This is a genomic window from Streptomyces sp. CY-1 (assembly GCF_047218265.1).
Taxonomy (GTDB): domain Bacteria; phylum Actinomycetota; class Actinomycetes; order Streptomycetales; family Streptomycetaceae; genus Streptomyces; species Streptomyces niphimycinicus.
In genome coordinates this window covers 6,736,749-6,794,419 of record NZ_CP178393.1, presented here as the reverse complement: position 1 = coordinate 6,794,419, position 57,671 = coordinate 6,736,749, and the positions used below count along the sequence as shown (strand labels likewise).

At 71.6% G+C, this 57,671-nt stretch carries 45 protein-coding genes, 1 pseudogene and 2 riboswitches (1 of these 48 only partly in view); of the genes and pseudogenes, 11 read left to right on the top strand and 35 right to left on the bottom strand.

The features are described from left to right. Positions 1–983, bottom strand: partial view of a YihY/virulence factor BrkB family protein gene (locus tag ACK1X7_RS29210; protein ID WP_385141932.1) — the 5' portion only. Its footprint begins 76 nt before the window's first position; only the first 983 of its 1,059 coding nucleotides appear in the window; it begins with the start codon at positions 981–983; its stop codon lies off the left edge, out of view. A gap of 169 nt (positions 984–1,152) precedes the next feature. On the opposite strand from ACK1X7_RS29210, the gene ACK1X7_RS29205 reads away from it, so the two are divergent. Beyond that, on the top strand, positions 1,153–1,893 hold the full coding sequence (locus tag ACK1X7_RS29205) for an SDR family NAD(P)-dependent oxidoreductase (protein WP_390793061.1): 741 nt from the start codon (positions 1,153–1,155) through the stop codon (positions 1,891–1,893). Positions 1,894–2,199: 306 nt separating this feature from the next. On the opposite strand, the gene ACK1X7_RS29200 is transcribed toward ACK1X7_RS29205, so the two are convergent. Together ACK1X7_RS29200 and trpS are read right to left on the bottom strand one after the other, a co-directional pair. After that, positions 2,200–2,796, bottom strand: coding sequence for a 2'-5' RNA ligase family protein (locus ACK1X7_RS29200; RefSeq protein WP_385141926.1), 597 nt, complete (start codon positions 2,794–2,796; stop codon positions 2,200–2,202). 236 nt (positions 2,797–3,032) lie between these two features. Continuing rightward, complete coding sequence (trpS, locus tag ACK1X7_RS29195) at positions 3,033–4,046, bottom strand: tryptophan--tRNA ligase (protein ID WP_216344209.1); 1,014 nt, start codon at positions 4,044–4,046, stop codon at positions 3,033–3,035. A 46-nt stretch (positions 4,047–4,092) separates the two neighbouring features. Between trpS and ACK1X7_RS29190 the strand changes: the two are divergent. Further along, positions 4,093–4,644: pseudogene (locus tag ACK1X7_RS29190) on the top strand (RNA polymerase sigma factor); the annotation flags it as partial. A gap of 383 nt (positions 4,645–5,027) precedes the next feature. Here the strand turns inward: ACK1X7_RS29190 and glyA are convergent. Further along, complete coding sequence (glyA, locus tag ACK1X7_RS29185; RefSeq protein WP_390793062.1) at positions 5,028–6,299, bottom strand: serine hydroxymethyltransferase; 1,272 nt, start codon at positions 6,297–6,299, stop codon at positions 5,028–5,030. Positions 6,300–6,338: 39 nt separating this feature from the next. Beyond that, positions 6,339–6,436, bottom strand: a riboswitch (ZMP/ZTP riboswitch). Positions 6,437–6,468: 32 nt separating this feature from the next. Here glyA and rocD point away from each other — a divergent pair. Continuing rightward, positions 6,469–7,689, top strand: coding sequence for an ornithine--oxo-acid transaminase (gene rocD, locus ACK1X7_RS29180; RefSeq protein ID WP_413115839.1), 1,221 nt, complete (start codon positions 6,469–6,471; stop codon positions 7,687–7,689). A gap of 68 nt (positions 7,690–7,757) precedes the next feature. On the opposite strand, the gene ACK1X7_RS29175 is transcribed toward rocD, so the two are convergent. The 3 genes from ACK1X7_RS29175 to ACK1X7_RS29165 form a co-directional block, all read right to left on the bottom strand. After that, entirely contained in the window at positions 7,758–8,945 is a 1,188-nt protein-coding gene (locus ACK1X7_RS29175; RefSeq protein WP_390793063.1) for a glutathionylspermidine synthase family protein, read from the bottom strand. A 15-nt stretch (positions 8,946–8,960) separates the two neighbouring features. Continuing rightward, positions 8,961–9,311, bottom strand: coding sequence for a hypothetical protein (locus ACK1X7_RS29170; protein WP_361510033.1), 351 nt, complete (start codon positions 9,309–9,311; stop codon positions 8,961–8,963). Positions 9,312–9,450: 139 nt separating this feature from the next. Further along, a complete protein-coding gene (locus ACK1X7_RS29165) occupies positions 9,451–10,971 on the bottom strand; it encodes a PLP-dependent aminotransferase family protein (RefSeq protein ID WP_413115838.1) in 1,521 nt (506 codons plus the stop codon). 46 nt (positions 10,972–11,017) lie between these two features. Between ACK1X7_RS29165 and ACK1X7_RS29160 the strand changes: the two genes are divergently transcribed. Both ACK1X7_RS29160 and ACK1X7_RS29155 read left to right on the top strand, forming a co-directional pair. Next, complete coding sequence (locus ACK1X7_RS29160; RefSeq protein WP_413115837.1) at positions 11,018–11,497, top strand: carboxymuconolactone decarboxylase family protein; 480 nt, start codon at positions 11,018–11,020, stop codon at positions 11,495–11,497. 151 nt (positions 11,498–11,648) lie between these two features. Further along, positions 11,649–12,221 carry a Uma2 family endonuclease gene (locus ACK1X7_RS29155; protein WP_385141913.1) on the top strand — a complete coding sequence of 191 codons (573 nt, stop codon included), beginning with the start codon at positions 11,649–11,651 and terminating at the stop codon, positions 12,219–12,221. Between the two features lie 36 nt (positions 12,222–12,257). On the opposite strand, the gene ACK1X7_RS29150 is transcribed toward ACK1X7_RS29155, so the two are convergent. The 16 genes from ACK1X7_RS29150 to purN form a co-directional block, all read right to left on the bottom strand. Further along, a complete protein-coding gene (locus ACK1X7_RS29150) occupies positions 12,258–13,235 on the bottom strand; it encodes an ABC transporter substrate-binding protein (RefSeq protein ID WP_390793066.1) in 978 nt (325 codons plus the stop codon). A 1-nt stretch (position 13,236) separates the two neighbouring features. Beyond that, positions 13,237–15,258: an ABC transporter permease gene (locus ACK1X7_RS29145; protein WP_413115836.1), complete on the bottom strand. Its 2,022-nt coding sequence runs from the start codon at positions 15,256–15,258 to the stop codon at positions 13,237–13,239. A gap of 46 nt (positions 15,259–15,304) precedes the next feature. After that, the gene (locus ACK1X7_RS29140) at positions 15,305–16,405 is read right to left on the bottom strand and encodes a quaternary amine ABC transporter ATP-binding protein (RefSeq protein WP_385141904.1); all 1,101 of its coding nucleotides are present in this window, start codon (positions 16,403–16,405) and stop codon (positions 15,305–15,307) included. Further along, the gene (locus ACK1X7_RS29135; protein WP_385141901.1) at positions 16,405–17,991 is read right to left on the bottom strand and encodes a GMC family oxidoreductase; all 1,587 of its coding nucleotides are present in this window, start codon (positions 17,989–17,991) and stop codon (positions 16,405–16,407) included. Before ACK1X7_RS29135 ends, ACK1X7_RS29140 begins: the two co-directional genes overlap by 1 nt. 205 nt (positions 17,992–18,196) lie before the next feature. After that, positions 18,197–19,699, bottom strand: a complete 1,503-nt coding sequence (locus ACK1X7_RS29130) for an aldehyde dehydrogenase family protein (protein ID WP_385141898.1) — start codon at positions 19,697–19,699, stop codon at positions 18,197–18,199. Positions 19,700–19,901: 202 nt separating this feature from the next. Further along, positions 19,902–20,660, bottom strand: a complete 759-nt coding sequence (locus ACK1X7_RS29125) for a serine/arginine repetitive matrix protein 2 (RefSeq protein ID WP_413115835.1) — start codon at positions 20,658–20,660, stop codon at positions 19,902–19,904. Then, complete coding sequence (locus tag ACK1X7_RS29120) at positions 20,657–20,785, bottom strand: hypothetical protein (RefSeq protein ID WP_413115834.1); 129 nt, start codon at positions 20,783–20,785, stop codon at positions 20,657–20,659. The genes ACK1X7_RS29125 and ACK1X7_RS29120 overlap by 4 nt, the downstream gene beginning before the upstream one ends. Positions 20,786–20,999: 214 nt before the next feature. Beyond that, on the bottom strand, positions 21,000–21,794 hold the full coding sequence (locus ACK1X7_RS29115; RefSeq protein WP_413115833.1) for a hypothetical protein: 795 nt from the start codon (positions 21,792–21,794) through the stop codon (positions 21,000–21,002). Between the two features lies 1 nt (position 21,795). Next, the gene (locus ACK1X7_RS29110) at positions 21,796–22,305 is read right to left on the bottom strand and encodes a hypothetical protein (protein ID WP_413115832.1); all 510 of its coding nucleotides are present in this window, start codon (positions 22,303–22,305) and stop codon (positions 21,796–21,798) included. Then, positions 22,292–24,103, bottom strand: coding sequence for a hypothetical protein (locus ACK1X7_RS29105; protein ID WP_413115831.1), 1,812 nt, complete (start codon positions 24,101–24,103; stop codon positions 22,292–22,294). The genes ACK1X7_RS29110 and ACK1X7_RS29105 overlap by 14 nt, the downstream gene beginning before the upstream one ends. 135 nt (positions 24,104–24,238) lie before the next feature. Then, positions 24,239–25,228 (bottom strand): malate dehydrogenase, encoded by a 990-nt coding sequence (locus ACK1X7_RS29100; protein WP_385141883.1) that lies wholly within the window; start codon positions 25,226–25,228, stop codon positions 24,239–24,241. 281 nt (positions 25,229–25,509) lie between these two features. Continuing rightward, positions 25,510–26,598, bottom strand: a complete 1,089-nt coding sequence (locus tag ACK1X7_RS29095) for a helix-turn-helix domain-containing protein (protein ID WP_385141880.1) — start codon at positions 26,596–26,598, stop codon at positions 25,510–25,512. A gap of 401 nt (positions 26,599–26,999) precedes the next feature. Beyond that, positions 27,000–27,470: a DUF3017 domain-containing protein gene (locus ACK1X7_RS29090; protein WP_246585974.1), complete on the bottom strand. Its 471-nt coding sequence runs from the start codon at positions 27,468–27,470 to the stop codon at positions 27,000–27,002. Further along, entirely contained in the window at positions 27,460–28,347 is an 888-nt protein-coding gene (locus ACK1X7_RS29085) for a bifunctional methylenetetrahydrofolate dehydrogenase/methenyltetrahydrofolate cyclohydrolase (protein WP_385141877.1), read from the bottom strand. Before ACK1X7_RS29085 ends, ACK1X7_RS29090 begins: the two co-directional genes overlap by 11 nt. 123 nt (positions 28,348–28,470) lie before the next feature. After that, positions 28,471–30,036, bottom strand: coding sequence for a bifunctional phosphoribosylaminoimidazolecarboxamide formyltransferase/IMP cyclohydrolase (purH, locus tag ACK1X7_RS29080; RefSeq protein ID WP_385141874.1), 1,566 nt, complete (start codon positions 30,034–30,036; stop codon positions 28,471–28,473). Further along, entirely contained in the window at positions 30,033–30,689 is a 657-nt protein-coding gene (purN, locus tag ACK1X7_RS29075) for a phosphoribosylglycinamide formyltransferase (RefSeq protein ID WP_385141871.1), read from the bottom strand. Before purN ends, purH begins: the two co-directional genes overlap by 4 nt. A gap of 342 nt (positions 30,690–31,031) precedes the next feature. On the opposite strand from purN, the gene ACK1X7_RS29070 reads away from it, so the two are divergent. Then, positions 31,032–31,769 (top strand): hypothetical protein, encoded by a 738-nt coding sequence (locus tag ACK1X7_RS29070; RefSeq protein WP_398159426.1) that lies wholly within the window; start codon positions 31,032–31,034, stop codon positions 31,767–31,769. 564 nt (positions 31,770–32,333) lie between these two features. On the opposite strand, the gene ACK1X7_RS29065 is transcribed toward ACK1X7_RS29070, so the two are convergent. The 8 genes from ACK1X7_RS29065 to ACK1X7_RS29030 form a co-directional block, all read right to left on the bottom strand. After that, on the bottom strand, positions 32,334–34,352 hold the full coding sequence (locus ACK1X7_RS29065) for a DUF6350 family protein (RefSeq protein ID WP_413115830.1): 2,019 nt from the start codon (positions 34,350–34,352) through the stop codon (positions 32,334–32,336). 209 nt (positions 34,353–34,561) lie between these two features. Continuing rightward, a complete protein-coding gene (sucD, locus tag ACK1X7_RS29060) occupies positions 34,562–35,446 on the bottom strand; it encodes a succinate--CoA ligase subunit alpha (protein WP_216345997.1) in 885 nt (294 codons plus the stop codon). A gap of 21 nt (positions 35,447–35,467) precedes the next feature. Next, positions 35,468–36,640 (bottom strand): ADP-forming succinate--CoA ligase subunit beta, encoded by a 1,173-nt coding sequence (gene sucC / locus ACK1X7_RS29055; RefSeq protein ID WP_385154369.1) that lies wholly within the window; start codon positions 36,638–36,640, stop codon positions 35,468–35,470. 338 nt (positions 36,641–36,978) lie between these two features. Beyond that, positions 36,979–38,439: a hypothetical protein gene (locus tag ACK1X7_RS29050; protein ID WP_413115829.1), complete on the bottom strand. Its 1,461-nt coding sequence runs from the start codon at positions 38,437–38,439 to the stop codon at positions 36,979–36,981. A gap of 97 nt (positions 38,440–38,536) precedes the next feature. Next, positions 38,537–39,412, bottom strand: coding sequence for a hypothetical protein (locus tag ACK1X7_RS29045; protein ID WP_390793076.1), 876 nt, complete (start codon positions 39,410–39,412; stop codon positions 38,537–38,539). Between the two features lie 182 nt (positions 39,413–39,594). After that, positions 39,595–40,887 (bottom strand): VWA domain-containing protein, encoded by a 1,293-nt coding sequence (locus ACK1X7_RS29040; RefSeq protein ID WP_385154360.1) that lies wholly within the window; start codon positions 40,885–40,887, stop codon positions 39,595–39,597. Next, on the bottom strand, positions 40,884–43,472 hold the full coding sequence (locus ACK1X7_RS29035) for a DUF5682 family protein (RefSeq protein ID WP_413115828.1): 2,589 nt from the start codon (positions 43,470–43,472) through the stop codon (positions 40,884–40,886). Before ACK1X7_RS29035 ends, ACK1X7_RS29040 begins: the two co-directional genes overlap by 4 nt. Then, entirely contained in the window at positions 43,469–44,623 is a 1,155-nt protein-coding gene (locus ACK1X7_RS29030; protein ID WP_364001355.1) for an ATP-binding protein, read from the bottom strand. The genes ACK1X7_RS29035 and ACK1X7_RS29030 overlap by 4 nt, the downstream gene beginning before the upstream one ends. A gap of 137 nt (positions 44,624–44,760) precedes the next feature. Between ACK1X7_RS29030 and ACK1X7_RS29025 the strand changes: the two genes are divergently transcribed. Both ACK1X7_RS29025 and ACK1X7_RS29020 read left to right on the top strand, forming a co-directional pair. Next, entirely contained in the window at positions 44,761–46,209 is a 1,449-nt protein-coding gene (locus ACK1X7_RS29025; RefSeq protein WP_413115827.1) for an SWIM zinc finger family protein, read from the top strand. Beyond that, positions 46,206–47,882, top strand: a complete 1,677-nt coding sequence (locus ACK1X7_RS29020) for a DUF5691 domain-containing protein (protein ID WP_390793080.1) — start codon at positions 46,206–46,208, stop codon at positions 47,880–47,882. Before ACK1X7_RS29025 ends, ACK1X7_RS29020 begins: the two co-directional genes overlap by 4 nt. 445 nt (positions 47,883–48,327) lie before the next feature. On the opposite strand, the gene ACK1X7_RS29015 is transcribed toward ACK1X7_RS29020, so the two are convergent. Beyond that, the gene (locus ACK1X7_RS29015) at positions 48,328–48,738 is read right to left on the bottom strand and encodes a cobalamin B12-binding domain-containing protein (RefSeq protein WP_014061419.1); all 411 of its coding nucleotides are present in this window, start codon (positions 48,736–48,738) and stop codon (positions 48,328–48,330) included. A 530-nt stretch (positions 48,739–49,268) separates the two neighbouring features. Here ACK1X7_RS29015 and ACK1X7_RS29010 point away from each other — a divergent pair. Beyond that, on the top strand, positions 49,269–50,063 hold the full coding sequence (locus ACK1X7_RS29010) for a lipase family alpha/beta hydrolase (RefSeq protein ID WP_385146135.1): 795 nt from the start codon (positions 49,269–49,271) through the stop codon (positions 50,061–50,063). Positions 50,064–50,292: 229 nt separating this feature from the next. Then, complete coding sequence (locus tag ACK1X7_RS29005) at positions 50,293–51,987, top strand: M23 family metallopeptidase (protein WP_413115826.1); 1,695 nt, start codon at positions 50,293–50,295, stop codon at positions 51,985–51,987. Between the two features lie 76 nt (positions 51,988–52,063). Here ACK1X7_RS29005 and pcrA read toward each other — a convergent pair whose 3' ends face one another. Beyond that, entirely contained in the window at positions 52,064–54,538 is a 2,475-nt protein-coding gene (gene pcrA, locus ACK1X7_RS29000; RefSeq protein ID WP_413115825.1) for a DNA helicase PcrA, read from the bottom strand. Between the two features lie 173 nt (positions 54,539–54,711). Beyond that, positions 54,712–54,882: riboswitch (cyclic di-AMP (ydaO/yuaA leader) on the top strand. Between the two features lie 7 nt (positions 54,883–54,889). Between pcrA and ACK1X7_RS28995 the strand changes: the two genes are divergently transcribed. Beyond that, positions 54,890–56,059 (top strand): C40 family peptidase, encoded by a 1,170-nt coding sequence (locus ACK1X7_RS28995; protein ID WP_361495314.1) that lies wholly within the window; start codon positions 54,890–54,892, stop codon positions 56,057–56,059. 124 nt (positions 56,060–56,183) lie between these two features. Here ACK1X7_RS28995 and ACK1X7_RS28990 read toward each other — a convergent pair whose 3' ends face one another. Beyond that, on the bottom strand, positions 56,184–56,978 hold the full coding sequence (locus tag ACK1X7_RS28990) for a L,D-transpeptidase (RefSeq protein ID WP_385146143.1): 795 nt from the start codon (positions 56,976–56,978) through the stop codon (positions 56,184–56,186). A 122-nt stretch (positions 56,979–57,100) separates the two neighbouring features. Beyond that, entirely contained in the window at positions 57,101–57,454 is a 354-nt protein-coding gene (locus ACK1X7_RS28985; RefSeq protein WP_078642019.1) for a hypothetical protein, read from the bottom strand. Between the last annotated feature and the right edge of the window lie 217 nt (positions 57,455–57,671).

Sequence of the window (57,671 nt, the reverse complement as noted above, 5' to 3'; positions counted from 1 at the left end):
TCCGGCCCGGACGGCTGGGACTGGTCCGGCCCGGACGGCTCGGCCCGGTCCGGTCCGGACGGCTCGGCCTTGTCCGCCTCGGACGGCTGGGCCTTGTCCGCCTCCGCCGCCCATTCGGCCTCGCGCTCGGCCTGGGCGGCGGGCGGGGTGGCGGTCCAGGCGGCGCAGTACAGCGTGAGTTTCGCGGTGAAGTTCATCCACAGCAGCAGGGCGATGGGCACCCCGAACGCCCCGTACATGCTCTTGGCCGCCACATCCTTCAGATAGCTGCTGAGCAGCACCTTGAGCAGTTCGAAGCCGACCGCGCCGATGAGCGCGGCGATCACGACCGTACGGCGCGGCGGCTGCACGCCGGGGAGCCAGGTCAGGACGTAGCTCAGCAGCACGAGGTCGGCGCAGACGGCGATGGCGAACGCGGCGATCCGCAGCAGCCAGCCGCCGATCCCGTTCTCGGGGATGCCGATGAGCCGGACGATTTGGCCCACGGCGGTGGCGGCCAGGGCGGACACGGCGAACGAAAACAGCGCCACACCGCCCAGCCCGATCAGCACGAAGGCGTCCTTGACCTTGCGCACCAGCGGGTTGCCTGGGTCCTCCTCCAGCTCCCATACGGCGCGCAGGGACTCGCGCAGCGAGCCCACCCAGCTAATGCCGGTGAACAGCAGCAGGGCGCCCGCGACGACTCCGATGGTGGCGGCGTTCTGGACGAGTGCGCCCAAGTCGAGCTGGCCGGAGATGCCCGGGATCTGCTGAGCGATCTTCTTCTGCAACTGGGCCATCTGCGCCTGGCTGAGCGTCGCCGCGCCGATCGCCGCCCCGACGGCGATGAGCGGGAAGAAGGCGATAAAGCTGCTGAACGTGATCGCGGCGGCGAGCCGGGTCCAGTGGACACGGTCCAGCCGTTCGTAGGTACGCCAGGCGTGGGTGCGCATCAGCCAGGCCAGCATGGGGCCGACGACAGGCAGCCGGGTCAACGATTCCATGATCAGCAACTACCCTTCCGCACGGTGTCACTCCTCGGCGCGCCGGTGCGCGATACGGATATCCGGGTTCCCCGGACAGCCGCTCCGCTCATCACTCTTTTCGGTGAGGCCGTGAGTACGGGCGCACAATCACTCCGTATGCCCCGCATCGGGGGGATACGTTCATCCCATGAAGGACGTGGTCGGTTCCCCGCAGTCGGTGCTCGTCCTGGGCGGTACGTCCGAGATCGCCCTGGCGACCGTCCGCCGCCTGATCAGCCGTCGCGCCCGTACGGTCTGGCTGGCCGGCCGCCCCTCCCCCGCCCTGGAGTCGGCCGCCCGGCAGTTGCGGGACCTCGGTGCCGAGACCCTTACGGTGCCCTTCGACGCGCTCGCCCCCGAGGCCCACGAGGTGACCCTGGGCAAGGTCTTCGCCGAGGGCGACATCGACCTGGTGGTGCTGGCCTTCGGCGTCCTGGGCGTCCAGGCGCGGGACGAGACCGATCCCCCGGCGGCGGTCCGCGTCGCCCAGACCAACTACACCGGCGCCGTCTCCGCGGCCCTGATCTGCGCCAACGCCATGCGCCGCCAGGGCCACGGCTCGCTGGTGGTGCTCTCCTCGGCCGCCGCGGGACGGGTCCGCCGCACCGACTTCATCCACGCCTCCGCCAAGGCCGGGCTCGACGCGTTCGCTCAGGGGCTGGGGGACGCGCTGCGCCGCACGGGTGTCCATGTGATGGTCGTCCGCCCCGGCTTCGTCCGTACGAAGCTCACGGCCGGGCTGCGGCCCGCACCGCTGGCCACCACGCCCCAGGCGGTCGCCGAGGCCATCGAGGAGGGACTGCGCCGGCGCGCCGCGATCGTCTGGGCACCGGCCGCACTACGACTGACGACGGCGGCCCGCCGCCTACTGCCCCGGCGAGCCCCATAGGGGCGCGGGGCTGTGTCGATGTGCGGCTCCGCCGCGCGGGCGCGACCAACCACAACGAACCCGCAGACGACCAACGCACCGGAGCCCCGGTGGCGCGCCCCGCAGGGGCGCGGGGAACTGCGCGACCAGCCACAACAAACCCGCAGACGACCACCGCACCGAAACCCCAGCGGCGCGCCTAGCGGGGCGCCCCGTAGGGGCGCGAGGCTGTGTCGATGTGCGGCTCCGCCGCGCGGGCGCGACCAACCACAACGAACCCGCAGACGACCACCGCACCGGAATCGGAGACGGCGCCCCCTGGGGCGCCTAGCGGGGTGCCGCCGGACGCGAGAGATCAGCCTGACGAGGCACCACGGGCGAGGCACCGCCCGGCAGTTCGTCCGACCCGAAAGGGTATTCGCGGTCCAGCCGCCAGACCCCGTCCGCCCCCTGCTCGTACAGCGCGAAGCCGGTGATCGTCCAGGCGGCCTCGTACTCCTTGAGCTCGGCGAACGCCCGGTCCATCGCCTCCTCGTCGATGCCGTGGGCGATCGTGACATGCGGGTGGTACGGGAACTGGAGCTCCCGCGCGCACGGCCCGGACTCCACCCGGATCCGGTCCTGAAGCACCGCGCACTCCTCCGCGCCCTCGACGATCCTGACGAAGACGACCGGCGAGAGCGGCCGGAAGGTGCCGGTGCCCTCCAGCCGCATCGGGAACGGCCGCCCCTCGGCCGCGACCCGCGCCAGATGGTCCTCCACGGCGGGCAGCGCCGAGGTGTCGACCTCGGTCGGCGGCAGGAGGGTGACATGAGTGGGGATGCCATGGGCGGCCGGGTCCCCGAAGCCCGCGCGCCGCTCCTGGAGGAAGCTGCCGTACGGCTCCGGGACCGCGATCGAAACGCCGAGCGTTACGGTCCCCACTGCGTTCTCCCTCCTGGCCCTCCCGGGCTGCTGAGTTGTGGCCGCTGCACCCGTGTCAGTGTGGCGGCTGCGCCGCCCTCGCGGCTAGATTCCTCGGTTCTTCCCCATACCGATCCACAGGCCCCCTGGTCAGGGGGCCGGACCGGTGTGTTCCGCTGTCCGCGCTGGTCCATATCCATACGTGCGCGGGGCGCGCCGTGCTCACCGGGTGGTGCGAACGGCGCTCGACGTGCCGCTCAGCGCGCGGGGGGCAGGAAGCCCACCTTGTCGTAGGCGGCGGCCAGCGTCTCGGCGGCGACGGCTCGGGCCTTCTCGGCGCCCTTGGCCAGGATTCCGTCCAACGTCGCGGGGTCGGCGAGGTATTCCTGGGTCCGCTCGCGGAACGGCGTGACCCACTCGACCAGCACCTCGGAGAGCTCGGTCTTGAGCGCGCCGTAGCCCTTGCCCTCGTAGCGGCTCTCCAACTCCGGGATGGCGGTGCCGGTCAGGGTGGAGTAGATGGTCAGCAGATTGCTGACGCCCGGCTTCTTCTCCTCGTCGTAGCGGATCTCCGTCTCGAGGTCGGTCACCGCGCTCTTGATCTTCTTCGCGGAGACCTTGGGCTCGTCGAGGAGGCTGACGATGCCCTTGGGGGTGGACGCCGACTTGCTCATCTTGATCGTCGGTTCCTGGAGGTCGTAGATCTTCCCCGTCTCCTTGACGATGTACGCCTCGGGAACGGTGAAGGTCTCGCCGAAGCGACCGTTGAAGCGGTCGGCCAGATCCCGGGTGAGCTCGATGTGCTGGCGCTGGTCCTCGCCGACCGGGACGTGGTTGGCCTGGTAGAGCAGGATGTCCGCGACCTGGAGGATCGGGTAGGTGAAGAGGCCGACGGTGGCCCGGTCGGCGCCGTGCCGGGCCGACTTGTCCTTGAACTGCGTCATCCGGGACGCCTCGCCGAAGCCGGTGAGACAGTTCATCACCCAGCCGAGCTGGGCGTGCTCGGGCACATGGCTCTGGATGAAGAGCGTGCAGCGGTCCGGGTCCAGGCCGGAGGCGAGAAGCTGGGCGGCGGCGAGCCGGCTGTTGGCGCGCAGCTCCGCCGGATCCTGCGGCACGGTGATCGCGTGCAGGTCGACCACGGTGTAGAACGCGTCGTGGGTCTCCTGCAACGCGACGTACTGCCGGATCGCACCGAGGTAGTTGCCGAGGTGGAAGGAACCTGCGGTGGGCTGGATACCGGAGAGCGCACGGGGACGATCGAGGGCCATGGCACCCATTCTCTCAGGTGTGGAACCAGACTCCGTCCGCCGGTGTATGAAAGGTGTGAGGACTCGTGAAGCACAGATCATCGCGCGGGTGCTGGCCGGCGACACCGAGGCATATGCCGAGCTGGTGCGGGCCCATGCGCCGATAGCGCATCGCACCGCCCGGCTGCTCGGGGCGGGCGCGGATGCCGAGGATGTGGTGCAGGACGCCTTTGTGAAGGCGTATCTCGCGCTGGGGCGGTTCGAGGGCGAGGCGGCGTTCCGGCCGTGGCTGCTGCGGATCGTCGCCCATGAGACGAGTAACGCGGTGCGTTCGGCGCGCCGGAGGCGGACGGCGGCGGACCGGGAGGGAGCGCTGCTGGCCGGGGCCGAGCCGGTGATACCGGAGTCCGCCGATCCGGCGGCCGTGGCGCTGGCGGGCGAGCGGCGGGAGCGGCTGCTGGCCGCGCTGGAGGAGCTGAGCGAGCCGCAGCGGCGGGTGGTGATCTACCGCTATCTGCTGGATCTGGACGAGGGGGAGACCGCGGAGGCGCTGGGCTGGCCTCGCGGCACGGTGAAATCGCGGCTGAGCCGCGCTCTGAGACGGCTGGAGCGGCTGCTGGGGCCGTCGGAGACCGCCGGTGAGACGCGGTGGACGGCCGATGAGACGCGGTGGACGGCTGAGGTGACTCGGCGGACGGCCGATGGGACCGAGTGGGGAGGCGAAGGAGATGGCCGAGGAAGGGCTGCCCGGAGAGCTGCGGGCGCTCGGGCGGGCGTTGGAGATACCGCCGTCCGGCGCACCGTCGCGGCACGGCGTGTCGCCGGCGGGCGGCGTGCCGCCGGCGGGAGACATGCCCTCGGAGGGCGGGGAGACGCTGGTCGAGCGGGTGCTCGCCCGGATCGTGGGCCTGCCGGTGCCGGTGGCCGACGACCGGATCCGGGAGGAGCAGTGGTGGGGGCCGCTGCCCGGCCTGGAGGCCGGGCAGGGGCCCGCGGGCGGCGTCAGCCGGTCGGCAGACCGGGAGCCGGGTAGCCCGCCATCAGCTCGGACACCTCGGCCTTGATCTTGGTGAGGGCGCCCTGGTCACCGCTCTTGGCGGCGGTCACCCCGCGGTCGATCCAGTCGGCCACGGCGGGCATGTGCTCGGTGGACAGACCGCGCGAGGTGAGGGAGGGGGTGCCGATCCGGATGCCGGAGGGGTCGAAGGGCTTGCGCGGGTCGTAGGGGACGGTGTTGTAGTTCACCACGATCCCGGCCTGGTCCAGGGCCTTGGCCGCGACCTTGCCCGGCACCTCCTTGGGCGTCAGGTCCATCAGGATCAGATGGTTGTCGGTGCCGCCGGAGACCAGATCGAAGCCGCGGGCGAGCAGTTCCTCGGCGAGCGCCTTGGCGTTGGCGACCACGGCATGGGCGTAGTCACGGAAGGCGGGCTGGGCGGCCTCGTGCAGGGCCACCGCGATGGCGGCGGTGGTCTGGTTGTGCGGACCGCCCTGAAGCCCGGGGAAGACGGCCTTGTCGATGGCCTTGGCATGGGTCTCGCGCGCCATCAGCATGGCACCGCGCGGGCCCCGGAGCGTCTTATGAGTGGTGGTGGAGATGACATCGGCATACGGAACGGGCGAGGGGTGGGCGCCGCCCGCGATCAGACCGGCGATATGCGCGATATCGGCGACGAGCACCGCGTCCACCTCGCGGGCGATCTCCGCGAAGGCGGCGAAGTCGATCGTGCGGGGCACCGCCGTGCCACCGCAGAAGATCAGCTTGGGCCGCTCCTCGAGGGCCAGCTCGCGCACCTGGTCGAAGTCGATCGCCCCGGTGTCCTGGCGCACCCCGTACCGGACGCCGCGGAACCAGGTGCCGGTGGCGGAGACACCCCAGCCGTGGGTGAGATGACCGCCCATGGGCAGTGACATGCCCATCACGGTGTCACCGGGCCGGGCGAAGGCCAGATAGACCGCGAGGTTGGCGGGCGAGCCGGAGTAGGGCTGCACATTGGCGTGCTCGGTGCCGAAGACGGCCTTGGCCCGGTTGATCGCCAGGGTCTCCACCTGGTCGATGATCTGCTGGCCCTCGTAGTAGCGGCGGCCGGCGTAGCCCTCGCTGTACTTGTTCTGAAGCACCGTCCCGGAGGCTTCCAGGACGGCGGCGGACACATAGTTCTCGCTCGGGATCAGGCGCAGGGTCTCGGACTGGAGCAGTTCCTCGGAGCCGACGAGAGAGGCGAGTTCGGGGTCGGCGGCGAGAAGGGCGGGATGGGAAAGGGGCAGGCTCATCGAGTCCTCCGGGGCGATCGGTGACGGTCCGGTCGTGTCCCGGGGTGCCCAGGCGGGCGGCACCTCGTGGCGCTGAGGCCGCGCATCGCTTCCTCGTGGTCGGTTCCACGCTCGGCTCGCCAGTCACGATACGCACCCCCACTCTAGCTAGTGAGACAAGGAGGACAAGATGGGATCGGGACGCTCCGCGGAGCGGGCCATCGCCGCCGCCGAGGCCCATGGCGCGCACAACTACCATCCGCTGCCGGTCGTCGTCGCGTCCGCCGAAGGCGCCTGGATGACCGATGTCGAGGGCCGCCGGTATCTCGATCTGCTCGCCGGATACTCGGCGCTCAACTTCGGGCATCGCAACCGCCGGCTGATCGAGGCCGCCAAGGCGCAGTTGGACCGGGTCACCCTCACCTCCCGCGCGTTCCACCACGACCGCTTCGGCGCCTTCTGCTCCGAGCTGGCCGAGCTGTGCGGCATGGAGATGGTGCTGCCCATGAACACGGGGGCGGAGGCGATGGAGACGGCCATCAAGACCGCCCGTAAATGGGGCTACCGGATCAAGGGCGTACCGGACGGCCGGGCCAGGATCATCGCCGCCAGGGACAACTTCCACGGCCGGACGACCACCCTCATAAGCTGCTCCACCGATCCGGAGGCCCGTGCCGACCACGGCCCCTTCACCCCCGGGTTCTCGATCGTGCCGTACGGGGATCTGGCGGCGATGGAGGCGGCGCTGGACACCGCGCCCGAGGAGACGGTGGCCGTGCTGCTGGAGCCGATCCAGGGCGAGGCCGGGGTGGTGGTGCCGCCGCCCGGTTATCTGGCCGGGGTCCGGGAGCTGACCCGGGAGCGGGATGTGCTGTTCATCGCCGATGAGATCCAGTCGGGCCTCGGGCGCACCGGCACCACCTTCGCCTGTGAGCACGAGGGAGTGGTCCCCGATGTCTATGTGCTGGGCAAGGCGCTGGGCGGCGGGGTCGTGCCGGTGTCGGCGGTGGTGTCCTCCGGCGAGGTGCTCGGGGTGCACCGCCCCGGGGAGCACGGCTCCACCTTCGGCGGCAGCCCGCTCGCCTGCGCGATCGCTTTGGAGGTCATCGCCATGGTGCGGACCGGGGAGTTCCAGCGGCGCTCGGCCACTCTGGGCGAGCTGCTCCACCGGGAGCTTGCGCTGCTCGTGGGAAGGGGAGTCGAGCAGGTGCGCGGCCGGGGGCTGTGGGCAGGGGTGGACATCCATCCGTCGCGGGGCACCGGGCGGCAGATCTCCGAGCGGCTCATGGACCGCCGAGTGCTGGTCAAGGACACCCATGGCGCCGCCATCCGGATCGCCCCGCCCCTGGTGATCAGCGAGGAGGATCTGGAGTGGGCGCTGGACCAGCTCAGGACGGTGCTGGCCGGATGACCACCCGGTACGGCTCGGTGGCGCTGCCCTGCTCAAAGGCCCCGCGCGGGTCAGCGGATCACCGTGGTTCAGAGGATCACATGGGGGATGAAGCGCGCGTACTCATCCGTCACCAGCCCCGCCGACTCGCGGATGCCGAGCCCCGCCGCCTCGCCCTCGACGACCCAGGTGCCGAGCACCACCCGGTTGCCGTCGAAGTCGGGCAGCGGCGCCAGTTCCTGGTAGCAGCACGGCTCATCGCGGAGGACGGGCTCCTCGCCCGGCGGGTGCACCGTGACCCCGGCCCCCTCGCGGCCGAGCAGCGGCTTGGCCACATAGCCGTTGGCGCGGGCCAGTTCCCGGGGGCCGTCGAGGTAGGCGGGCAGCAGATTGGGATGGTCCGGGAAGAGCTCCCACAACACGGCCAGCAGCGCCTTGTTGGACAGCAGCATCTTCCAGGCCGGTTCGATCCACAGCGTGGATCCGGTGCCGCCGCCGTTGTCGAGGGTGTCCAGCACCTGCGGGCCGAACCGGTCGGTGGCCAGCCACTCCCAGGGATAGAGCTTGAAGCAGCTCCGGATGAAGCGGAACCGCTTGTCGACGAAGCGGCCCGACAGCCGTTCCCAGCCGATGTCCTCCATGGAGATCGCCTCGGTGCTGAGCCCGGCCTGGTCGGCCGTCTCACGGAGGTAGGCCACCGTCATCAGGTCCTCGCCCAGCTCGTCCCCGGCCGAATGGGCGAAGTACAGGGGCGTCCCCGGCGGCAGCAGCCCGGCCTGGGTGCGCCAGGCGTCGACCAGCCGTTCATGGAGGGAGTTCCACTGGTCGGCGCCCGGGAAGCGGTCCTCCATCCAGAACCACTGGGCGCTCGCCGCCTCCACCAGCGAGGTGGGCGTGTCCGCGTTGTACTCCAGCAGCTTCGCCGGGCCCGATTCACCGTCGTAGCGCAGATCGAACCGGCCGTAGACACTGGGCTGTTCGGCCCGGCGGTGCCAGGACTCGGCGATCAGCCCGGCCAGCCGTGGATCGTCGATTCCGAGGTCGGCGAAGCGGCCGGTCTCGACGATATGGGCGGCAGCGGCCAGCGACATCCGGTGCAGCTCCTCGACGACCTCCTCCAGCGCCTCGACCTCGGGCAGCGAGAAGGCGTAGTAGGCGCTCTCGTCCCAGTAGGGGCGCAGCGAGCCGTCCGGGTAGCGGGTCAGCGGATAGATGACCCCCTGCTCCTCCACCGTGGACTGCCAGTCGGGGCGGGGGGCTATGGTGTGGCGCTTCATCGTGGGACGGCCCGCTCAGCCGCCGCTGGAGCCCGAGCAGCCGAAGCCGCCCCGGTCGGCCGCCTTGCTCTTGTCGAAGGTGCCGTAGTCCGCCCAGCGGCCGCTGACCTCGGAGTCGTAGTACCACTCGCCGTCGGCGCCCTTCGTGCCCCGGCTCTTCTTGCCCTTGCCGCCCGTGGTGGACGAAGAACCCTTGCAGGCACTGGAGTCCACGACCCGGTATCCGTTCACCGCGTCATAGCTGTTCCGGTCCACACAGCGCTTGTCCGGTTCCGAACCACAGGAGGTGAGCGCCGCCGCCAGCGCGCCCATACCGCCCAGGATCACCGTGCTCGACCGCAGTCGCCGCGTCGTCTTCCGTTCCATCCCCGTATCCCCCGTTCCTCTCCCCCGAGAGCGTGGTCTCCCCGAGGCCGCAACCGTCCACCCTAGGGGGAGCTGCCGCGCCCATGGATGGCGGGGCTCGGCCGAGGAGTGTGGGTTCGGGCCGCTGAAACGCATGACTTCAGGGCAGCGCCCGGCACAGCGCCTCCAGGGCGCCCGTGAAGGCGTGATCGGGCGGGGTGCCATAGGCGAACACCAACGCGTCCGGCTGCCCGCCCGGCTCCTGTTGCCGCTCCTGTTGCCGCGGCGCCGGCGTCCGCTTCTGCCCCTGTTCGTCGCGGTAGCGGTAGCGGGACAGCCCGTCCAGCGCCAGGCCCTGCCAGGCCGCGCCCCGCACCACGGACTGCTCGGTGCCCGGCGGCAGTTGGAGCACCGCGTGCAGCCCGGCCGCGATGCCCGTGACCCGCACCCGCGGGGCGCGTTCGGCGAGCGCCGCCACCAACTGGTCGCGGCGGCGCCGGTAGCGCATCCGCATACCGCGCACATGGCGGTCGTACGCCCCGGAGTCGATGAACTCCGCGAGCGTGAGCTGGTCCAGCCTGCCCGACTCCCACTCCCCCGTCCTTTTGAGCGCCAGGAGGTCGTCCATCAGATGGTCCGGCACCACCATCCACGCCAGCCGCAGCGCGGGCGCCAGGCTCTTGCTCGCGGTGCCCAGATAGACCACATGCTCGGGGTCGAGCCCCTGGAGCGCCCCGACCGGCTGCCGGTCGTAGCGGAACTCCCCGTCGTAGTCGTCCTCCAGCACCAGTCCGCCCACCCGCGAGGCCCAGTCGACCACGGCGGCGCGCCGGTCGGGGTCCAGCGGAACGCCGATGGGAAACTGATGGGCCGGGGTGAGCAGGACGGTCCGCAGCGCGGCCGACCGGTCCAGTTCCGCCGTCCGCGCCCCCTGCTGATCGACCGGCAGCGGCACGGTGCGCAGCCCGGCTCCGCGCATCACGTTCCAGTGGACGTCGAGCCCGTAGGACTCCACGGCCATCTCACGGTGTCCGGCCTTCTCCCGCACCCTGCTGAGCAGGGCCAGTCCCTGGACGAACCCCGCACAGACCACGATCCGTTCGGGCGCGGCCCGCACTCCGCGGGCGCGCGCCAGATAGTCGGCCAGGACCCGCCGCAGCTCGGGCCGTCCGGCGGGGTGACCATAGCCGAAGGCGTCGTTCGGCGCGACGATCAGGGCGCGCCGGGCCGCGGAGAGCCAGGCGGTCCTGGGGAAGGCCGAGACATCGGGTTGGCCCGGTCGCAGATCGTAGGTGGGCCGGGTGGCGGCCACGGCGGCGGCCGGGGGTGTGCGCGGCGGGGCGGGCTCGGGCGGCACGACGCGCTCGGCGACCCGGGTGCCCGAGCCCTGCCGGGCGGTCAGCCACCCCTCGGCGACGAGTTCCCCATAGGCGTCGGCGACGGTGTTCCGGGCGATGCCGAGGTCGGTGGCGAGCGAGCGGGAGGAGGGCAGCCGGGTGCCCGGGGCGAGCCGCCCGGTGCGGACGGCGTCGCGCAGGGCGCGGATGAGCGCGACCCGCACCCCGGTCCCGCCGCCGGGCGGCAGATCCAGATGCAGATCCGTCCCCAGCCCGCCCGGTCCGCCCGGTCCGCCCGTGCGCTGTCCGGGTTCGCCTCTCCGAGTGGCCCATGAATCCGCCATGGAAATGGACCATACTCCTGGGCCGCCCGGCCTCTAGCGTGAAGGCATGACGACCGGAACTTCTCATGCACACGGCCCGCGGATGCAATTCGCCAAGACGGCCCCCGAGGTCTACAAGGCCATGATCAGCCTGGACGCGGCCGCCCGGAAGGGCCTGGACCCGGCGCTGGCCGAGCTGGTCAAGACGCGTGCCTCGCAGCTCAACCACTGCGCCTTCTGCATCGACATGCACACCAAGGACGCCCGCGCGGCGGGCGAGTCCGAGGAGCGCCTCTACCTCCTCAACGCCTGGGAGGAGGCCGGCGACCTCTACACCGAGAAGGAGCAGGCCGCCCTCGCCCTGACCGAGGCCGTCACCGTCCTGACCGACGGGTTCGTCCCCGACGAGGTCTACGAGCGGGCCGCCAAGCACTTCGAGGAGCGGGAGCTGGCCCAGCTCATCGCCCTGATCCTCACCATCAACGCCTGGAACCGGATCGGTGTGACCACCCGTATGACCCCCGGTGTCTACAAGCCGAACGTGTGACCATCTGCCCCTGTCGTCGTTATTGACGACGGGGGCCGTTCTCCGACGTCGGAGTCATCGCGTAACGCATGATGGTGACAGGCCCCCGCAAGGCAGTACGGCACGAAGGCAACACAGCCAGAAGGGGGACCCGCCAATGGGAGGTCTCGTGATGACGGCGCCACTGCCCGACCAAGAGTTCGTAAATCTGCTCGACATCCATGCCCGGCTGGAGCTGCCGGATGGAATGCGGGCAGAACTCATCGGGGGGGAGATCGTCATCTCACCGACGCCTGCGAATTTCCACAATTGGATCTATGGCCGACTCCAGCGTCGTCTCAACCGTGAGGTACCGGAAGACTGGATCATTACCAACACCGCCACGGTCTTCCTCCCCGCGACGGAAGAGAGATTCATCCCGGACCTGCTCATCTGCGGGTCGGAAGCGCTGAAGAGCAGGGAGGAGTGGCAGATCCAGGCGGATGACGTATTGCTCGTCGCCGAGATCACATCGCCCTCCACACGAGCGCGCGATCTCCAGGACAAGGTCAAGGGCTACGCCCACTCCAACGTGCCGATCTATCTGCTGATCGACCCGCACGACGACGAAGGCTCCACGACCGTGTACTCCGCACCGGACGGAAAGGGCCGCTACCGGGATGAGCACCGAGCGGCGTTCGGGGAGCCGGTGACGCTCCCCGAACCGCTCGGCCTCGAACTCGACACCGCGGGCTTCCTCAAGTAATCCGGTCGCCCAGGCTGCCCCGAGCGCGATCCGGGCTCAGGGCAGCCACTTCTTCCAGACGTCCGGATGCGCCTCGACCCACTTCTTCGCGGCGTCCTGGGCCGACATTCCCTTCGAGGCGATCAGCTCCGACACCTCGTTCTGGTCCTCCTTGGTCCAGTGGAACTTCTTCAGGAACGCCGACGCCTTGCCGCCCTGCTTCGCGAAGTCCGCGTTGAGGTACTTCTGAAGCGGTGTGGTCGGATAGGCGCAGTCGATGGACTCGGGGTCCTTGGTGCCCTCGTTCGCGCACTTGTCGGTGTACTTGGGCAGCTTGACCTCGACCATCGGCACCTGGTTGAACAGCCACTGCGGCTCGTACCAGTACGTCAGGAACGGCTTCTTGCCCTTGGCGAACTGCTTGATCTGGGTGATCTGCGCCGCCTCCGAACCCGAGAAGACGATCTGGTAGTTCAGCTTCAGATTCTTCACCAGCGCCTTGTCATTGGTGACATAGGACGGGGAACCGTCCAGCAACTGGCCCTTGCCGCCGCTCTCCGCGGTCTTGAAGGTCTTGGCGTACTTGTTGAGGTTCTTCCAGTTCAGCACGTCCGGATGTTTGTCGGCGAAGTACTTCGGCACCCACCAGCCGATATGGCCGGTGACGCCGAGCCCGCCGCCCGGCACGATCAGCTTCTTGTCCTTGACATAGCGCTGTTCCTGCTCCGGGTGGCCCCAGTCCTCCAGGATCGCGTCCACCCGGCCCTGGCTGAGCGCGTCCCACGCCGGAATCTCGTCCACCTGGACGGTGTCGACCCGGTAGCCCAGCTCATGCTCCAGCAGATACTGGGCGACCGCGACATTGGACTGGGCGCCGACCCACGACTGGACCGAGAGCGTGACGCTCTTCGCCCCGCCCACATTGGCGTACGGCGAGGACTGCTTGGTCATGTCCGCCGCGCCGCAGCCGGTCGCGGTGAACACGGCCGCGATCCCGGCGGCGGCCATCAGCAACTGCATGCGAGTGCGAGCCATCTCAAGCCCCCTTCCTGTCACGGCGTTCGGTCGGCTGGGTCACACGGTCGAGCATCAGCCCCAGGCAGACGATCGCCGCGCCCGCCACCAGACCGGTCGCCAGATCGCCCTGCGCCAGGCCGAACAGCACGTCGTAGCCGAGCGCGCCGGATCCGACCAGACCGCCGATGACGACCACGGCCAGCACCAGCACCACGCCCTGGTTGACGGCGAGCAGCAGCGCCGGGCGGGCCAGCGGAAGCTGGACCTGGCGCAGTTGCTGTCCCTGGGTGGCACCGAGCGAACGCGCCGACTCCAGCGCGGCCGGGTCGACGTTCCGGATCCCCTGAGTGGTGATGCGGATGACGGCGGGCAGCGCGTAGACGATGGCCGCGGCCGCCGCGGGGGCGCGGCCGACGCCGAACAGCGCGACCACGGGGATCAGATACACGAACTGCGGCATGGTCTGGAACATGTCGAGCACCGGTCGCATCATCCGCTCCAGCCGGGTGCTGCGCGCGGCCCAGATGCCGATCGCGAAACCGAGGACCAGCGTGACGAAGACGGCCGCCAGCACCTGGGAGAGGGTGTCCATGGACGGCTCCCACACGCCGAGCACACCGATCGCGGCCATGGCGGCGGTGGCGGTCAGCGCGGTGGCCCAGGTGCCGATCAGCCAGGCCAGCGCCGCGACGATCAGCAGCACCGCGTACCACGGGAGGCCCTGAAGCCCCTCGCGCAGCGGGTCGAGGATCCACTTGACGTAGTCCGCGGCCCAGTCGGCGGTGCCGCCGACGACCGGCACTCCGGTGTAGAGGTGGTCGACCATCCACTCCTTGAACTGGTTGACGGGCTCCTCGATGGCGACGGTCCAGCCGGTCGGCCAGGTCTGGGAGCCGGTCAGCCGTCCGACGACGGTGATGACAGCGGTGACCGCCGCGGCTCCCGCCCATGCGGGCCAGCCGCGCAGCAGCCGATGCCCGCCCTCGGCCGGCGGCTCGCCGAGCCGCTCGCCGGCCGTTCCGATAGTGCGGTCCATCACGATGGCGAGGAGCACGATCGGGAGGCCGGCGGCGAGCGCCTTGCCGACGTCGACGCTGGACAGCGCCTGGTAGACGCGGTCACCGAGACCGCCGCCGCCGATCACGGAGGCGATGACGGCCATGGACAGCGCCATCATGATCGTCTGGTTGATGCCCAGCAGCAGTTCCTTGCGGGCCAGCGGCAGCCGGGCGGACAGCAGCCGCTGCCGCCAGGTCGCGCCGAGCGAGGTCACCGCTTCCAGCACCCCGGCGTCCGCGCCGCGCAGGCCGAGCGCGGTGAGCCGGGCCATGGGCGGAGCCGCGTAGATCACGGTGGCCAGCACCGCGCCGGGCACACCATTGCCGAAGATCATCACGACGGGGAGCAGATACGCGAACGCGGGCAGCACCTGCATGGTGTCGAGCACCGGCCGCAGCACCCGGAACGCCCATTCCGAGAGGCCGCCGGCCAGGCCGAGCAGTCCGCCGATGACGACGGAGGCGGTGACGGCGATGGCCATCAGCGCGAGCGTCTGCATCGTGGGCACCCACATGCCCAGCAGTCCGCAGATGGCGAAGGACACCAGGGTCGTGACCGCGATCCGCACCCCGGCGACCCGCCAGGCGATCAGGGTCAGCCCGGCGGTGACACCGGCCCAGCCGAGGGCGAGCAGGGCCACATAGACGGCGCGGACACCGATGATGATGACGTTGCTGATGTGGCCGAAGAAGTAGAGAAAGATCCAGTGACTGTCGCGGTTGTCGAGGATCCAGTCGCTGGCATCGCCGAGCGGTCCGGACACATCGACGGTCAGCGCATGCGGCCAACTGCCGCTCGCCCACTTGGCGTGCGCGAGCGGTATGAGCACGGCGGCGATCACCACGAGCACCGCCAGCTTGCGCGCGGCGGGACTGCGGACGGCGGAGCTCAGCAGGGACGGGCGCGGTTCGGCCGCCGCCGTCCCGGTGGCGGCCGGGTCGGTGGCGGGGTCGGTGGAGGGGCGGGTGGCCGTGGCACTCATACGCGCCGCCCGGTGCCGCCCGGCGGAGAGAGGGGCGAGGCGGTGGTCATGCCGCGGCCACCCCCTTGCCGTCCAGGCCCGCGACGACGCTGAGCAGACAGGCGTGGTCGACGACGCCCAGGCAGCGGCCGTCGTCCACCACGCGCGCGGGGCCGCCGGTGCGGGCCACGGCCTCGATCGCGTCGGCGACCGTGGTGCCCGGGGCCAGCGCGGGCCCGCCGTCCTGCTCGTCCGACGTCGCGGGGCGCATGGCGCGGCGCACGGTCAGCACCTGCTCCCGCGGAACGTCGCGGACGAAGTCCCGTACATAGTCGTCCGCCGGGGAGCCGACGATCTCCTCCGGGGTGCCGAGCTGCACGATCCCGCCGTCGCGCATCAGCATGATGCGGTCGCCGAGCCGCAGCGCCTCGCTGAGGTCATGGGTGATGAAGACCATCGTCCGGCCCTCGTCATGGTGCAGGCGGATGACCTCCTCCTGCATATCGCGGCGGATCAGCGGGTCGAGCGCGCTGAACGGCTCGTCGAAGAGCAGCACCTCGGGGTCGACGGCGAGCGCCCGGGCCAGGCCCACCCGCTGCTGCTGACCGCCGGAGAGCTGTCCGGGGCGGCGGCGCTCAAGACCGGTGAGACCGACCTTCTCCACCACCTCGGCGGCCTTGGCGCGGCGCTCGGCCTTGCCCACGCCCTGGATCTCCAGGCCATAGGCGACGTTGTCGATGACGGAGCGGTGCGGCAGCAGTCCGAAGTGCTGGAAGACCATGGCGGCGCGGTGCCGGCGCAGATCGCGCAGCCGCGTCTTGTCCATGGCCAGGACGTCCTCGCCGTCGATCTTCAGAGTCCCGGAGGTGGGCTCGATCAGCCGGGTGAGGCAGCGGACGAGGGTGGACTTGCCGGAGCCGGACAGCCCCATGACCACGAAGACCTCGCCCGGCTGGACGTCGAAGGAGACCTCGCGGACGGCGGCGGTGCAGCCGGTGCGGGCACGCAGCTCCGCGGCGGACAGCTCCGCCTCGGCGGAACCGGGGATGCGCTCGGCCTTGGGGCCGAAGACCTTCCACAGATCGCGGACCGAGAACACCGGGGCGCGCTCGCCGCTCTCGGGGATCTTGGGGGTGTCGGGCGTCTCGGGGACCAGGGTCGTGGCCATCACGCCTCACCTCCCGGCGCGAGTGTGGCAGCCCGGTCATCGGGCCTGTGCCGCTCCCGATCGCGATCCTCGAACAGCAGCTCAGCGCACTTCTCGCCCACCATCAGGACTCCGATCATCGGGTTCACGGCCGGCATCGTCGGGAAGACGGACGCGTCGGCGATACGGACGCCGTTCAGACCCCGGATCCGCAGATCCGGGCCGACCACGGCGAGTTGGTCCGACGGGGCACCCATACGACAGGTGCCCGCCGGGTGGTACACGGTGTGCGCGACCTTGCGGGCGTACTCGCTGATCTCCTCGTCCGAGGTGATCTCCGGGCCCGGGCACACCTCGCGCTTGAGCCAGCTCGCCAGCGGTTCCGTCTTGGCGATCTCACGCGCGACCCGGATGCCGTCGACCAGCGTGCGGCCGTCGTAGTCGTCCTCGTCCGTGAAGTACCGGAAGTCGAGGGCGGGCTTGACGGACGGATCGGCGCTGGTGAGGTAGAGCCGGCCGCGGCTGCGCGGCTTGGGGATGTTGGGCGTCATCGACACGCCGTGCTCGGGCTTCTCGTAGCCCAGCCGCTCCGGATTGTCGGTGAACGGGATCTGGTAGAAGTGGAACATCAGGTCCGGGCCCCGGGATTCGGGGTCCCGCCGGATGAACAGGCCCGCGTCGGAGTCCATCGCGGAGTTGTCCGGGATCGGGCCGTCCGTCTCCCACACGATGACCGACTCGGGGTGGTCGAGCAGATTCTCGCCGACGCCCGGCAGATCGTGGACGACGGGAATGCCCAGCGCCTCCAGATCCGGCTTGGGCCCGATACCGGAGTGCATCAGCAGCCGCGGGGTGTCCACCGCGCCCGCGCAGACCAGGACCTCGGTCTCGGCCCGGACGACGATCTCCTCGCCGTCCTTGGTGCGCACATGGACGCCGGTGACCCGGCCGGTGTCGTCCAGCTCCAGCTTGTACGCCCAGGTCTCCAGCATCAGATGGAGGTTGGGCCGGTCCAGGAACGGGTGCAGATAGGCGACCGACGCCGAGGAGCGCTTGTTGTTCTCCGGGTGGTACGCGAGGTCGAAGAAGCCGACGCCCTCATGGAACGGCTGCTTGTTGAACCCCTCGACCCGCGGCACCCCGGCGGCGGACTGGGCGGCCTCGACGAAGTCCCGCGCGATCGCGTTCCGGTCCTTCTCGTCCACCGGGACGATGTTGTTGCGCAGCCGCTGGAAGTACGGGTCCATGGACTCCGCGTCCCAGCCCTCGGCGCCGGCCTCGGCCCACTCGTCCCAGTCACCCGGCAGCGGCTTGAAGGAGATCAGGGTGTTGTGCGAGGAGCACCCCCCGAGCACCCGCGCCCGGCTGTGCCGGATATGCGAATTTCCGCGTGGCTGCTCGGTGGTGGGGTAGTCGTAGTCCAAGTCCCCGCCGAGCAGCCCCAGCCAGCGGCGCAGCGTGAGCACATCGGGGCGGTCGACATCGGACGGTCCGCCCTCGATGACGGCGACACGGATGCCCGGGTCCTCGGTGAGCCGGGAAGCGATCACCGATCCTGCGGTGCCGCCGCCGATGACGACATAGTCGTATACGACAGGTACGGACATGTGGGGTTACTCCTCGCGGTCTTACCCAAACGGCTCGCGCCGGTGCGGGACGGGGGCTGCCGCCCCTGGGGGTGGGGGTGTTGCTGGGTGCCTCGGTGTCCACGGGCTGATCCCCGCCGGTCGCCGTGCTGGGGTGCGGCCGGGCCCGGGCCCCGGGGGACGAGTCCGGGCCCGGCCGAGCCCCGGGCGGGGCCGGCGGCGGGGGTCAGCCGGCGAACCAGCGCACCGGGCTCGGTCGCAGGTTCTCGTAGACGTGCTTGGTCTCGCGGTATTCGTCAAGGCCCGCGGGACCGAGCTCACGCCCGACCCCGGACTTGCCGAAACCGCCCCATTCGGCCTGCGGAAGGTAGGGGTGGTAGTCGTTGATCCACACGGTGCCGTGCCGCAGCCGGGCGGCGACGCGGCGCGCCCGCGCGGTGTCGGCGGACCAGACGGCGCCGGCCAGTCCGTACTCCGTGTCATTGGCGAGTGTGACGGCCTCGTCCTCGGTTTGGAAGGACTCGACGGTCAGAATCGGCCCAAACGTCTCCTCCCGCACCACCCGCATCTCGCGGTGGCACTGGTCGAGCACGGTCGGGAGGTAGAAGTAACCGGTGGCCGGGCGGACCTCGTTGGGCTCCGGCTGCTTGCCGCCGCAGCGCAGCAGGGCGCCCTCCGCCAGGGCGGACGCCACATACGCCTCGGTCTTGTCCAACTGCTGGGCCGAGACCAGCGGACCGCATTCGACACCGTCCTCGGTGCCACGGCCCAGCTTGATCTTCTCCGCGCGGCGGGCCAGCTCGGCCACGAACCGCTCGCGCACCGACTCCTCGATGATCAGCCGGGCACCGGCGGAGCAGACCTGGCCGCTGTGGATGAACGCGGCGTTCAGGGCCTGGTCAACGGCGGTGTCAAAGCCCTCGGCGGTGGCACAGGCATCGGCGAAGACCACATTGGGGTTCTTGCCGCCGAGCTCCAGCGCGACCTTCTTGACCGTCGGGGCGGCGGCCTGCGCGACCTTGGTGCCGCTGATCAGCCCGCCGGTGAAGGAGATCAGATCCACATCGGGGTGCTCGGAGAGCCGGGCGCCCACGGGGTCGCCCGTGCCGGTGACCAGGTTGGCCACCCCGGCCGGCAGCCCGGCCTCGGCCAGCAGCCGCACCAGATGGACGGTGGACAGCGGGGTCACCTCGCTGGGCTTGATCACAAAGGTGTTCCCGGCGACCAGCGCCGGGGCGATCTTCCAGCTCGCCTGGAGCAGCGGATAGTTCCAGGGGGTGATCATCGCGCAGACGCCGACCGGCTCATGGACCACGACGCTGTGCACATCGGGGGTGCCCGCGTCGATGACCCGCCCGGCCGACTCGCCCGCGGCCAGGTCGGCGAAGTAACGGAAGGCATTGGTCACGTCGTCGACGTCGACCCGCCCCTCCTCCAGGGTCTTGCCGGTGTCACGGCTCTCGAGGAGCGCGATCGTCTCCCGGTCGCGCTGGAGCAGCTCGGCGACGCGGCGCAGCAGCGCCGCCCGCTCGGCCACCGGCGTCCCGGGCCAGGGGCCCTGGTCGAAGGCGCGACGCGCGGCCGCGACCGCCGCGTCGGTGTCCTCGACACCACCCTCGGCGACGACGGCGAGGGTCTTGGCGTCCGCGGGGTCGAGAACCTCCCGCTGCGCCCCGGATACGGCTGCCTGCCACACGCCGTCCACATGAATGGTCTCGACTGCCGCCACGTGAATTCTGCCTTCCGGTTCTGCGAACTTTGCCGCCGGCCAAAGCCAGCAACATGGACCCCTAACCGGAAGGCGGGAACCTATGCGCGATTCGCAAGAGAAAGTGGGCCGCCTCACGTGATCCGAAGGCAGAACCTGCCACCCGGGTCATGATCGGCCGATCTGTCAAGAGCTGATGCACGTCGGTCGTGTCAGGAGGCTGTCAGGAAGCGGTGCAGTAGGAGGTCGGGCAGAAGGTGTCCACCGCCGCCTGGTGCACCTCCCGCTCCTCCGCCCGGTCCCCGTCCCCGGAGGGGCCGATCACCAGCACCGCGTACATCGTGCCGTTGGGGGCGGCGAAGCGGCGGTCGAGTATCCGGCGTTGGCCGTCGCTCTTGGACTGGTACGTGTACTCGAGCTGTGCCGGGTCCGTGGCGGCCGAGCCCAGCCGGGTGAGGGCGATCTGCTCGTAGTCGCGGTGGGTGGAGGCGATCCGCTCGGCCTCCTGGGCGGACTCGTACGGTGTCGACTCGGGGCCGTGCAGCTCGAAGACCTGGATCACGGTGCTGTCGTCGGGCGAGGTGTAGTAGACGCTGGGGCCCTCGGCCGTCCGCCGCCAGCCGTCCGGGACCGCGAGATGGTATCCGGCGGGGTCGGCCTGGGTGCTGTAGCCCGCGGGCGGGGCGGCACCGGTCAGGGAGGGGGAGGACGGGGTGCCGAAGGGCGTCGCGGACGGGGACGCCCCGGTCGGCAGGTCCGTGGGGAGATCGGTCGGGAGACCGGTCGGGAGACCGGTGGGCCCGCTGGTCTCGGGGCCGGGCGAGGGATAGAGATCGCTCGGCTGGGAGGCGTCCGCGCTCGGCGCGGCCGTGGGGCTCTCCTGGTCCCAGGGCAGCGGCCCCGCCTGATGGCGGGAGGTGCCGTCGCCGCCGAAGGCCACCCATCCGGAAAACGCGATCCCCCCGACCAGGAAGATCGTCACCGCCAGCGCCCGCAATACCCGCCTGACGTCCTGCCCAGGCGCTCCAGGCTCTCCCGGCCCTCCAGGCTCTCCCGGCTCTCCCGGCCCTCCAGGCTCTCCCGGCCCTCCCGGCGCTCCTCCGTCATGCATGCTCATCTATCCCCCCGATAGTGGAACTCTGCTCCCATAAGCCGACAAGCCGCGCCGACCGACATCGGTGTACCCGGTTCGAGGGTCTCCCCACCCTCCGCCACCCCACCGATACGGATATGTCGCCTTAACCGCACCGTCCGGTGCCTGACGCCGGCTGCCGCCGATCCGTGCCTGCCACTGCCCACCGCCGGATGTGCCTGCCCCCAGTCAGGTGGCCGGGCAGTAGGCGGTGGGGCAGAAGGACGCCAGCACGATGCGCTGCCGCTCCCGCTGCTGCGGCCAGTCGTCGGCCGGGCCCGCGACCAGCACCGCGTACTGCACCTGGTCGGGACCGGTGAAGGCGCGGTCGAGTATTCGGCGCTGGCCGTACTTGGCGCTGCGGTAGCCGTACTCCAGCTCCGCGTCCGCGTCATCGCCGGGGCCGAGCCGCTTCAGCTCGTACCGCTGGTAGTCGGGGTTCTTCTTGAGCCCCGTCTCCGCCTGGCGCAGCGCCTCGTACGGGGTGACGTCGGGTTCGGTCAGCGCGAAGACCTGGATCAGGCTGCTCGCGTCGGACGATTCGTAGAACACCCCCGTATCGCGCTTGACCCGCTGCCAGCCCCTGGGCACATCCAGCCGGAACCCTTCCGCGTCGGTGGTGCGCACATAGTCCGCCGGTGGCTCCTGTGTGCTGTCCGTGGACACCGACGGCGGCGCCGGGGTCGTCTCCGAGAACGGCCCCGACGGCACGCCCGAGGGCTGCTCGGCCGATGGCGACCAGGACGAGGCCGAGGGCGAACCGCCGTCCGCCCCGGGCTTGTCGTCCCCGCCGCCCGACACCAACTTCCAGGCGCCGAACCCGATCCCGCCGACCAGCACCACGGCGAGCACCGCCAGCAGTACCGTGCCCAGACGTGGATTGGGTGGTCTTCGGCCCGGGGCGGGCGGCTCCGCACCCTCCCCCACCCAGCGCTGGGCCTCCTCGTCCCATCGACGGCCCCCCTCGCCGCCCGGTGTGCTCATCTCAGCCGCCCAGGAGCGCGCCGACCGCCTGTCCGACGGCGACGCCGGAGGCGAGCATGCCGACACTGGCGCTCGCGTCCTGCAACATCACCCGGATCCTGGCAAGTCGGCCGGCCCCGGCCCGGCCGGTGCGCTGGATCTCGTCCTGGGTCTGGTCCAGTTCATCGGAGAGCGCGCCGACCTCCGGGCTCGGGACCACCCGTCGCAGATCCTCGGCGAGCTGTCGGACGGCCTCCAGCAGCTCCTGATAGGCCGGGTCGCAAGGAGCCTCCCCCTGCCGTCCGTTCACAATGTGGTTGTGGTCGCCGATGCCGATGGCGCTGCCGCTCACCTTGCCGAACCTGATGTCCCCGAATGTGCGCCCGCCGCCACCCGCCGGGCCCGCACCGCCACCGCTCGCGCCGCCACCGCTCGCGCCAGCCGTGTGGTCCGCACCGCCGCCGCCCACGCCGCTGCCGTCCACGCCGCTGCCGTCCACGCCGCTGCCGTCCTCCGTGTCAGCCATCGCCATGGCCGCCTCCCGCTCCATTGGTTCCGGTGGTGTTGCTGATGGTGTTGTGGTCACCGAAGCCGAAGGCGCTGTTCGCCGCGGACTCGATGAAGACCCCGCCGCCGCTCACATTGATGACCTTCTGCTCGAACTCGCCGGTCTCCCAGCCGGCTTCGTCGAGCGCCCTTCGCACGCCATTGGCCACTCGGTCCTCGACGCTCTTCAGATAGCGGCTGACATCCATCTCCTGGAAGAGCGATGCCCCTGCGTCGCTGCCCAGCTCCCGCACCGAGGTCCAGGGCCCGTCGGGGATGGCCGCCTCATAACCCCCCGCGTACATCCCCCAGACGAAGGCGGCCGAGCGGAAGGCGTGGATGACCGCCCAGCCCGCCGCCGTGGGTGTCCGCCCGAGCGCCCAGACCGCCTTGCCCGGCAGTCCGCCGCGGCGGTGGGAGTCGGAGAGCCGGTCGACCGCCCGGAAATCCGGGCGGATCGGGCGCAGCACATGCGGCGCGAACTCCAGCATCAGCATGCCGCCCTGCGTATGCACCCGCACGAAGACGGTGGTGACCACCTCTTCCCGCCATGCGCCGACGCGGATGCGCAGAAAGTGCCGGCGGATCTCTCCGCCCTCCTCGACGGCCTCCGCCCGCTCCCGCGCGAAGTCCGCCTCGCCATACGGCACGAAGGAGCGGCTCCGCAATCCGGTGACCTTGAGGAAGACGCATTCGTCCAGCTCCAGGCCGCGCAGCCGGTCGCGGCTCGCGGCGGCGGGCCGGGCGGTGCCTGGGACAGGGGCCGTGCCCTGGACAGCGGCGGTGCCCTGGGTCGAGGGAGTGCGCAACTTCTCGACCAGCGGGCGGATTCGCTCCAGGATCACGCGGTTGTCCAGCGGCGCCGGATCGTCGCCCTCTCGTGGCCGCAGCTCGACGGCGAGGGTCCAGGTGTCATGGGCGATGCCGGCGCCGAGGAAGGGGTGCCGATCGTGGTAGAGGATCACCGGTGAGTGCTGCTCGCGGCGGATCAGGGCCCGCACCCGCTGGAAGCGCCCGCCCTCGAACCGCTCCGCGGGGTCCGCGGCGAGGTCGGCGAAGGTCTCCGGCTCCAGGTCGGTGGCCAGCACCCGGGCCACGTGCTCACGGTGCAGGGCGACCGCGGTGGCCATCATGGCCGGGATCACCAGCGCGAACCAGGCGGCGCTGGTGTCCGACCCGGTCGCCAGGGCCGGTGCGATGCTCTGAAGCCCGCTCGTGGCGGGCTCGCCCGTGAACGCCTGCGTCAGGGCGGAGACCGCGTAGGACAGCAGGATCAGACAGCCGAGCAGCCGCAGCACCGCGGCCGCCCGCCGCCGGGTGACGGTGACCCCGTCGGCCCCGGGATAGTCGGCGCGGAAGGGGCCCATGGCACCGCCTCTGGCCCAGGACGCCAGCAGAAGCAGCGCACAGGACGCCAGGAACAGATAGAAGAAGCCCTGCGCCAGCAGAAAGTCCAGCCCCCATAAGGACACCAGCAGCGCGGTCCAGCATGCCTCCAGACGGCGGGCGCGCAGCGCGTGCGCGAGCACCCGGGCCGCGTCGATGCCCAGCGAGGGCGCCACGGCCCGCTCCTCGTGGACATACAGCTCGTCCAGGACCGCGTCCCGGAAGTCGTCGTCCAGATAGGCGCCCGCGCACAGCAGCCGGGTCGCCTCGCTGGTGGCATAAGGGGACGCATCGTCGGCGGCGCGAGAAGAGGGGACGGCCGATAAAGGCTCCGGCCGCGGCTGCGGCAGGCGAGAAGAGTGGTCGCCCAAAGAATGATCATCGCGCGTGTTGGCCATGTTTCCCCCCGAGGCCGTAGCAACTACCTCCACGCTAGGGGAAGATGGCCCGCGATTACAGTGAATGGCCGAAGGGTCACACTCCGGAGTGAATACCGGAGTGTGACCCTTCGGAAACGGCCTCGGTGAGGCGCGTCAGATCAGGCCGAGGCCCCGCACGGCCTCGCGCTCCTCCTCGAGCTCCTTCACCGACGCGTCGATGCGGGTCCGCGAGAACTCGTTGACGTCCAGGCCCTGGACGATCTCGAACCTCCCGTTCGCGGCGGTGACCGGGAACGAGGAGATCAGGCCCTCCGGCACCCCGTACGAGCCGTCGGAGACCACACCGGCGGAGGTCCAGTTGTCGGCGTCGGTGCCGTTGACCCAGGTGTGGACGTGGTCGATGGCGGCGTTGGCGGCGGAGGCGGCCGAGGAGGCGCCGCGCGCCTCGATGATCGCGGCACCGCGCTTGGCGACGGTCGGGATGAAGGTGTCGGCCAGCCACTGCTCGTCGTTGACGACCTCGGCGGCGTTCTTGCCCGCGACCTCGGCGTGGAAGACGTCCGGGTACTGGGTGGCGGAGTGGTTGCCCCAGATCGTCAGCTTCTTGATCTCGCTGACCGGGGCGCCGGTCTTCTTCGAGAGCTGCGACAGGGCGCGGTTGTGGTCCAGCCGGGTCATCGCGGTGAAGCGCTCGGCCGGTACGTCCGGCGCGGCGGCCTGCGCGATGAGCGCGTTGGTGTTGGCCGGGTTGCCCACGACCAGGACCTTGATGTCGTCCGCGGCGTGGTCGTTGATGGCCTTGCCCTGCGGCTTGAAGATGCCGCCGTTGGCCTCCAGCAGATCGCCACGCTCCATGCCCTTGGTACGCGGGCGGGCGCCGACCAGCAGGGCGACGTTCGCACCGTCGAAGCCCACATTCGGGTCGTCGGAGATGTCGATGCCCTGGAGGAGCGGGAAGGCGCAGTCGTCGAGCTCCATCGCGGTGCCCTCGGCGGCCTTCAGCCCCTGCGGGATCTCCAGGAGACGCAGCTTGACCGGCACGTCCGCGCCGAGGAGCTGACCGGAGGCGATGCGGAAGAGCAGCGCGTAGCCGATCTGGCCGGCCGCGCCGGTGACGGTGACGGTGACGGGAGTGCGGGTCATGGCGGTCTCCTGCGCTGTGTTGTCAGTCCAAGATCTCTTGGTGTCGAGATACCTGCGTCAGGCTATCCGACGGCACCCGGCCCAGGTTCTCTCGGGCCACTGTGTAACCGCTCACCGCGCGTTCCGTCCCCGCGCACTTGGGCGGCCGCCTGCCAGGAGGGGGAGTGCAGGCGGCCGCCCAGTGCCGCACCCGTGGGGGGCTCGGACAGCGCCTGCCCGGATTCCCCCGGCCCATTCCCCCTGTTTCCGAATTCCCCCGGACGGGCTTCCCTCGCCCGCGCTCACCCCCGGGCACCGGGGGCCGTGCAGGCACGCGTACCGCCCGTGAGAGTGGCGCACGCGGTGGTCCGCGCGGTGGCGTCCACCGAGATCATCTTGGTGTAGGCGTCGCCGTCGGTGCCGACCCTGCTGTTCTGCGCGCGGGCCGCACCGCCCCTCGTGCCCGGCGCCTTGATCTGGATCACATCGTCCGGGGCCGCCCGGGTGATACGGGCCCAGGCCGCCTGGCAGGTCTTGCTGTAGCGGACCTCGACATACGCGGTGCCGACGGTGACGTCCGCGGTGGTCGTCGCGGCGGCGCCGCACCCCATGGCCTGCGGATCCTGACCGTCGCAGTCCTCCCCCGCGCACCTCACGCCCGCCGGCAACTGACGCGCGCTGGTGGCCGGTGCGGTGGTCGGCCTCTGTCCGCGCTTCTCGCCGTCGCCGCCCGCGTCGATCAGCAGGACGGCGCCGGCGACGAGTAGGAGCGCGCCGACGAGCCCCCCGGCGAACAGCGCGACACGCTTCCGCCCCGTCCCGGAAGGCGACGGCGGCCCCGACGGGAAGGTCGGCGGTGACGGAGGGGACGAGACGCGCGACGGCGGCCCGGAGGAGCCCGGTGTCCGCTCGGCCGGCGGCGCCGCCGGAGCCGAGAACACCGGAGCCGTCGCGACCAACGGCTGCTCAGGTTCCGGCGGTTCGACGCTCGACCGCTCCTTCCCCGAGGGACGGCCGTTCTTCCGCGCGCCCGCCCCCTGTGCCGCCGGGTCGAACTGCTCGATGGCGGCCCGCGCCTGCGCGACGCTGATGGCCTCCATCGTGACGTCGTGCCGCATCTCGGAGCGGCTCCAGGCCCGCTCCGCCAGCTCCCACAGCGTGCTGAGGTGATGGACATCGGCGCCCGTGGCCTCGGCCAGGGCCTCCACCGCGCCCTGCGGGGGCAGCAGCCGTCCGCCCAGATAGCGCTCCCATGAACTCTTGCTGTAGCCGGTGCGGTCGGCGACGGCGACGACGCTCAGCCCGCTGCGCTCGACGATCGTGCGCAACTGGCCGGTGAACTCCTGCACCTGCGGATCGAGTCCTTCCGGCAGGTCCCTCCAACGAGGCATTGCCTCCCCCTGTCCCCCCGCACGTGCCTGTCAATCTCCCGCGCTACGCCCCCTGTTGGCGCCTCCGGGCCCCGAACTGACTACCCAAAGGGACGCCTTGCCCCAGGATGTCAGCTCCTCCGGTGGGGGCGCATCGGAGCATTTCGTGCACCGGTGCGTACTCCGCCGCGCCCGGCTCGTCGTTGCACGGCCGAGACCTCGTACTGGAACGGTCACTTCCGCGCCACAGGGTCCCGACGGTCATTGATCCGGCACGGTCCACACACAACCCTGATTACCAGGCGGTCCGTCCTTCTTCGGGGGAGAGGACGGATCGCCGCCGGACCGTTCGGATCCGGCCACAACGACGGCGGCCCGTCCTTCCACGGGGGAGAGGACGGGCCGCCGTTTCACACCGTCGGCTAGCGGACCGTGAAATGCACCACGTCGTCCAGGAACGGAATCGACACCCACGGATCCGGCTGGGCCATCAGGGACAGCAGCACGATCGCCGCGCCCAGCAGCCCGTAGGTCAGCATGTCGGTGAAGCGCGACCGCACCGCGAGCATCCCCACCTCGGGCAGCGCCCACCGTATGAAGGCGCCCGCCAGCAGGGACAGCCCGATCAGCACCGTGCCCGCCCGGAACGCGTCCAGGGCGACGATCAGCAGCCCCAGGCCCACCCCGCCCATCACCGCGAGCAGCGGCCACTGCCGGGCGGGCGCCGGGGCGGCACCGGGCGCGGCCCGGCCGCCGCCCTCCGGGCGCGCGGTGTCGCGGGTGATCAGCGGGAAGCGGCGCGACTTACGGATGAGCCGGGCGGGGCCCGAAGGCTGCGCGGGCGGCGTCTGCCGCTGCTCGCCAGCCGCCGGCTCGCTCGCCTCAGCCGTCATGGCCGGCACCGGCGTCGGCGTCCGCCTTCGCGTTCCGCTCCGCGGCCTCCACCACGTTGACCAGGAGCTGGGCGCGGGTCATCGGGCCGACGCCGCCCGGGTTCGGCGAGATCCAGCCCGCGATCTCGGCCACTCCGGGGTGCACATCGCCGGCGATCTTGCCGTGCTCGTCCCGGCTGACGCCCACGTCGAGCACCGCCGCGCCCGGCTTGACGTCATCCGGCCGGATCAGATGCCGCACCCCGGCGGCCGCCACGATGATGTCGGCCTGGCGCAGGATCCCGGGCAGGTCGCGAGTGCCGGTGTGGCAGAGGGTGACCGTGGCGTTCTCCGAGCGGCGGGTCAGCAGCAGCCCGATCGACCGGCCGACGGTGATGCCCCGGCCGACGACCACCACATGCGCGCCGTTGATCTCCACACCGTGGTGGCGCAGCAACTGGATGACGCCCTGGGGCGTGCACGGCAGCGGGCCGCTCTCGCCCAGCACCAGCCGGCCGAGGTTCATCGGGTGCAGCCCGTCGGCGTCCTTGGCCGGGTCGATCAGCTCCAGCACCCGGTTGGTGTCGATGCCCTTGGGGAGCGGAAGCTGGACGATGTAGCCCGTGCAGGCCGGGTCCTCGTTGAGCTCCCGCACCGCCGCCTCGATCTCCTCCTGGGTGGCGGTCTCGGGCAGGTCGCGCCGGAGGGAGTCGACGCCGATCTCGGCGCAGTCGCGGTGCTTGCCCGCGACGTACCACTTGCTGCCGGGGTCCTCGCCCACCAGCACCGTGCCGAGGCCGGGATGGATGCCCTTGGCCTTGAGCGCCTCCACGCGGCTGACGAGATCGGACTTGATCGCGGCTGCGGTTGCCTTGCCATCGAGAATCTGGGCGGTCATGACTTCATCCTCCCGGATGCGGGGACGTCGGATCCAATCAGGGGCCGGTCGGTGCCGCACCGGCGAAGGCCGCACCCCGTGATCCGGTCTGGGTGCGGCCTCCTGTGCTCGCTCAGCGGTGACTCAGTGGAAGAAGTGGCGCGTGCCCGTGAAGTACATGGTGACGCCCGCCTTCTGGGCGGCCTCCACCACCTGCTCGTCACGGACCGAGCCGCCCGGCTGCACCACGGCCGTGACGCCCGCCTCGGCCAGCACCTCGAAGCCGTCCGGGAACGGGAAGAAGGCGTCGGAGGCGGCGTACGCACCGGCGGCGCGCTCGGCACCGGCCCGCTCGACGGCCAGCTTCGCCGAGTCCACGCGGTTGACCTGGCCCATGCCGACGCCGACCGTGGCGCCGTCCTTGGCGAGCAGGATCGCGTTGGACTTCACCGCGCGGCAGGAGCGCCAGGCGAAGGCCAGCTCGGCGAGGCCGTCGGCGTCCAGCGCCGCACCCGTGGCGAGGGTCCAGTTGGCCGGGTCGTCGCCCTCGGCCTGGAGGCGGTCCTTGGCCTGTAGCAGCAGACCGCCCTCGATGGGCCGCTGCTCGGCGAGGTCCGCCGGCGCGTCCGCGCAGCGCAGCACGCGGATGTTCTTCTTACGGGCCAGCACCTCGACCGCGCCGTCCTCGTACGCCGGGGCGACGATCACCTCGGTGAAGATCTCGGCGACCTGCTCGGCCATGGCGACCGACACCGGGCGGTTGACGGCGATCACACCGCCGAAGGCCGACAGCGGGTCGCAGGCGTGCGCCTTACGGTGCGCATCGGCCACATCCTCCCCGACCGCGATCCCGCACGGGTTGGCGTGCTTGATGATCGCGACACAGGGCTCGGTGTGGTCGTACGCGGCCCGGCGGGCGGCCTCGGTGTCGGTGTAGTTGTTGAACGACATCTCCTTGCCGTGCAACTGGTCGGCCTCCGCGAGCCCCTTACCGCTGCCGTCGGAGTAGAGCGCGGCGGGCTGATGCGGGTTCTCGCCGTAGCGCAGCACGTTCTTACGGGTGACGGTGGCGCCCAGGAACTCCGGGAAGGAGGAGTCGTCCGCCGCCCCGTAGTCAGCCGCGAACCAGTTGGCCACCGCCACGTCGTACGCCGCCGTGTGCTGGAACGCCTCGGCCGCCAGCCGCTTGCGCCCCGCCAGGTCGAAACCGCCGTCCGCGGCGGCCTTGAGGACGTCGTCGTACCGCTCGGGGTTGACGACCACGGCCACGGACGGGTGATTCTTGGCGGCGGCGCGGACCATGGAGGGGCCGCCGATGTCGATCTGCTCGACGCACTCGTCCGGCGAGGCGCCCGAGGCGACCGTCTCGCGGAACGGATAGAGGTTGACCACGACCAGCTCGAAGGGCTCCACGCCCAGCTCCTGGAGCTGCGCACGGTGCGAGTCGAGCCGCAGGTCGGCCAGGATGCCCGCGTGGACGCGCGGATGCAGCGTCTTGACGCGGCCGTCGAGACACTCGGGGAAGCCGGTCAGCTCCTCGACCTTGGTGACCGGGACGCCCGCGGCGGCGATCTTCGCGGCCGTCGAGCCGGTCGAGACGAGCTGGACACCCGCCGCGTGCAGCCCTCGGGCCAGCTCCTCGAGGCCCGTCTTGTCGTAGACGCTGACCAGCGCGCGGCGGATGGGCCGCTTGGTACCTTCGGCGGTCACGGGATCCTTACCTTTCGTCCCTCTATGCGGTAGCCGTGACGCGCCAGACGCCCCACGACCTCGACGAGCAGCGAGCGCTCGACTTCCTTGATCCGCTCATGAAGAGCGGACTCGTCGTCCTCGTCCCGGACCTCGACCACGCCCTGGGCGATGATCGGGCCGGTGTCGACCCCGTCGTCGACGAAGTGGACGGTGCATCCGGTCACCTTCACACCGTGCGCGAGCGCGTCGCGTACGCCATGGGCGCCGGGAAAGCTCGGGAGCAGCGCGGGGTGGGTGTTGACGCAGCGGCCGCCGAACCGGGAGAGGAACCGCGGCCCCAGGATCTTCATGAACCCGGCCGAGACGACCACGTCCGGCTCATGGGCGGCGGTGGCCTCCGCCAGCGCCGCGTCCCACTGGGCGCGGTCGGCGTGGTCCTTGACCCGGCACACGAACGTGGGGATCCCGGCACGCTCGGCGCGCGCCAGGCCCTCGATGCCGTCACGGTCGGCGCCCACGGCCACCACCTCGGCGCCGTAGCGGGCCACGCCCTCGGCGGCGATGGCGTCGAGCAGCGCCTGGAGATTCGTACCGGAGCCGGAGACGAGTACGACGAGGCGGACCGGGCGCCCGGGGCGGGCAGGGCTGACGGGGGAAGGCGGGGAGGCCACGGCGGGGCTCTTTCTCGCGGGCGGTGCTGCCGTTTGTGTGGTCGTACAAGGTGGCGGACTCATCAATTCCGGGGAACTCTACGAAGCCGCCGACCGTCAGCAACGATACCGGCACACGAAGCGGCCCCCAGGGGACGGGGGCGGGCACGGGAGGTAGCGTCTGGACTGCGCATCCAACTGACGCCGTGGGAACGACCGCCTCAAGCCGTACACGCCCCCGGCGTGCAGGACGACGACACAAGGGGAAGACACACTCCACATGCCGGACCGACGCCGCCGCGCGGCTCATCACCTCACACCGCCTCCCGCCACGATCGGGGGGCGGCGATGAGGCGCGCCCGCATGTCGCGTACGACGCCGCTGCTCCGGGAGCAGCAGTCGCCGTCCTCCTCGGCCCCCGGCGGGCAGAACGAGGACAATCCGTTCGCCCCGCCGCCCGAGGGCAGGCCGGACCAGCCGTGGCAGCCCCGGCCGGACGACGCGGACGGCGAAGGCGACCAGAACGGTCAGCAGCAGCCTCCGGCCTGGGGCAGCCAGTGGAGCAGCCGCCAGCCCAGCCGCCAGGGCGGCAGCTTCGGCACCGGCCCCGGCTCCAACCGCCCCTCCGGCCCCAGCGGCCCGCGCTGGGACCCCAACGACCCGGCCCAGCGGCGCGCCCGGTACGCGCTGCTCGCGGGCATGTGGGCGTTCTTCTTCGCGCTCTTCAGCCTGCCGCAGATCGCGCTGCTGCTCGGGACGCTGGCCCTGTACTGGGGCATCAGCTCGCTACGGGCCAAGGCGCGCCGCACAACGCCGCCGCCGGCCGCCGCCGCGCCCCTGAACGCCCCGCCGCCGCCCCCGGGCGCCACCCCGGCACCGCTGCCCGCCCCCGGCGCCGCGAAGCCGCAGTCGACGGCGGCGATCAGCGGCCTGGTGACGGGCGGGCTCGCGCTCGCCATCGTCGCGGCGACGTTCAGCTTCCAGGTCGTCTACAGCGACTACTACACGTGCGTGGACGACGCCCTCACGCAGACCTCCCGCCACGACTGCGAAACCTTGCTCCCCGAGCAGCTTCGCCCCTTGCTGAGCACGCAGGACTGACGGCGCCGCCGTGGCCCCCCGGGGCGGGCCGCACACCGGGTGCGAGGCGTGGGCGCCTCCGGCGGACAGCCCCACCCCGCCCCTCCCCGAAACCATGGGGCTCCGCCCCCTGGCCCCCCCACCGGGGCTCCGCCCCGGACCCCGCTCCTCAAACGCCGGAGGGGCTGAAATTCACGCCCCCGGGACGGGCAGGCGCCCCGCACCACCGGGAGCGGGGCCGCACCCACTCCCGCCAGCCGCCCCCGGGCTGAACGCCGCCCGGGCAGGCGGCCCGTGCCACCCGGGCGCGGACGCCGACGAGACGAGAGGGGACGGGTCCCCGCCACCTGGCGGTCCGGAATCGAGCCAGGGTTGGTAGCCACCGGCGGGTAGCCGCGAGACGACGGGAGGGGGCGGGGTCGCAGGGGTGGTGTCCTGGACGCTTACGTGTATTTGTGGCGCCAATCCCCGGCCCACTCAACGCCCCCGGCCAACGGCGCCGTAAATATACGGTCCAGGGCGCCGCCCCGGAGGCCCCGCACCCGCCACCCACCACGAACAGCAGGCACACCCGGCCCGCCCGCCTTACGGTTCGCGGCGGGTGTCGTCCGGCCCAGGTGAGGGGTAGGGCTCGGTGGGTGGCTGCGGGTGCGGCTCGGGGGTGCGCTTCCGGTTCAGCGTCCAGCGGCGTGGGCGGTCCGCCGTCCCGGCGGTGTTCGGGGTGCCCGCGGGGGTCGCGAGCCCCGCCATCGTCCCCACACCCGCCTCCCGTCCCGCCTCCGCACCGCCGCCAACCTCCCGCTTCCGGCCCCGGCCCCGGCCCTGGTCCCGGCCCCGGTTCCGTTTGCGCTGGGTGCCCGACGGCCGCAGCCACTGCCACCACGGCTCGGCCATCGCCTCGCGCACCTCCGCGGACTTCATGGGCGAGGCCACCGCGGGCCGCACCGCCGCCCGGGCCTCCGCCTCCTCCGCCTTGGCCGCGGCCCGCACCGCCCGAGCCTCCGCCTTTGCGGCAGTCCGCACCGCCCGAGCCTCCGCCCGGGTGGCAGCCCGCACCGCACGGGCCTCCTTCGCCTCCGCACGGGCCTGCGTGCGAGAGACCCGCCGGACCGCCCGCGCCGCCTTCCACTCCGGCCAGGAGGTCCTGGTAGGAACGCACAACCGGTACCAGCGCAGCACCACCGCGCCGGGCACCCCGATCACTCCCGTCCAGGCCAGCGTGATCATGCCCGTACGCCACCAGCTCGGACCCAGGTCGGCGAGGATGCCGATGCCCAGCGGGCCGCCCGAGACCCCGGCCAGCAGCGCCATCGCGGCGGCGCAACCACCCGCCGCCAGTCCGGCCAGCACCAGCGTCTCGCCGCAGCCCCAGGGCGGCCTGGGCTCGCCTCTGCCGGGGCGCCGCACCGCCGCGACCCCGATGAACCAGGCCACCGACACCCCGGCCGCGATCCCCGTGAGCCAGACCAGCGGCCCGCCGGAGCCGTCCGTGGGCAGCGCGGCGACCAGGGGAAAGTGCGGAAGCTGGGGGTAGGAGGTGATGCCCAGCGGCGCGACCACACTGCCGCCGCCGACCGTGAAGCCCGCGCCGACCCCGTACGCGGCGCCCCAGACGATGGCGTTCGGCAGCAGCGCCAGGCTCACCAGCAGCACCGCGAACCGCCCCGACCACACATCGCTGAGGTTGAGGAACGTCATCTGTACGGCGCCCGCGTGGCTCAGCATCGACGTCGCCGTAAGGAGCGCACCGCTGCCGAGCAGGACGAGGAGACCACTGGTCCCGGCCCGTAGCGCGGCGGCCAGCCGATGGCGCCGGCACCAGCTTCGCGCGGCCAGGTAAGCGGCCAGGGACATGACCAGGGGCACGGCCGTCCGTACGATCCAGCCCGCGCCGGGGAGCCGCCGCAGTCCGGCGTTCGCCCGTCCGGGCAGGCGGAGCGGGAACCGGCCGCTTGCCGTCCACACACCCACGGCGGCGATGGCCGCCGCGACGACCGGCAGATGCAGCAGCGCGCTGAGCAGGTCGACACGCAGCGGCCCGCCCGAGGCGTACAGCACGGCCGCGGTGCCGACCATCAGATAGCCGCCGGTCACCCAGGCGAAGGCGGTCCGCGGATCGACGACGGACTCGGGAGCGACAACGGGCCCCGGATCGGCAACGGAGTCCGCGGGCACCCACCGCCCCTCTCGCCCCTCTCGCGCCTCCTGCCCCTTCTGCCCCTCCTGCCCCTCGCCCTCGTCCGGCTCCGCCTGGTAGACGGCGTGCTGGGCGGCCCGGTAGAGCAGCCAGCACGGCACGATGCCGAGCAGCAGCGGGGTGAGCCCGACGGGCGCGGTGTGGCCGGAGAGCGTCTCGGTGCGCACGAGGTCGGCGCCATGGCCGAGCAGCCACAGGTCGGCGGCGACATGCAGGGCCCCGTCGGGGCTGCTGTCGGGGGACGAGGAGGTGATCCACAGCAGCAGTACGACGACGGCGAACGTGCCGAGGCCGAGCCCCGCGGCGACCACACCGCCGAGGAACGCCTCCCTGATGGCGGAGGAGCGCCGGGGCGCGGAACGGTCACGTGAGGACACCGACGGGCTGCGATCGGTCGTTTGCGTCACGTGACCATGCTGCCAATAACAGCCCTTTCATCCTCACATCAAGGGTTTGGTCGCCGTGTCGCGTCTAGTCCGCTTATGCGTCTTTTATGGCGCGATGGTATGGATGGGTGGCTTGCCGATTCCGCCACCGGGTATCCGTCGCCCGGGAACGGCGCGGGCCCGCACCACCCCAGGGTGGTGCGGGCCCGTGGCATCAAGCCGTGGCGGCGTCAGCCGGCCAGGGCGGCGCGCGCCAGGCGCGCGGTCTCGGACGGGGTCTTGCCGACCTTCACGCCCGCGGCCTCGAGGGCCTCCTTCTTCGCCTGAGCGGTGCCGGAGGAGCCGGAGACGATGGCACCCGCGTGGCCCATCGTCTTGCCCTCGGGGGCGGTGAAGCCCGCCACATAGCCGACGACCGGCTTGGTGACGTTGGCCTTGATGAAGTCCGCGGCCCGCTCCTCGGCGTCGCCGCCGATCTCGCCGATCATCACGATCAGGTCGGTGTCGGGGTCGGCCTCGAACGCGGCGAGGGCGTCGATGTGGGTGGTGCCGATGATCGGGTCACCGCCGATGCCCACGCAGGACGAGAAGCCGATGTCCCGCAGCTCGTACATCATCTGGTAGGTCAGCGTGCCGGACTTCGACACCAGACCGATCCGGCCGGGCTTGGTGATGTCGGCCGGGATGATGCCCGCGTTCGACTGACCCGGCGTGATCAGACCCGGGCAGTTCGGGCCGATGATGCGCGTCTTGTTGCCCTTCTTGCCCGCGTAGGCCCAGAAGTTTGCGGTGTCGTGGACCGCGATGCCCTCGGTGATCACCACGGCGAGCGGAATCTCGGCGTCGATCGCCTCGATGACCGCGCTCTTGGTGAACTTCTCCGGGACGAAGATGACCGTGACATCGGCGCCGGTGGCGTCGATGGCCTCCTTCACGGAGCCGAAGACCGGGATCTCGGAGCCGTCGAAGTCAACGGTGGTGCCGGCCTTGCGGGGGTTCACGCCGCCGACGATGTTGGTGCCCGAGGCAAGCATCCGACGGGTGTGCTTCTGCCCCTCGGACCCGGTCATCCCCTGGACGATGACCTTGCTTTCCTTGGTGAGGAAGATAGCCATGGTTTCTGGTGACCTCGTCCCTTACTTCGCAGCCAGCTCGGCGGCACGCTCGGCCGCGCCGTCCATGGTGTCCACCTGCTGAACGAGCGGGTGGTTGGCGTCGGTCAGGATCTTGCGACCCAGCTCCGCGTTGTTGCCGTCGAGGCGCACGACCAGCGGCTTGGAGACGTCCTCGCCCTTGGACTTCAGCAGCTCCAGGGCCTGGACGATGCCGTTGGCGACGGCGTCACAGGCGGTGATGCCACCGAAGACGTTGACGAAGACCGACTTGACGTCCGGGTCGCCGAGGATGATCTCGAGACCGTTGGCCATCACCTCGGCGGAGGCGCCACCACCGATGTCGAGGAAGTTGGCGGGCTTCACATTGCCGTGGTTCTCACCGGCGTAGGCGACGACGTCGAGGGTCGACATGACCAGACCCGCGCCGTTGCCGATGATGCCGACCTCGCCGTCGAGCTTGACGTAGTTGAGGCCCTTGGCCTTCGCGGCCGCCTCGAGGGGGTTGGCCGCGGCCTTGTCCTCGAGCGCCTCGTGCTCCGGCTGGCGGAAGGCGGCGTTCTCGTCCAGGGAGACCTTGCCGTCCAGCGCGATGATCTTGCCGTCTTCGGTCTTGACCAGCGGGTTGACCTCGACGAGCAGGGCGTCTTCCTGGATGAAGACGACCCACAGCTTCTTCAGGACGTCGACGACCTGGTCCGCGATCTCGGCCGGGAACTTCGCGGCGGCGACGATCTCGGCGGCCTTCTCCTGGGTCACGCCCTCGATGGCGTCCACCGGGATCTTGGCGAGCGCCTCGGGGTTCTGCTCCGCGACGACCTCGATCTCCACGCCGCCCTCGACGGAGGCCATGGCGAGGAAGGTGCGATTGGTGCGGTCCAGCAGGAAGGAGACGTAGTACTCCTCCTTGATGTCCGCGGTCTGGGCCAGCATCACCTTGTGGACCGTGTGGCCCTTGATGTCCATGCCCAGGATCTGGTTGGCCTTCTCCACGGCGTCGGCCGGGTCGGAGGCCAGCTTGACGCCACCGGCCTTGCCGCGGCCGCCGACCTTCACCTGCGCCTTGACGACCGCGCGGCCGCCCAGGCGCTCGGTCACCTCGCGCGCCGCCTCAGGCGTGTCGATGACTTCACCGGCCAGCACCGGTACACCGTGCTTGGCGAAGAGGTCCCTCGCCTGGTATTCGAACAGGTCCACGCGCGTCCGTCCCTTTTCCATGGATATCGCGGTCGTTATCTGCGCGGGCGTGCCGCGGGGGCAGCGTGAGGACGCGATCTATAACGAGGGCGGCACACGTTCGCCGGGTACGCGGCATGTCCGTCTCGCAGGTTATCTCCGCAGGACGTGCGGCCCTAAATCGCAGATCACACTGGAGCGGTGATTACGGTCACAGATCGCGACCGTTTCCATCTATCTCTGTACGACAACCGGGCAGCCCCCTCCCCAACGAGGGCTGCCCGGTTGATGATGCTCGCCTTACGGTTTTACTGATTTCCGGCCTTCATGGCGTGACCGCCGTACGCCCGCCGGGGCGATCAGACGGTCGGAAGCGTGCCCGGAACGGTGGGCAGCTCCGCCGGGAGCTGCGGCAGGTCCGCCGGAACGGTCGGCAGCTCGGCCGGGAGCTGGGACAGGTCGGCCGGAACAGTGGGCAGCTCGGCCGGGAGCTGGGACAGGTCGGCCGGAACAGTGGGCAGCTCGGCCGGGACGGTCGGCAGGTCCGCCGGAAGCTGCGGCAGCTCGGCCGGAACGGTCGGCAGCTCGGCCGGAAGCTGGGACAGGTCGGCCGGAACGGTCGGCAGGTCCGCCGGCAGGACCGGGAGGGCGGGGATGTTGGCCGCGTCGGTCAGGTCGGTGGGCAGCGCGGGGAGCAGGCTCAGCGCACCGTCCTTGACGTTGCCCACGGTGGTCTGGGCGTCCGCGACCGTGCCCAGGGCCAGGTCCTGGGCGAACGGCACGGTGGTGCCCGCCAGGTCCTGCGCGAACGGGACGGCGGTGGACGGCACGCTCACCACGACCGGCACCAGGCGGTCGACGGTGTCCTGGGCGGCCGGAACCACGTTGGAGACGGTGCCCAGCGCGAAGCCCTGGGCACTGCCGGTCACGACGCCGGCGTACGGGGTGGTGCGGGCCACGGCGTCGTCGGCCAGCGCGCCGGTGTCACCGACGGTCCGCTGCGCGACCGGGACGACCTTGACCACGATGCGGTGCACGGCGGGCGGCAGCACGTCCGAGGCCACACCGTCGACGACCGGCTTGGCGGTGCCGATGACACCCTGGACCTTGCCGGTCAGCTCCTCCGGGCGGATGCCGGCGCCGGAGAGGCAGGCGAGCAGGTCATTGGCCGAACCCGGGGCGGCGGGCAGCTTCGGGGTGGCGGGAAGCTGGGCGGGCAGCTTGCCCGTGACGCCCTTGACGTCCGTCAGCGAGCCGGTGGGCAGCGTGGCGGTGTCGGGCAGGGTCGGCAGCGAGCCGAGGCCGGGGAGGCTGGGCACCACACCGGGGACCTCGCCGGTGGGCAGGTCGAGGTCGGTGGTCTTCTTGACGGTCTTCTCGAGGCCCTTGACGGCCTTGTGTGCCTTCTTGACGACCTTGTCCGGCCGGGCGGCGTCGCCGGTAAGGCCGTCGGTGGTGCCCTCGACGGTCTTGGTGACGTCCGAGACCCGCGGCAGGTTGGCGGCGCCGGGGACCCGGTCCCGCACGGGGGCGGTGACGCCGTCCACGGTGGAGGCGGCGCCGTCCACGGTCTTCTTCGCGGTGTCGGTGACCTTGGAGGTGTCGGCCACGCCGCCGGTCACGCCGTCGACCGTCTTGGTCACCTTGTCGGTCGGCAGGGTCTTGTTCACCGTCTTGGTGACGCCGTCCACGGTGCTGGTGACACCGTCGGTGGCGGGAGCGGCCGGGTTCTCGGCGGCGCTGGCGGCGGCGGAGCCGAGGGCCCAGATACCGGTGGCGGCAGCGGCTACGAGGATGGAGCGGCGAAGGTTGTTGCGCATGGTGGAGGAAGTCCTTCGAAGTCAAGAGGGGTGTCGGACGGGCAGACCTGACCCGCCCCCGCGCGGCAGGTCTCAACAGACGGGGGTGAGGTCTGCCCTAGCCGGGGAATTCGAGGACTTCGTTGAACCGCTCGCGCGTCGGCGCCGAGCTCTCCGCGCGGACCGTGCCGGGCTTCAGCCCGAACGACGCCGCGGCGGACGGCGGAAGAGCGGCCTGGGTGTTCCCACCACGGGAAGCGCCGCTGTCGCCGGTGCACTGGGAGGTGGCCCCGAGCGGGGACCGCGGAAGGGGCAGCGGCGCCGGGGCGCCACCGTCCGGACCGGTGCCGGAGGCCGCCGCCCGGACGACGGGCCCGTGCCCGGCGTGGGAGGCGGCCGCGGCGTGGTGCGTGGTGACGGCCGGGGTCCCGGCCTCGGGCCCCATCGGGGCCGCGGCGGCGGACGCCGCCTTGTGCACGGTCACCGGCTCGGCCTTGGCCGCGTGGTGCTCGGCGGCCGGGCCGTGGTCCGCCACGGAGCCAGGGGAGTCCAGGCCGATCGCGTCACCGATGCCGACGTCGGGCAGCCGCACCGGCAGCTCACCGCTCGTGGCGTCGCCGACCAGATCGTCTATCGGCTTGGTGATCTTCTGCGCTTCCCGCTCGACCGGCTCCTGGATGGGCCGCACGGTCTTCCGTACGACGTCCTGTGCCGTGTGAGTGGTGCGCCCCACCACGGGCGGTGCGTGCCGCTCCACCTGCTGCCGCGCCCGCTCGACACCCGAGGGGTCGAGCAGCCCGGAGACGGCGGAACGATCGGCCGACGCGCCGGTGGCGGCGCCCTGTTCGCTCCGCTCGGCGGCGTGAGCGCTGCCGCCGAAGAGGAACGCCAGGGCCAGGAAGCCGCCGAGGAAGAGCGCCGCCAGCAGCGCCCGCCGCGCGGCCACCGTGCGCGGCAGGCGCACGGTGACAGGCACGGCGGACACGACAGACACGAGCGGGGCCCTCCCTGAGTACGGGGCGTACCTACGAGGCGTACAACGGGCACGTAGGCGTGGCGATATGACTTTGAGGCCGCACTGAGCAGGACGACATCGCCAACCGGATGGCTGGATTCACGTCCTGGGCGACGGGGTTGATCCTTGCACGACCCACAGGGGTCGGCGCAAGCCCCGGATCACTGATGGATCGCCATGTCCGGTATGGGCAGTTGGCGTCGTTCGATGGCCGCCGCCATCACCTCCGGGAAGAGATCGGGGGTGCAGGCGAAGGCGGGCGCGCCCAGTGCGGCGAGCGCCGCCGCGTGTTCGCGGTCGTAACTCGGCGCCCCCTCGTCGGACAGCGCGAGCAGCGTCACGAACTGCACCCCGGACGCCTTCATCGCGGCGACCCGCCCCAGCATCTCCTCGCGTATACCGCCCTCGTAGAGGTCGCTGATGAGGACGACGACGGTGTCGGCGGGCCGGGTGATCTTCGACTGGCAGTACGCCAGCGCGCGGTTGATATCGGTGCCGCCGCCGAGTTGGGTGCCGAAGAGGACGTCCACCGGATCGTCCAGCTCATCGGTCAGGTCGACCACGGAGGTGTCGAAGACGACCAGCCGGGTGGCGAGGGAACGCATCGAGGCGAGCACGGCGCCGAAGACCGAGGCGTAGACCACGGACGCCGCCATCGACCCCGACTGGTCGACGCACAGCACCACATCCTTCTTCACCCCGCGCGCCGCCCGCCCGTATCCGATGAGCCGCTCGGGGACGACCGTCCGGTGCTCGGGCAGGTAGTTCTTGAGGTTGGCCCGGATGGTGCGGTCCCAGTCGATGTCCCGGTGGCGCGGGCGGCCGATCCGGGTGGAGCGGTCGAGCGCTCCGGTGAGGGTGGCGCGAGTGCGGGTCGCCAGCCGCTTCTCCAGATCCTCGACGACCTTACGGACGACGGCCCGAGCGGTGTTCTTGGTCGTCTCCGGCATCGCCTTGTTGAGGGACAGCAGGGTGCCCACGAGATGGACGTCCGCCTCCACGGCCTCCAGCATCTCCGGCTCCAGCAGCAGGGCGGAGAGCCCCAGCCGGTCGATGGCGTCGCGCTGCATGACCTGGACGACGGAGGTGGGGAAGTACGTACGGATGTCGCCGAGCCAGCGGGCCACTTGGGGCGCGGAGCCGCCGAGCCCGCCGGAGCGAGCACCGCTCGCCGCGCCCTGCGGGCCGCCGCTGCGCCCGGCGACCGTGCCTCCGCCGCCATGGCCGTCACCGCCCCGGGAGCCGTAGAGGGCCTCAAGGGTGCGGTCCATGGCGGCGTCGGCCCCGCTGAGCGAGCAGCCGGTGCCGTCGGCGCCCTGGCCACCGAGCACCAGCCGCCAGCGCCGCAGCCGTTCCTGATCGCCTTGGCCGCGACCTTGGTTGTGGCCGGCGTCGCCGTGAAGGTCGGCCTCGCCGTGAAGCTCGGCGCCGCCGTGAGGGTCGCCGTGTGTCATCGGGCTGCCTCCATGGTGTCGTTGCCGTACGGGGCCGGATCGAGGCCCAGCAGCAGGCGCACCGTCGGGACGACGGCCGCCGCGCGGTGCGGGTCCAGCCCGGGGCCGAAGCCGGGTGCGGCGGGGACGGCTCGACCGCCGGAGTGCCCCTCGGCCGCGGGGCCCCGGCGGACCAGCTCGCCCAGGGTGCGGCGCACGCCCGTGTCGTACGCGGAGAAGGTGCGCCGCAGCAGGGGCAGGACGTCGGTGAACGCCTCGGCGGGAACGGAGTTCAGCCAGCGGTCGACCAGCCCGAGCAGCCGCTCGTCGTGGACGAGCAGCATGCCGCCGCCCGCACCGCCGCCGATGAACCCCTCGATCCAGGAGGCCGCTTCGGACGGCTCGGTGCCGGGCGAGAGCGCGAGCCCCATCAGCCGGGCCGCCTCGTCCTCGGCGAGCCGGGCATCGTCCAGCAGCAGCCGCGCGGCACGGCCCCGGATCAGCCCGGGTGTGGCGGGGGTGCCGTCCCGCCCGGCGAGGGAGCGCAACATGGCCGCCCAGCGCCCCCGCAGGCCGTCGGCGGCGCCGGAATACCGGGGCCCTGGCTCTGGCTGTACCCCGGTCCCGGGCACTGGCCCGGTCCCCGGCTCCGGCTCTTTCCCGGTCCCGGGTTCCGTCTCCGACAGCAGGCCGATCGCCCGGTGCACGGCCTCCATATGGCCGCGCATCTCGGCGGCGCCGTCGGCGTCGAGGCCGACGCAGGCGGGCGGCAGCCCGACCAGGATCCGCTCGGCCAGCCCCACCGCGACCTCGCCGAGCGCGGCGGTGTCAGTGCCCCGTACGTCCCCGTAACGCACCGAGCGCACCAAAGCGGGCAGGGCCTGGGCGAGATGGCCGACGTCCGCGTCGAGCGCGGCCCGGTCGGCGAGCGAGCGCATCACGACGGGAAGGGCCCCGGAGAGCGCGCCAAGCAGACAGCGCTCGGCCAACTCGGTCACCTCGGCGAGCCCCTTGGCGCTCCGGGCCTCGGTCTCCGCCTTGGCGGTGGCCGCCGACAGCACCGTGGTGCCCCACACCCCCGCTTCGGCGACCCGCACCGACAGCTCCGGCTCCCACCGCAGCCGCCAGGTCTCCCGGAAGGTGCCGGTGCTGCCTCGGGAGACGGCCGGGCTGCCCCAGTCGACCCCGAGCAGCCGCAGCCGGTGCAGCAGGCGGCTGCGCCCGGCGTCGGTCTCCTTGCGCAGGTCCAGCTCCAGCTCGCGCTCCAGCGCCTCGGGCTTGAGCCGCAGCGAGCGCTGGATGCGCGTCAGGTCGCGCTGGAGCGGCGCCGCCGGAGCCGACTCGGGCACTTCGCCCAGGACATCGCCGACCACCAGCCGGTCCCACACCAGCGCCATCGGCACATCGGAGCCCTCGCACATCACCGCCCTTACGGCGTCGAGGGTCTCGGCGAGCCCGGCGAGCGGACGTCCGCGCATCGCGGCCAGCGTTTCGGCGAGCCTCACGGCCTCGATGACATGAGCCGAGGACACCGCGAAGTCCTCGTCTCGCAACAGCCCGGCGACCTTGGTGAGCCAGCGCTCAACGGGCCGGTCCGGGGCGTGGAAGAGATGGTCGTACCAGCCCGGCGAGGTGATGCCCGCCCCGTATCCGCTGTGCCGGGCCAGCCGCCGGTGTGTCCAGGGCACCCAGCTCATCTCGGCCTTGACCTTGGGCAGCCCCTTGAGGAGCTTCCGGTCGGCGGTCGCGGTGGTCCGCGCCCCCAGTGCCGGTACGTGCCAGGCCCCGCAGACGACGGCGACGTCGTCGTCCCCGAACTCCCGCCGCGCCTCGCGCAGCCGCAGCCGCATATGGGCCTCGCGCACCGCGTCGTCCTCGTGCCCGCCGTGCCCGTACTCGGCGCGCAGCGCCTCCATGGCCTCCGCCACGGCCGTGAACGCCTCCGCGCCGCCGGTGCCGCGGTGCTCGATGACGTCCTCCCACCAGCGCTCCGGGTCGTCGTATCCGGCCGTCTCGGCGAGGACGGACAGCGGGTCGACGCGCAACCGCTCGGCGGAGCCGACGCCACCCGGAGCGGCCTGGCCGCCCGGGCCCGCCTGGTCTCCCGGGCCCACCGGATCGAGCGCAGCGGCCGGTGTGGACGGACCGTCCGGAGTGGGCGAACCGGCCTGGTCGGGCGCGGCCGCCGGGGCTGGCGTGGCCGCCGGGGCTGGCGGCCCCGCCGCCGGAGGGGGCGCGGCCTCCAGGGTCTGCTTCGCCGACAGGGCCAGCGAGTTGGCCGCCGGGAGGTCGATGAACCGTACGGGGACCTCGTGGGCCAGCGCCCACTGGATGGCCGCCCACTCCGGGGAGAACCCGGCCAACGGCCAGAATCCGGCGCGCCCCGGGTCGTCCGCGGCATGGGCGAGCAGTGCGACGGGCGGGCGCATGTCCTTCTCGGCGGCGAGCCGCACGATCGCGTCCGCCTCCGGCGGCCCCTCGATCAGCACCACGCGCGGTGCGCACGCCTCCAGCGCCGCCCGCACCGCCCGCGCCGACCCGGGCCCGTGATGGCGCACGCCCAGCAGCAGCGGGCCGGCGGCCCGCGCCCGCGGGGCGCCCGTCATGCGGTCACCTCTCGGCACGAGCGGTAGAAGTCCTTCCAGCCGTCGCGCTCGCGGACCACCGTCTCCAGGTACTCCTGCCAGATGACGCGGTCGGCCGCCGGGTCGCGGACGACCGCGCCCAGGATGCCGGCGGCCACATCGCCCGCCCTCAGCACGCCGTCGCCGAAGTGGGCGGCGAGGGCGAGGCCGCCGGTGACCACGGAGATGGCCTCGGCCGTCGACAGCGTGCCCGAGGGCGACTTCAGCTTCGTACGGCCGTCGCCGGTCACTCCCTCGCGCAGCTCGCGGAAGACCGTGACCACCCGGCGGATCTCCTCGACGCCCTCCGGGAGCTCCGGGAGCTCCAGCGAGCGGCCGATCTGGGCGACGCGGCGGGAGACGATGTCGACCTCGTCCTCCGGGGTCGCGGGCAGGGGCAGCACGACCGTGTTGAAGCGGCGGCGCAGGGCGCTGGAGAGTTCGTTGACCCCGCGGTCGCGGTCGTTGGCGGTCGCGATCAGGTTGAACCCGCGGACCGCCTGGGCCTCCTCCCCCAGCTCCGGGATCGGCAGCGTCTTCTCGGACAGGATGGTGATCAGCGTGTCCTGCACATCGGCCGGGATGCGCGTCAGCTCCTCCACACGCGCGGTCATGCCGTCCGTCATCGCGCGCATCACCGGGCTGGGCACGAGCGCGTCACGGCTCGGGCCGTGGGCGAGGAGCCGGGCGTAGTTCCACCCGTACCGGATGGCCTCCTCGGGCGTTCCGGCGGTGCCCTGGACCAGCAGGGTCGAATCGCCGCTGACCGCGGCCGCCAGATGCTCCGAGACCCATGTCTTCGCGGTGCCGGGCACGCCGAGCAACAGCAGGGCGCGGTCGGTCGCGAGGGTGGTGACGGCGACCTCGACGATGCGGCGCGGGCCCACGTACTTGGGTGTGATCACGGTGCCGTCGGGCAGCGTGCCGCCGAGCAGATAGGTGGCGACCGCCCACGGCGACAGCCGCCACCGCGCGGGCCTCGGACGGTCGTCGGCCGCGGCCAGCGCGCTCAGCTCGTCGGCGAAGGCGTCCTCCGCGTGCGGACGCAGCGCTTCCGCGGCTCCGGCGGCCTCGGTGGGCCCTGCCGCCGCGCTGGTGTCGGTGGATTCGGTTCCGGGCACAGTGACGGTCACAGCTCCCCCACGACTTGTTTCCTCGTTCCGTTTCCGGACGTGTGAACCACCCTGCACCACCCCACTGACAACCGGGCCCCGGTCAACGAACGCCCAGGTCAGGGCGATTGTCAGTGGGTGCCCGTACCGTCGCAGACATGAATCCGCAGGGGGAACGCTGGACGGCGGAGCGGGTGCTGGCCCTGGCTCCTGACGCCACGTCACGCACGGCGGGCGGCAAGCTCGCCGCGGCCGCCACGTGGTCGGGCGCGGGCGCGCACGGCCAAGCGGTGTGGGGGCTGTGCTCGGGCAGCGGCAGCAAGCCGTACCAGACGGTTGTCGATCTGAACGGGCCCGGTTATCGGTGCAGTTGTCCGAGCCGGAAGTTCCCGTGCAAGCACGCGCTGGGCCTGCTGCTGCTGTGGACGTCCGGCGAGGGGGGCGTGCCCGGGGGCGGGGAGCCGCCGGAGTGGGCCGAGCAGTGGCTCGGCGACCGGCGGGAGCGGGCCGAGAAGCTCGCCGCCGCGGCCCGGGACGGGGGCCCGGGCCGCGGCGGTGACGGCGGCGAGAAGGGGGATGGCTCGGGGAGAGGGGAGAGCGCGGGCGCGGCCGATCCGGAGGCGGCCCGCCGCCGCGCCGAGCGGCGGGCCCAGCGCATCGCCGCGGGCGCCACGGAGTTGGAGCGGCGGCTCGCCGATCTGCTCCGCGACGGTCTGGCCTCCGCCGACCGCGCCGGGTACGGGGTGTGGGACGAGACGGCGGCGCGGATGGTCGACGCCCAGGCTCCGGGGCTCGAGACGCGGGTGCGGGAGCTGGCCGCGATTCCGTCGTCCGGTCCGGGGTGGCCCGCCCGGCTGCTGGAGGAGTGCGCGCTGGCCCACCTCCTCAACCAGGGATTCCTCCATCTGGACCGCCTCCCGGAGCAGTTGGCCGCCACCACGCGCACCCGCGTGGGCCTTACGACGCCGGTGGCCGAGCTGCTGGCGACCGGGGAGCCGGTCCGGGACCGCTGGCTGGTCCTGGGCCGCCAGGACGGCACGGACGGCAGGCTGACCACCCGCAGGATCTGGCTGCGGGGCGAGCGCACGCGCCGTATGGCACTGCTGCTCTCGTTCAGCGCCCCCGGCCAGTCCCCGGAGCTCGCCCTGCCCACCGGCCTGGTCCTCGACGCCGACCTCACGTATTACCCGGCGGCCCGGCCCCTGCGTGCCGCGATCGGCACCCGGCACGGGGAGTTGCCGCACGCCCCATCACCCACGTCGCCGCCGGTCCCCGAGGGGTGCAATGTCGATACCGCGCTCGCGGACTATGGGGCGGCGCTCGGGGAGGATCCATGGCTGGACGGCTGGCCTGTCGTGCTCGCCGAGGTGGTGCCGGTCCCGGGGGACGGCGGATGGCAGCTTGCGGATGAGCGGAGCGGCTCCGCGCTGCCCGTCGATCCGCGCTGTGCGGGGCGCACCGATCTGTGGCAGTTGATGGCCATATCCGGCGGTGGTCCGGTCACCGTCTTCGGCGAGTGCGGCCATCGCGGCTTCTCGCCCCTCACGGCCTGGGACCCGACCCCCGTCTCGCTCATCGCCATGGCAGCGCAGGGAGGCACCCGTTGACCACCACGACCCCCACCGCGTCCTGGGACGATCTCGTCGCGGCCGCGCTGCTCGGCACCGAGCGGCGCACTCCGCCCGTCGCACCGCGCCCCGGGCAGGACGCGCCGTCCGCCCTGCTGGACGCGGCCGCGCTCAGCACCGTGCGGCGGCGGGCCGGGCTGCGGCCCGCGCCCGCCCGGCCGGGGCCCGGTCGGGCGCCCGAGGATCCGCGTCCGGCGCTGCCCGCGGCCGCCCGCGGCAGACTGGCGATGCTGCTCGCCGACCGCTCGGCACCGGGGCGCGGCGGTCCGCGCTCCGCGCCCGACCTCGCCGAGCTGCTGCCGCAGTGGCTCGCCCTGGCCAATCACCACGGCTATCGCGTGCCCGACGCACTGCTCCCGGCCCTTCTCGACGCGGCCCGTGCCCGCACCGATCTGCGGCCCGAGGCACTGACGCTGGGCGGGCCGCGCGCACTGTGGCTGGCCCGGCTCAACCCGGACTGGAAGTTCGCGCTGCGGGGCACGGCGGGCCGGGCTCCCACAGCGCTCCCTGAGCCGTCCGGGGCGGCCACCGGCCCGGACGGTGAACAGCGGCTGTGGGAGGAGGGGTTGTTCGCCGAGCGGGTGTCCCTGCTGGCGGCGGCGCGCCACCGCGACCCGGCGGCGGGGCTGGCCCTGCTCAGCGGCACCTGGTCGACCGAGCGGGCCGAGGACCGGCTGATGTTCCTGGACTCGCTGCGCGATGATCTCTCCCCGTCCGATGAGCCGTTCCTCGAACAGGCGCTGTCCGACCGCAGCCGCAACGTCCGGGCGACCGCCGCCGAGCTGCTCTCCGCGCTCCCCGGCTCCGCGCTCGCCGCGCGCATGGCCGAGCGGTCGCGGGGCTGCGTCTCTCTGACCACCGACGAGGTGACCGGCGGTGAGCCGGCCACCGGCGGGCTCACCGCTGACAAACCGACCGCCGCCGAATGGATAACCGTCCGGCCGCCGGACGAATGCGACAGCGGAATGCAGCGCGACGGCATCGTGCCCAAGCCGCCCTCCGGCCGGGGGGAACGGTCCTGGTGGCTGGGCCAGTTGGTGGAGGCGACCCCGCTGGACCGCTGGAGCGCGTGGTTCGGCGGACGCGGCGTGGCCGAGATCGTGGCGCTGCCCGTCGCGGACGGCTGGCAGGCGGATCTGCACGCGGCCTGGTGCCGGGCCGCGGTGCGGCAGCGCAGTGCGGAGTGGTGCCGCGCGCTGCTCGGCACCCCGGCGGTGGCGCCGGTCACCGCCGGGGAGGCGGCCCCCGCCGCCTGGCGGGACCCGGCGAAACTGCTGTCCGCGCTGCCCGCCCGGGAGCGGGCGGAGTGGGTGGCCGAGTTCGTCGCGTCCCACGGCCTGTCCGACGCCTTCCGGCTGCTCGGAGTGTGCACGGTGCCCTGGGCCGAGCCGCTGGGCCGGGCCGTCGTCGACGCACTGGACATCGCACGGGACGCGGGCAGCTACCCATGGAGCTTCAGCGGCGTCATGGGCCTGGCCGAGCGCTGTCTGGACCCGGCCCAGGCGGATCGGCTCGAGGTGCTGACGGCGATACCGGACGAGTCGGAGGGTGCGGCGCCGGGCGCCGGGGGCTATTGGGCGGAGGCATTCCAACGGCTGGTGGGCACGCTCCGGCTGAGGGCAGCCATGCAAGCCGAACTCGAACCGGCGTAACCCACGAAGCGGGCCGGGGGCCCGCGGATGCCCTGACCTCCGGCCGTGCGCAAGGCCCCTGGCGTGCCCGAGCCCGTAAAGCTCCGTGGCCCGCGTGCGCGCCCTGGCCGGAGGTGCCCCGGGATCCGGCTGGGCCCAGGCGTCAGCCTCCAGGGCGAGCCCAGACATCAGCCCCGGACTTGGGCCCGGGCGTCAGGCTGCGGGGCGGGCCAGGGCGTCAGGCGCGGAGGCTGGCCCAGGCATCAGACTGCGGGCTGCGGGCTGCGGGCTGCGGGCATCAGGTTGCGGGCTGCGGCGGCGGGCGGCGAGACGGACGTTCGCCCCCACGGGTCAGGCGCCGCCGGGGCACATCGTGGTGTCGTACGGGCGACGCGGGACGGTCCGGCACCGGACAGTCCGGCGCCGTACGCCCCGCGCCCGCCCTGCCCCGCATCGAACGGGCAGGTCAGGCGGCTACCGGCCGGACGTTTTCGCGTACCCACTCCACGATGGAGGTCGTCGTCGCGCCCGGGGTGAAGATCTCCGCGACGCCCTGCTCCTTGAGCGGACGGATGTCCGCTTCGGGGATGATCCCGCCTCCGAAGACCTTGATGTCCTCCGCCTCGCGCTCCCGCAGCAGCTCCAGCACCTTGGCGAAGAGGGTCATATGGGCACCGGACAGGATGGACAGCCCGATCGCGTCGGCGTCCTCCTGGATCGCGGTGTCGACGATCTGCTCGGGCGTCTGGTGGAGACCGGTGTAGATGACTTCCATGCCCGCGTCGCGCAGCGCCCGCGCGATCACCTTCGCCCCACGGTCATGGCCGTCCAGCCCCGGCTTGGCCACCACCACACGGATCGGACCGGTCACACCCATAGCAGCCTCCAAGCTCTTCAAGCCCTTCGAGCCATCGCCCGCACGGACGTGAACGAACGTTATCTCCAGCATCCCCTACCCGGCAGTTTCGCGCCGCGCCGCGAGGGGGAAATCACACGTGGGACACGTTCACCGAAGGCCGCACCCGTACCCGCATCCGCATCCGCGCACGCCGCGCCTCCATCGCGCGGACGCCGCATACGCTTCGGGCCGGCCACACCAGGGGAGCCGCAGCGGGGACCGTCGCACCGCGCAGCGCCGTCGAGAGCCGCATGGCGCCGCGGTGCGACGGGCGGTCCTGCGTCATGCGGTCACAGCGCGCCTTCTTCGTGCGGTGCCGGAGGGCATCGGGCCACCGCACGGCCGAAGTCGCCCTGACCAAGCGCCCTGACCGGCGCCCCGCCCCGGGCTGATGTCCGGGGCTCATGACCACGGCCAAAGCACGCCCGAAGCGACCGGCTGCCCATGAGGGCATACGGGGGGAGCCTCCAGCCGCCTCCTGTGCGCCGCATTGCGGGAGGTCGGCCGCCATGGGCCTCGTACAGATCCGGCAGCTCCGGGCCATCGCCCTCGACCTGGCGCTGCTCGCCGGGCATCTGCTGCTCTACCCGACCGGGCTGCGCCAGGAGCGCCCACCCGCTCCCCCGCCGCCCGGCGCGGCGGCGCGCCTGCCCACGGACGGCCGGGCCCACCGGCCCGTGCTGCTTCTCCATGGCTTCATCGACAACCGGTCCGTCTTCGTTCCGCTGCGCCGCTCGCTCGGCCGCCATGGCCGACCGCATATCGAGGCGCTCAACTACTCGCCGCTGCTGTGCGATCTGCGCACCGCCGCCGCGCTGCTCGGCCGCCATGTCGAGGAGGTCTGCGCCCGCACCGGCCATGGTCAGGTTGATGTCATCGGGCACAGCCTGGGCGGTCTGATCGCCCGTTACTACGTCCAGCGTCTCGGCGGGGACGCCCGCGTCCACACCCTGGTGACGCTCGGCACCCCGCACAGCGGCACCCGTATCGCGCCCTTGTTGTCCGCACATCCACTCGTGCGCCAGATGTGCCCGGACTCCGAGGTGATAACGGAGTTGCGGCAGCCTGCCCCTGATTGCCGTACGCGTTTCATCGCTTTCTGGAGCGATGTGGATCAGTTGATGATCCCGGCGGAGACGGCCCGGATAGACCATCCGGATGTGATCTCCCAGAACATCCGCGTCAACGGAATCGGACATCTCGCCCTGGCGGTGCATTCCTCGGTGGCCGTACGGATCCGCGAGGCCCTGGATGCCGCCGACGAGGCGCCGACTGACGGCTCCGGCGCGGTCTCGGTGGCATGAGAGGAGGGACTGCCGCACGGCGGCACAAGGCCCCTTCCCGGTAGTTCAGCGGGCCCGGAATTGCCGAACGCCAATCGAACACCCGGCCAAGGAACTGCGTACAGTCAGCCGAAAGACGGCCAAATGCCCTTTGCCGTGATGCCCAAAACTCTCGGAAGATTGTCGCTGCCGCGTACCGCCGGGTACAGTCGCCGCTAATTCTCCTGCAGCCGAGGCGAAAGAGAAGTTGGTGGTGAACGACCGTCACCCGTCGGGGGCCCCTCCGACCGTCCCCGCTCCTGACGCCTCGTATCCGTACGACGAGGCTTACGGTCAGCGACAGGACACAGCGCACGGCTACGCCGGGTACGACGGCTATTCCACCGGCAGCTTCGCCCACCTGGCCACGGCCTACGGTGACGGCGACCCGCTCTTCGGCACGCTCCCGGGCGCGTACGACGACGCGCAGGGCGCCCACAGCGGTCAGTACGACGCCTCACAATGGGCCGCCGTCGACCAGCATCAGACCGGGTCGTACGACACGGGCCACTACAACACGGCCCACTACGACACCACTCATTACGACTCCGGCTCCTATGACACCACCGCGATGTGGGCCGCCGCGGGCTATCACCTGCCCACCGGCATCCCGGCCCAGCAGGACGCCGAAACCGGCGCCCAGTGGGACATCGGCGCCTGGGACACGGGCGCCACCGGCCACACCGAGATGCCGGGTCAGTGGGACCAGGGCGCGGGGTACGAGGCCGAGACGTACACCTCGGGCGTGGACACCGGCCAGACCCAGTTCTGGGACGCCACCGCCTACGGGACCGTGGACGAGGCGCAGCACTACGACCACTCGGGGCTGACCCAGCCGGGCTTCGACCAGCACCAGCACCAGCCCGAGCACCAACCAGAGCACGAGCCGAACGACTTCGAGCAGACGGCCGTGTTCGAGCCGAACGCCTTCGAGCACAGCGGAGCCTTCGAGCAGTCGGCCGCGTTCGACGAGACGGCCGCGTTCGAGCAGGCCGCCGTCGCCGAGCACGAGCCGAACAGCTTCGAGCACACCGCCGTCTTCGACCCGGTCCACGAGTCCGACCAGTCCCACGACCCGGCCCCCGAAGCGGAACCTGAACCCGAGGCGGCGGCCGTGCGGGAATCCGCCCCCTCCCCCCGCCGGGAGGCGAGCCGCGGTCGCCGCCGTACCCCCTCGCCCCGCCCCAAGCGCTCCGCCCTCCTCACCGTCGCCGTCCCCTCCGTCTGTGCTCTCGGCGTCACCGCCGTGGCCGCCGCCTCCGTCAGCGGCGTGGGAAGCGACAAGAAGGACGAGTCCACCACTCAGGCCGCCCCCGACACCGCGGCGGCCCCCGTGAAGCCCTCCGTGGCCAACAGCAAGCTGGACTCCCAGCTCGCCGGGGTCCGAGAGGGCGCCGACGACTTCCGCGACCGCGCCAGCCGCACTCAGGAGCGGATCGACCTCCAGGCGCGCCAGGCCGCCGAGAAGAAGCGCAAGGCCGCCGAGGCGGCGCGCAAGGAGGCGCTGCGCCCGAAGTACGCGCTGCCCGTCGCCCAGCACGGTCTGAGCGCCATGTTCGGCCAGGCCGGGATCAACTGGATGTCCGTGCACACCGGCATCGACTTCCCGGTGAGCTACGGCACGCCCGTGATGGCCGCCACCGACGGCACCGTGACGACGCAGTGGAACGACGCCTACGGCAATATGGTCGTCCTGACCAGCCCGGACGGCACGGAGACCTGGTACTGCCACCTCAGCAGCGCCAAGATCCGCTCCGGCACCGTCAAGGCCGGGGAGACCATCGCGTACTCCGGGAACTCCGGCAACTCCACCGGCCCGCATCTGCACTTCGAGGTCCACCCTGGCGGTGGCTCGGCCATCGACCCGCTGCCCTGGCTGCGCGGCCAGGGCCTCGACCCGACCTGACCGGCCCGGGCCCCGTTCCCCGACCGCTGTAGCGCGCCACCGGCGCGCTACAGCCTCAGCGCTCGGGTCACTTCAGCTACAGCTTCTCCACCGGTGCGTACCGCAGCAGCAGCCGCTTCGGCTTCTCCTCGCCGAAGTCGATCGTCGCCTCCGCGTTGTCCCCGCTGCCCTTCACCGCCACCACCGTGCCGAGCCCGAACGAGTCATGGGTGACCCGGTCGCCGATGGCCAGCGCGACCACCGGGCGCTCCTTGGCCCGCCGGGTCGCGAACCCGCTGCCCCCGGTGCGCGAACGCGACGACGACAGACCGGACGTCAGCCCCGACGGCGGGGTCGAGGCGATGCTGCCCATGGACGCCGACGGGGTGGCGGGCCCGGTGCGCCGCCACCGCACATACTGGTCCGGGATCTCCTCCAGGAAGCGGGACGGCGGGTTGTACGCGGGCTGGCCCCATGCGCTGCGCATCGTCGAGCGGGTCAGATAGAGCCGCTCGCGGGCCCGGGTGATCCCCACGTAGGCCAGCCGCCGCTCCTCCTCCAGCTCCTTGGTCTGGCCGAGCGCCCGCATATGCGGGAAGACGCCGTCCTCCATGCCGCTGAGGAAGACGACCGGGAACTCCAGGCCCTTCGCCGTGTGCAGTGTCATCAGGGTGATCACACCGGAGCCGTCGGTGTCCTCGTCGGGGATCTGGTCGGAGTCGGCGACGAGCGCGACCTGCTCCAGGAAGTCCGCGAGGGTGCCGGGGTTCTCCTCGCCGCGGTCCTGCTCGAACTCCAGGGCCACGGCCGCGAGCTCTTGCAGGTTCTCGATCCGGGTCTCGTCCTGCGGATCGGTGGACGCCTGGAGCTCGGCCAGATAGCCGGTGCGCTCCAGCACCGCCTCCAGGACGGTCGCCGGGCCCGCCCCGGACTCCACGATGGTGTGCAGCTCCTCCATGAGCGTGTTGAACCGCTTGACGGCGTTGGCCGAGCGGGCCGCCATGCCGTACGCGTCGTCGACCCGGCGCAGCGCCTGCGGGAAGGTGATCTTCTCGCGCAGCGCCAGCGCGTCGATCATGGCCTCCGCGCGCTCCCCGATGCCGCGCTTGGGCACGTTCAGAATGCGGCGGAGCGGGACGGAGTCCTCGGGGTTGGCCAGCACCCGCAGATACGCGAGGACGTCCCGGACCTCCTTGCGCTCGTAGAAGCGCACGCCGCCGACGACCTTGTAGGGCAGTCCGACCCGGATGAAGATCTCTTCGAAGACACGGGACTGGGCGTTGGTCCGGTAGAAGACCGCCACGTCACCGGCCTTGCCGTCGCCCGCGTCCGTCAGCCGGTCGATCTCGTCGGCGACGAACTGGGCCTCGTCGTGCTCGGTGTCGGCCACATAGCCGGTGATCTCGGTCCCGGCGCCGGCCTCGGTCCACAGGTTCTTCGGGCGGCGGTTCTCGTTGCGCTCGATGACCGCGTTGGCCGCGCTCAGGATCGTCTGGGTGGAGCGGTAGTTCTGCTCGAGGAGGATCGTCCGCGCGGTGGGGTAGTCCTCCTCGAACTGGAGGATGTTGCGGATCGTGGCGCCCCGGAAGGCGTAGATCGACTGGTCGGCGTCGCCCACCACGCACAGCTCGGCGGCCGTGGTCTCCTCGGTGTCCGTGCCCACCAGCTCACGCACCAGGGTGTACTGCGCGTGGTTGGTGTCCTGGTACTCGTCCACCAGGACGTGCCGGAAGCGGCGGCGGTAGTGCTCGGCCACGTCCGGGAACGCCTGGAGCAGATTGACCGTGGTCATGATGATGTCGTCGAAGTCCAGCGCGTTGGCCTCGCGCAGCCTCGCCTGGTACATCGCGTACGCCTCGGCCAGGGTCTTCTCGAAGCCGTCCGCGGCCTGTCCGGCGAAGGTCTCCTCGTCGATCAGCTCGTTCTTCAGGTTGGAGATCTTGGCGCTGAAGGACTTCGGCGGGAACCGCTTGGGGTCGAGATCCAGATCCCGGCAGACCAGCGACATCAGCCGCTTGGAGTCGGCGGCGTCGTAGATCGAGAACGACGAGGTGAAGCCGAGCTTCTTGGATTCGCGGCGCAGGATGCGGACGCAGGCGCTGTGGAAGGTGGAGACCCACATGGCGTTCGCCCGCGGGCCGACGAGCTCCTCCACCCGCTCCTTCATCTCGCCCGCCGCCTTGTTGGTGAAGGTGATGGCGAGGATCTGGCCGGGGTGCGTGCCGCGGGCGCCGAGCAGATAGGCGATGCGGTGGGTGAGCACCCGGGTCTTGCCGGAGCCGGCGCCCGCGACGATCAGCAGTGGCGAGCCGGTGTGCTCCACGGCGGCTCTCTGCTGCTCGTTCAACCCCTCGAGCAGGGCGGACGGGTCCACGACGGGCCGCGCCGCGCCGTCCCGATAGTGCGCCTCCCGGGGCACGGGCGCGTCGAAGCCGCCGCTGAAGAGGTGATGCGGCACGTCCTCGGCGCCATCGGGGCCGGGGTGCGCCGAATCCTCGGGCGGCGGCGGTGGCTCCTCGTTCGAAGGAGGCCCGAGGTCCGCCAGGAAGCTGTCGTCAAAGAGGCTGCTCATCGCTCCCCGAGTCTAGGCCGCCCCACTGACAGCCGGTGCCCGAACATCACGAAACGGTTTCGGGCAAAACGGCCACCAGTCTTCACAGGAGCCCCACGTGTTGGCTACCGTCCTGCGTCAGGCGGCCCGGAAGATCCGTCGGCGAACCACGTCGGCACGGGCGGCCTCCGCCGAGTCCGGTACCGCCGTGAGGCGCCCGGAGCCGGGGACCCGACAACGCGACACCGGGGTGAATCGGCCCGAAGCGGCGTGGCACACAAGTGCCGCCCGGACACGGCCGTAGGGCAACCTTCCGTACCGCCCGAACCCGACAGCTAACCCGGTAGGCGGTCCACGGAAGGAGCGCCTCCGTTGGCGTCGCACCGCAAGCCGCGGAGCCGGATACCGGCCCCGCTCACCGGCCACGGCCGCCGTACGGCCGTCGGGTTCACCACGGCCGCCCTCGCATCCGTCACCCTCCTCTCCCAGACGGCCAACGCCGCGCCGGGCGACGACCCCAAGCCGGCCACCCAGTCGATCGACAAGGTCAAGGAGAAGGTCGACACCCTCTACCACCAGGCGGAGAGCGCCACCCAGCGCTACAACGCCGCCAAGGAGCGCGCCGATCAGCAGCGCGCCAAGGTCGACAAGCTGCTGGACTCCGTCGCCCAGCGCACCGAGAAGCTCAACGAGGCGCGGCGCACGCTCGGCGCCTACGCCACCGCCCAGTACCGCGACGGCGGAATGGCCCGCTCGGCCGCGACGCTGCTGTTCTCCAACGATCCGCAGGACGTCTTCGACCAGTCGCATCTGATCGACCGGCTGACCGGTCGGCAGAAGCAGGCCGTCGACGACTTCCAGAAGCAGCAGGCGAGCGCCGCCAAGGAGCGCGGTAAGGCCGGCGAGAGCCTCGCCTCGCTGACCGCGTCGCAGAAGCAGCTCAAGACCCAGAAGAAGACCGTCCAGGACAAGCTGACCGAGGCCCGGCGGCTGCTGGCGAATCTGACCGCCAAGGAGAAGGCGCGACTGGCGGCGATCGAGAAGAAGAAGGCGGAAGAGGCCCGCCGTAAGGCGGCCGCGCTCGCCGAGAAGCAGCGCCAGGAGGCCGCGCGCAAGAAGCAGCAGGAACAGCGGGAGCAGCAGAACGGAGACAGCGGCTCCGGTTCGACGACGCCCTCGGCCCCGGCCAACAGCTCCAAGGCGGCCCAGGCCATCGCCTTCGCGAAGTCGCAGCTCGGCAAGCCGTATGTCTGGGGCGCCACCGGCCCCAGCTCCTTCGACTGCTCAGGGCTGACGCAGGCGGCCTGGAAGTCGGCCGGGATCTCGCTGCCGCGCACCACCTGGGACCAGGTGAAGGTCGGTACGCGCGTCTCGACGTCCGAACTCCAGCCGGGCGATCTGGTCTTCTTCTACGACGACATCAGCCATGTCGGCCTCTACATCGGCGACGGGATGATGATCCACGCGCCGAAGCCGGGCGATGTGGTGAAGAAGGCGCCGATCACCGAGATGCCGATCTACGGGAGCGTGCGGCCCGCGTAGGGCACGCGGGCCGTGTGAAGGACGCGGGGTGAAGGACACGGGGCCGTGCGGGCCCCTGGTGTGCCGCTGCCCGGGGCCGGGGCCCCGGGCAGCGGCATCGTCATGTCATCGGCGCGGGTGCCGCTCACGTGCCGGGCTTGCGCCCGTAGACGTACACGTCGTCGCCGTTCTTCAGCAGGCTCCAGTACTTCTTGGCCTCGCCCGTGCGCATGTTGACGCAGCCGTGGGAACCGGGCGGGGACCATACGCTCCCGGCGATCGAGTGGAACGCCTGACCGCCGTCGAAGAACTGGCTGTAGGGCATGGCGACCTTGTAGAGCGTCGACCAGTGGTTGACGTCGCGCCAGTAGATCTTCTTCAGCCCGGTGCGGGTCTCGAAGCCGTTCCGCCCGGACCGCACCGGCACCGGCCCGTAGACCAGCCGGGAGCCGTCCTGGATCCAGCTCAACTGCCGGGTGAGGTCGACGCAGGCGATGCGGCCCTTGTTGGTCGGGCACTTCTTCGCCGCGTTCGGGTCGTGTCCGGCGGCCTTCTGGGTGTTGATCAGGCTCATCACGCCCCAGGTGATCGGGCCCGCGTAGCCGATCGTCGGGCTGATGCCGTGGTTGACCTGGAACTTCTGGATCGCGAGACAGTCCGCCCGCGACTGCCGCCCGTCCACGGGGCGGCCCAGGAACCGCTCGGCCTGCCTCTGGTACGGCCCCACGCTGGTCGTACACGATGACGCGGCCATCGTCGCCGGTGTCACCGATCCGGCCGACCTGCCCAGCGGCCGTGGCTGGGCCGGCCGTGCCTGAGCCTGTGCCGGACCGGCGACGGCGACCGCGAGCGGCACCGTCATCCCCGCCAGCCCCAGCACGAGACCCGCGCGCCGGCTCTGCCGGCTCTGCCTGCTTCTGACTGCCCCCACTGCCCCCATGGCCACTCCTCTCGACTGCCTCGCTCTTTTACCAGGACAGCTCGCGAGTGCAAACGGTTGCCTCAGGATCGCGCCGAAAAGGTGTCGGAATTGTCTCGGGATTACCTCAGATGATCAGCTCGTCAGGTCCACAACACGGCGATGAAAATGTTTGCCGTTGTCAAGGCACCCACCGCGCCGAAGGCGGCAGACTCTACCTTCTCCTCGTCGCGCTTCACATACACCAGGCCGAGGACCACGATCAGCAGCGCCAGCTTCACACCGATCTTGATGTTGTTGACACTGTTGTCGTCGGCCTGATTGAGCCCGACCAGCGCCGCGCCGGTGACCAGCATGGTCAGCGCGCCGTGCAGCATCGCCGGGGTCATCCGGGCCTCGCCCGCGCCCATTGCCTTGAGCTGTGAGAAGAAGCCGCCGAGCAGTGCGCCGATGCCGACGATGTGCAGGCCGACGAACACGTGAATGAGTACGTCCATGGCTCCGGAGACTAACCGCGCGCATATCATCACCCGGCACTCGGGTGGGCCCCTATCGGCGCTTCGGTCACGGCAGCCCCACACTCCCGCCCACCCCACTCGCCGGGCGATCAGCCACCGTCACGGGTGCGACGAAATCCGTGCACTCCCGTTCAATCCCCCGCATGGACCCCACTTTCCGGCCTAACTTCCTTCTCCAGGTGGCAGTCCGCTTCCC

What these genes read in the sequence shown, in the direction of transcription:
- ACK1X7_RS29205 (WP_390793061.1), top strand. Translation starts at nt 1,153, where the DNA reads ATGAAGGACGTGGTCGGTTCCCCGCAGTCGGTGCTCGTCCTGGGCGGT.
- trpS (WP_216344209.1), bottom strand. Translation starts at nt 4,046, where the DNA reads ATGGCCCTCGATCGTCCCCGTGCGCTCTCCGGTATCCAGCCCACCGCA.
- glyA (WP_390793062.1), bottom strand. Translation starts at nt 6,299, where the DNA reads ATGAGCCTGCCCCTTTCCCATCCCGCCCTTCTCGCCGCCGACCCCGAA.
- rocD (WP_413115839.1), top strand. Translation starts at nt 6,469, where the DNA reads ATGGGATCGGGACGCTCCGCGGAGCGGGCCATCGCCGCCGCCGAGGCC.
- ACK1X7_RS29175 (WP_390793063.1), bottom strand. Translation starts at nt 8,945, where the DNA reads ATGAAGCGCCACACCATAGCCCCCCGCCCCGACTGGCAGTCCACGGTG.
- ACK1X7_RS29170 (WP_361510033.1), bottom strand. Translation starts at nt 9,311, where the DNA reads ATGGAACGGAAGACGACGCGGCGACTGCGGTCGAGCACGGTGATCCTG.
- ACK1X7_RS29165 (WP_413115838.1), bottom strand. Translation starts at nt 10,971, where the DNA reads ATGGCGGATTCATGGGCCACTCGGAGAGGCGAACCCGGACAGCGCACG.
- ACK1X7_RS29160 (WP_413115837.1), top strand. Translation starts at nt 11,018, where the DNA reads ATGACGACCGGAACTTCTCATGCACACGGCCCGCGGATGCAATTCGCC.
- ACK1X7_RS29155 (WP_385141913.1), top strand. Translation starts at nt 11,649, where the DNA reads ATGACGGCGCCACTGCCCGACCAAGAGTTCGTAAATCTGCTCGACATC.
- ACK1X7_RS29150 (WP_390793066.1), bottom strand. Translation starts at nt 13,235, where the DNA reads ATGGCTCGCACTCGCATGCAGTTGCTGATGGCCGCCGCCGGGATCGCG.
- ACK1X7_RS29145 (WP_413115836.1), bottom strand. Translation starts at nt 15,258, where the DNA reads ATGAGTGCCACGGCCACCCGCCCCTCCACCGACCCCGCCACCGACCCG.
- ACK1X7_RS29140 (WP_385141904.1), bottom strand. Translation starts at nt 16,405, where the DNA reads ATGGCCACGACCCTGGTCCCCGAGACGCCCGACACCCCCAAGATCCCC.
- ACK1X7_RS29135 (WP_385141901.1), bottom strand. Translation starts at nt 17,991, where the DNA reads ATGTCCGTACCTGTCGTATACGACTATGTCGTCATCGGCGGCGGCACC.
- ACK1X7_RS29120 (WP_413115834.1), bottom strand. Translation starts at nt 20,785, where the DNA reads ATGACGGAGGAGCGCCGGGAGGGCCGGGAGAGCCTGGAGGGCCGGGAG.
- ACK1X7_RS29115 (WP_413115833.1), bottom strand. Translation starts at nt 21,794, where the DNA reads ATGAGCACACCGGGCGGCGAGGGGGGCCGTCGATGGGACGAGGAGGCC.
- ACK1X7_RS29110 (WP_413115832.1), bottom strand. Translation starts at nt 22,305, where the DNA reads ATGGCGATGGCTGACACGGAGGACGGCAGCGGCGTGGACGGCAGCGGC.
- ACK1X7_RS29105 (WP_413115831.1), bottom strand. Translation starts at nt 24,103, where the DNA reads ATGGCCAACACGCGCGATGATCATTCTTTGGGCGACCACTCTTCTCGC.
- ACK1X7_RS29100 (WP_385141883.1), bottom strand. Translation starts at nt 25,228, where the DNA reads ATGACCCGCACTCCCGTCACCGTCACCGTCACCGGCGCGGCCGGCCAG.
- ACK1X7_RS29095 (WP_385141880.1), bottom strand. Translation starts at nt 26,598, where the DNA reads ATGCCTCGTTGGAGGGACCTGCCGGAAGGACTCGATCCGCAGGTGCAG.
- ACK1X7_RS29090 (WP_246585974.1), bottom strand. Translation starts at nt 27,470, where the DNA reads ATGACGGCTGAGGCGAGCGAGCCGGCGGCTGGCGAGCAGCGGCAGACG.
- ACK1X7_RS29085 (WP_385141877.1), bottom strand. Translation starts at nt 28,347, where the DNA reads ATGACCGCCCAGATTCTCGATGGCAAGGCAACCGCAGCCGCGATCAAG.
- ACK1X7_RS29070 (WP_398159426.1), top strand. Translation starts at nt 31,032, where the DNA reads ATGTCGCGTACGACGCCGCTGCTCCGGGAGCAGCAGTCGCCGTCCTCC.
- sucD (WP_216345997.1), bottom strand. Translation starts at nt 35,446, where the DNA reads ATGGCTATCTTCCTCACCAAGGAAAGCAAGGTCATCGTCCAGGGGATG.
- ACK1X7_RS29050 (WP_413115829.1), bottom strand. Translation starts at nt 38,439, where the DNA reads ATGCGCAACAACCTTCGCCGCTCCATCCTCGTAGCCGCTGCCGCCACC.
- ACK1X7_RS29040 (WP_385154360.1), bottom strand. Translation starts at nt 40,887, where the DNA reads ATGACACACGGCGACCCTCACGGCGGCGCCGAGCTTCACGGCGAGGCC.
- ACK1X7_RS29035 (WP_413115828.1), bottom strand. Translation starts at nt 43,472, where the DNA reads ATGACGGGCGCCCCGCGGGCGCGGGCCGCCGGCCCGCTGCTGCTGGGC.
- ACK1X7_RS29025 (WP_413115827.1), top strand. Translation starts at nt 44,761, where the DNA reads ATGAATCCGCAGGGGGAACGCTGGACGGCGGAGCGGGTGCTGGCCCTG.
- ACK1X7_RS29015 (WP_014061419.1), bottom strand. Translation starts at nt 48,738, where the DNA reads ATGGGTGTGACCGGTCCGATCCGTGTGGTGGTGGCCAAGCCGGGGCTG.
- ACK1X7_RS29010 (WP_385146135.1), top strand. Translation starts at nt 49,269, where the DNA reads ATGGGCCTCGTACAGATCCGGCAGCTCCGGGCCATCGCCCTCGACCTG.
- pcrA (WP_413115825.1), bottom strand. Translation starts at nt 54,538, where the DNA reads ATGAGCAGCCTCTTTGACGACAGCTTCCTGGCGGACCTCGGGCCTCCT.
- ACK1X7_RS28990 (WP_385146143.1), bottom strand. Translation starts at nt 56,978, where the DNA reads ATGGGGGCAGTGGGGGCAGTCAGAAGCAGGCAGAGCCGGCAGAGCCGG.
- ACK1X7_RS28985 (WP_078642019.1), bottom strand. Translation starts at nt 57,454, where the DNA reads ATGGACGTACTCATTCACGTGTTCGTCGGCCTGCACATCGTCGGCATC.